Annotated in this window: 59 protein-coding genes (2 of these 59 only partly in view); 24 read left to right on the forward strand and 35 right to left on the reverse strand. The window is 51.3% G+C overall.

The genetic code is table 11. The features are described 5' to 3' along the window. On the reverse strand, nt 1-75 hold the start of the coding sequence (locus LX87_RS14755) for a M61 family metallopeptidase (protein ID WP_111628990.1). It extends 1389 nt beyond the left edge of the window; only the first 75 of its 1464 coding nucleotides appear in the window; it begins with the start codon at nt 73-75; the stop codon falls past the left edge of the window. Between the two features lie 124 nt (nt 76-199). Between LX87_RS14755 and rpmH the strand changes: the two genes are divergently transcribed. The 5 genes from rpmH to LX87_RS14780 all read left to right on the forward strand — a co-directional run bounded on the left by rpmH (nt 200) and on the right by LX87_RS14780 (nt 3903). Continuing rightward, complete coding sequence (gene rpmH / locus LX87_RS14760; RefSeq protein ID WP_111628991.1) at nt 200-367, forward strand: 50S ribosomal protein L34; 168 nt, start codon at nt 200-202, stop codon at nt 365-367. 60 nt (nt 368-427) lie between these two features. Further along, nucleotides 428-853: a ribonuclease P protein component gene (gene rnpA, locus LX87_RS14765; protein ID WP_111628992.1), complete on the forward strand. Its 426-nt coding sequence runs from the start codon at nt 428-430 to the stop codon at nt 851-853. A gap of 96 nt (nt 854-949) precedes the next feature. Further along, entirely contained in the window at nt 950-2611 is a 1662-nt protein-coding gene (locus LX87_RS14770; RefSeq protein WP_111628993.1) for a S41 family peptidase, read from the forward strand. Between the two features lie 78 nt (nt 2612-2689). Next, nucleotides 2690-3382, forward strand: coding sequence for a tRNA (adenosine(37)-N6)-threonylcarbamoyltransferase complex dimerization subunit type 1 TsaB (tsaB, locus tag LX87_RS14775; RefSeq protein WP_111628994.1), 693 nt, complete (start codon nt 2690-2692; stop codon nt 3380-3382). Between the two features lie 5 nt (nt 3383-3387). After that, nucleotides 3388-3903 (forward strand): DUF2480 family protein, encoded by a 516-nt coding sequence (locus LX87_RS14780; RefSeq protein WP_111628995.1) that lies wholly within the window; start codon nt 3388-3390, stop codon nt 3901-3903. On the opposite strand, the gene LX87_RS14785 is transcribed toward LX87_RS14780, so the two are convergent. From LX87_RS14785 to LX87_RS14805, 5 genes are all read right to left on the reverse strand, one after another. Next, entirely contained in the window at nt 3904-4725 is an 822-nt protein-coding gene (locus tag LX87_RS14785; RefSeq protein WP_111628996.1) for a hypothetical protein, read from the reverse strand. It abuts the gene before it with no gap. 73 nt (nt 4726-4798) lie between these two features. Then, nucleotides 4799-5389 (reverse strand): ribonuclease HII, encoded by a 591-nt coding sequence (gene rnhB, locus LX87_RS14790; protein WP_111628997.1) that lies wholly within the window; start codon nt 5387-5389, stop codon nt 4799-4801. An 84-nt stretch (nt 5390-5473) separates the two neighbouring features. Beyond that, complete coding sequence (locus LX87_RS14795) at nt 5474-6484, reverse strand: VWA domain-containing protein (RefSeq protein ID WP_111628998.1); 1011 nt, start codon at nt 6482-6484, stop codon at nt 5474-5476. Nucleotides 6485-6490: 6 nt separating this feature from the next. Then, nucleotides 6491-7471, reverse strand: coding sequence for a hypothetical protein (locus LX87_RS14800; protein ID WP_111628999.1), 981 nt, complete (start codon nt 7469-7471; stop codon nt 6491-6493). After that, nucleotides 7468-8334: a DUF58 domain-containing protein gene (locus tag LX87_RS14805; RefSeq protein ID WP_111629000.1), complete on the reverse strand. Its 867-nt coding sequence runs from the start codon at nt 8332-8334 to the stop codon at nt 7468-7470. The genes LX87_RS14800 and LX87_RS14805 overlap by 4 nt, the downstream gene beginning before the upstream one ends. Before the next feature lie 140 nt (nt 8335-8474). Here LX87_RS14805 and LX87_RS14810 point away from each other — a divergent pair, with 140 nt between their 5' ends. From LX87_RS14810 to LX87_RS14840, 7 genes are all read left to right on the forward strand, one after another. Next, entirely contained in the window at nt 8475-8906 is a 432-nt protein-coding gene (locus LX87_RS14810; protein WP_229310665.1) for a DUF4296 domain-containing protein, read from the forward strand. Then, nucleotides 8903-10228, forward strand: coding sequence for a protoporphyrinogen oxidase (gene hemG, locus LX87_RS14815; protein WP_111629001.1), 1326 nt, complete (start codon nt 8903-8905; stop codon nt 10226-10228). Before LX87_RS14810 ends, hemG begins: the two co-directional genes overlap by 4 nt. Nucleotides 10229-10318: 90 nt before the next feature. Continuing rightward, entirely contained in the window at nt 10319-11122 is an 804-nt protein-coding gene (locus LX87_RS14820; protein WP_111629002.1) for a polyprenol monophosphomannose synthase, read from the forward strand. A gap of 416 nt (nt 11123-11538) precedes the next feature. After that, nucleotides 11539-11883 (forward strand): T9SS type A sorting domain-containing protein, encoded by a 345-nt coding sequence (locus LX87_RS14825; protein WP_111629003.1) that lies wholly within the window; start codon nt 11539-11541, stop codon nt 11881-11883. A 78-nt stretch (nt 11884-11961) separates the two neighbouring features. Next, nucleotides 11962-15972, forward strand: coding sequence for a S8 family serine peptidase (locus LX87_RS14830; RefSeq protein ID WP_111629004.1), 4011 nt, complete (start codon nt 11962-11964; stop codon nt 15970-15972). A gap of 139 nt (nt 15973-16111) precedes the next feature. Beyond that, nucleotides 16112-16774 (forward strand): DinB family protein, encoded by a 663-nt coding sequence (locus tag LX87_RS14835; protein ID WP_111629005.1) that lies wholly within the window; start codon nt 16112-16114, stop codon nt 16772-16774. A gap of 388 nt (nt 16775-17162) precedes the next feature. Further along, nucleotides 17163-17480 carry a hypothetical protein gene (locus LX87_RS14840; RefSeq protein WP_111629006.1) on the forward strand — a complete coding sequence of 106 codons (318 nt, stop codon included), beginning with the start codon at nt 17163-17165 and terminating at the stop codon, nt 17478-17480. A 154-nt stretch (nt 17481-17634) separates the two neighbouring features. Here the strand turns inward: LX87_RS14840 and LX87_RS14845 are convergent, their stop codons facing one another. Beyond that, nucleotides 17635-18042, reverse strand: coding sequence for a VOC family protein (locus LX87_RS14845; RefSeq protein WP_111629007.1), 408 nt, complete (start codon nt 18040-18042; stop codon nt 17635-17637). 201 nt (nt 18043-18243) lie between these two features. Between LX87_RS14845 and LX87_RS14850 the strand changes: the two genes are divergently transcribed. Beyond that, nucleotides 18244-18753: a cupin domain-containing protein gene (locus LX87_RS14850; RefSeq protein WP_111629008.1), complete on the forward strand. Its 510-nt coding sequence runs from the start codon at nt 18244-18246 to the stop codon at nt 18751-18753. Between the two features lie 6 nt (nt 18754-18759). Here LX87_RS14850 and LX87_RS14855 read toward each other — a convergent pair whose 3' ends face one another. From LX87_RS14855 to rocD, 4 genes are all read right to left on the reverse strand, one after another. Beyond that, the gene (locus LX87_RS14855; protein ID WP_229310666.1) at nt 18760-19812 is read right to left on the reverse strand and encodes a hypothetical protein; all 1053 of its coding nucleotides are present in this window, start codon (nt 19810-19812) and stop codon (nt 18760-18762) included. Next, a complete protein-coding gene (locus LX87_RS14860; RefSeq protein WP_111629009.1) occupies nt 19787-20359 on the reverse strand; it encodes a FlxA-like family protein in 573 nt (190 codons plus the stop codon). The genes LX87_RS14855 and LX87_RS14860 overlap by 26 nt, the downstream gene beginning before the upstream one ends. 99 nt (nt 20360-20458) lie before the next feature. After that, on the reverse strand, nt 20459-21031 hold the full coding sequence (locus LX87_RS14865; RefSeq protein WP_111629010.1) for an RNA polymerase sigma factor: 573 nt from the start codon (nt 21029-21031) through the stop codon (nt 20459-20461). A gap of 249 nt (nt 21032-21280) precedes the next feature. Beyond that, on the reverse strand, nt 21281-22531 hold the full coding sequence (gene rocD, locus LX87_RS14870; RefSeq protein WP_111629011.1) for an ornithine--oxo-acid transaminase: 1251 nt from the start codon (nt 22529-22531) through the stop codon (nt 21281-21283). A gap of 109 nt (nt 22532-22640) precedes the next feature. Between rocD and LX87_RS28810 the strand changes: the two genes are divergently transcribed. Together LX87_RS28810 and rpmB are read left to right on the forward strand one after the other, a co-directional pair. Next, nucleotides 22641-22814 carry a C1orf53 family protein gene (locus LX87_RS28810; protein WP_170139367.1) on the forward strand — a complete coding sequence of 58 codons (174 nt, stop codon included), beginning with the start codon at nt 22641-22643 and terminating at the stop codon, nt 22812-22814. A gap of 132 nt (nt 22815-22946) precedes the next feature. Further along, entirely contained in the window at nt 22947-23186 is a 240-nt protein-coding gene (gene rpmB, locus LX87_RS14875; protein ID WP_111629217.1) for a 50S ribosomal protein L28, read from the forward strand. 124 nt (nt 23187-23310) lie between these two features. Here rpmB and LX87_RS14880 read toward each other — a convergent pair whose 3' ends face one another. Next, nucleotides 23311-24570, reverse strand: a complete 1260-nt coding sequence (locus LX87_RS14880) for a retroviral-like aspartic protease family protein (RefSeq protein WP_111629012.1) — start codon at nt 24568-24570, stop codon at nt 23311-23313. 238 nt (nt 24571-24808) lie between these two features. On the opposite strand from LX87_RS14880, the gene tpiA reads away from it, so the two are divergent. Beyond that, complete coding sequence (gene tpiA, locus LX87_RS14885) at nt 24809-25573, forward strand: triose-phosphate isomerase (RefSeq protein ID WP_111629013.1); 765 nt, start codon at nt 24809-24811, stop codon at nt 25571-25573. An 86-nt stretch (nt 25574-25659) separates the two neighbouring features. Here the strand turns inward: tpiA and LX87_RS14890 are convergent, their stop codons facing one another. Beyond that, nucleotides 25660-27060, reverse strand: coding sequence for a DUF5723 family protein (locus LX87_RS14890; RefSeq protein ID WP_111629014.1), 1401 nt, complete (start codon nt 27058-27060; stop codon nt 25660-25662). Nucleotides 27061-27066: 6 nt separating this feature from the next. Then, nucleotides 27067-28986 carry a RecQ family ATP-dependent DNA helicase gene (locus LX87_RS14895; protein ID WP_111629015.1) on the reverse strand — a complete coding sequence of 640 codons (1920 nt, stop codon included), beginning with the start codon at nt 28984-28986 and terminating at the stop codon, nt 27067-27069. Between the two features lie 115 nt (nt 28987-29101). On the opposite strand from LX87_RS14895, the gene msrB reads away from it, so the two are divergent. From msrB to LX87_RS14910, 3 genes are all read left to right on the forward strand, one after another. After that, nucleotides 29102-29497, forward strand: coding sequence for a peptide-methionine (R)-S-oxide reductase MsrB (gene msrB / locus LX87_RS14900; RefSeq protein WP_111629016.1), 396 nt, complete (start codon nt 29102-29104; stop codon nt 29495-29497). Nucleotides 29498-29589: 92 nt separating this feature from the next. Then, nucleotides 29590-30870, forward strand: coding sequence for a D-alanyl-D-alanine carboxypeptidase/D-alanyl-D-alanine-endopeptidase (locus tag LX87_RS14905; RefSeq protein WP_111629017.1), 1281 nt, complete (start codon nt 29590-29592; stop codon nt 30868-30870). A 118-nt stretch (nt 30871-30988) separates the two neighbouring features. Beyond that, a complete protein-coding gene (locus LX87_RS14910; protein WP_111629018.1) occupies nt 30989-31435 on the forward strand; it encodes a hypothetical protein in 447 nt (148 codons plus the stop codon). 47 nt (nt 31436-31482) lie between these two features. Here LX87_RS14910 and LX87_RS14915 read toward each other — a convergent pair whose 3' ends face one another. Then, nucleotides 31483-32811 carry an APC family permease gene (locus tag LX87_RS14915; RefSeq protein WP_111629019.1) on the reverse strand — a complete coding sequence of 443 codons (1329 nt, stop codon included), beginning with the start codon at nt 32809-32811 and terminating at the stop codon, nt 31483-31485. Between the two features lie 60 nt (nt 32812-32871). Between LX87_RS14915 and crcB the strand changes: the two genes are divergently transcribed. Both crcB and LX87_RS14925 read left to right on the forward strand, forming a co-directional pair. Continuing rightward, complete coding sequence (gene crcB, locus LX87_RS14920; RefSeq protein WP_229310667.1) at nt 32872-33249, forward strand: fluoride efflux transporter CrcB; 378 nt, start codon at nt 32872-32874, stop codon at nt 33247-33249. 45 nt (nt 33250-33294) lie between these two features. Next, nucleotides 33295-34767 carry a M14 family metallopeptidase gene (locus tag LX87_RS14925; protein ID WP_229310668.1) on the forward strand — a complete coding sequence of 491 codons (1473 nt, stop codon included), beginning with the start codon at nt 33295-33297 and terminating at the stop codon, nt 34765-34767. A gap of 6 nt (nt 34768-34773) precedes the next feature. On the opposite strand, the gene LX87_RS14930 is transcribed toward LX87_RS14925, so the two are convergent. The 11 genes from LX87_RS14930 to LX87_RS14975 all read right to left on the reverse strand — a co-directional run bounded on the left by LX87_RS14930 (nt 34774) and on the right by LX87_RS14975 (nt 41472). Further along, nucleotides 34774-35619 carry an alpha/beta hydrolase gene (locus LX87_RS14930; protein ID WP_111629020.1) on the reverse strand — a complete coding sequence of 282 codons (846 nt, stop codon included), beginning with the start codon at nt 35617-35619 and terminating at the stop codon, nt 34774-34776. Nucleotides 35620-35694: 75 nt separating this feature from the next. Next, on the reverse strand, nt 35695-36147 hold the full coding sequence (locus LX87_RS14935; protein ID WP_111629021.1) for an ankyrin repeat domain-containing protein: 453 nt from the start codon (nt 36145-36147) through the stop codon (nt 35695-35697). Continuing rightward, nucleotides 36096-36326, reverse strand: a complete 231-nt coding sequence (locus LX87_RS14940) for a hypothetical protein (RefSeq protein WP_146624486.1) — start codon at nt 36324-36326, stop codon at nt 36096-36098. Before LX87_RS14940 ends, LX87_RS14935 begins: the two co-directional genes overlap by 52 nt. A gap of 180 nt (nt 36327-36506) precedes the next feature. Further along, nucleotides 36507-36974, reverse strand: coding sequence for a cupin domain-containing protein (locus tag LX87_RS14945; protein WP_111629023.1), 468 nt, complete (start codon nt 36972-36974; stop codon nt 36507-36509). 96 nt (nt 36975-37070) lie between these two features. Next, nucleotides 37071-37436 carry a DUF2200 domain-containing protein gene (locus tag LX87_RS14950; protein ID WP_111629024.1) on the reverse strand — a complete coding sequence of 122 codons (366 nt, stop codon included), beginning with the start codon at nt 37434-37436 and terminating at the stop codon, nt 37071-37073. Between the two features lie 37 nt (nt 37437-37473). Beyond that, a complete protein-coding gene (locus LX87_RS14955; RefSeq protein ID WP_111629025.1) occupies nt 37474-38067 on the reverse strand; it encodes a dihydrofolate reductase family protein in 594 nt (197 codons plus the stop codon). Nucleotides 38068-38252: 185 nt separating this feature from the next. Continuing rightward, nucleotides 38253-38393 carry a cupin domain-containing protein gene (locus LX87_RS28815; protein ID WP_170139368.1) on the reverse strand — a complete coding sequence of 47 codons (141 nt, stop codon included), beginning with the start codon at nt 38391-38393 and terminating at the stop codon, nt 38253-38255. Nucleotides 38394-38480: 87 nt separating this feature from the next. Then, nucleotides 38481-39254: an alpha/beta fold hydrolase gene (locus LX87_RS14960; RefSeq protein WP_111629026.1), complete on the reverse strand. Its 774-nt coding sequence runs from the start codon at nt 39252-39254 to the stop codon at nt 38481-38483. Between the two features lie 101 nt (nt 39255-39355). Beyond that, the gene (locus tag LX87_RS14965) at nt 39356-39835 is read right to left on the reverse strand and encodes a DUF7684 family protein (protein ID WP_111629027.1); all 480 of its coding nucleotides are present in this window, start codon (nt 39833-39835) and stop codon (nt 39356-39358) included. A gap of 137 nt (nt 39836-39972) precedes the next feature. After that, entirely contained in the window at nt 39973-40695 is a 723-nt protein-coding gene (locus LX87_RS14970; RefSeq protein ID WP_111629028.1) for a phytanoyl-CoA dioxygenase family protein, read from the reverse strand. A 237-nt stretch (nt 40696-40932) separates the two neighbouring features. After that, nucleotides 40933-41472, reverse strand: a complete 540-nt coding sequence (locus LX87_RS14975; RefSeq protein WP_111629029.1) for a hypothetical protein — start codon at nt 41470-41472, stop codon at nt 40933-40935. A gap of 304 nt (nt 41473-41776) precedes the next feature. On the opposite strand from LX87_RS14975, the gene LX87_RS14980 reads away from it, so the two are divergent. From LX87_RS14980 to LX87_RS14990, 3 genes are all read left to right on the forward strand, one after another. Next, nucleotides 41777-44584 carry a TonB-dependent receptor gene (locus LX87_RS14980; RefSeq protein ID WP_111629030.1) on the forward strand — a complete coding sequence of 936 codons (2808 nt, stop codon included), beginning with the start codon at nt 41777-41779 and terminating at the stop codon, nt 44582-44584. A gap of 49 nt (nt 44585-44633) precedes the next feature. Continuing rightward, complete coding sequence (locus LX87_RS14985) at nt 44634-45986, forward strand: beta-helix domain-containing protein (RefSeq protein ID WP_111629031.1); 1353 nt, start codon at nt 44634-44636, stop codon at nt 45984-45986. A gap of 363 nt (nt 45987-46349) precedes the next feature. Continuing rightward, on the forward strand, nt 46350-46829 hold the full coding sequence (locus LX87_RS14990) for an RrF2 family transcriptional regulator (protein WP_111629032.1): 480 nt from the start codon (nt 46350-46352) through the stop codon (nt 46827-46829). A gap of 66 nt (nt 46830-46895) precedes the next feature. Here the strand turns inward: LX87_RS14990 and LX87_RS14995 are convergent, their stop codons facing one another. The 9 genes from LX87_RS14995 to LX87_RS15035 all read right to left on the reverse strand — a co-directional run. Beyond that, nucleotides 46896-48371, reverse strand: coding sequence for a DUF4301 family protein (locus LX87_RS14995; RefSeq protein ID WP_111629033.1), 1476 nt, complete (start codon nt 48369-48371; stop codon nt 46896-46898). Between the two features lie 75 nt (nt 48372-48446). Continuing rightward, nucleotides 48447-49553, reverse strand: coding sequence for an AAA family ATPase (locus tag LX87_RS15000; RefSeq protein WP_111629034.1), 1107 nt, complete (start codon nt 49551-49553; stop codon nt 48447-48449). Between the two features lie 117 nt (nt 49554-49670). Continuing rightward, the gene (gene ybeY / locus LX87_RS15005) at nt 49671-50114 is read right to left on the reverse strand and encodes an rRNA maturation RNase YbeY (protein ID WP_111629035.1); all 444 of its coding nucleotides are present in this window, start codon (nt 50112-50114) and stop codon (nt 49671-49673) included. 8 nt (nt 50115-50122) lie between these two features. Further along, entirely contained in the window at nt 50123-51277 is a 1155-nt protein-coding gene (locus LX87_RS15010; protein ID WP_111629036.1) for an acyltransferase family protein, read from the reverse strand. Nucleotides 51278-51372: 95 nt separating this feature from the next. Then, the gene (locus LX87_RS15015; protein ID WP_111629037.1) at nt 51373-53649 is read right to left on the reverse strand and encodes an ATP-dependent helicase; all 2277 of its coding nucleotides are present in this window, start codon (nt 53647-53649) and stop codon (nt 51373-51375) included. Between the two features lie 145 nt (nt 53650-53794). After that, a complete protein-coding gene (locus tag LX87_RS15020) occupies nt 53795-54370 on the reverse strand; it encodes a cupin domain-containing protein (protein ID WP_111629038.1) in 576 nt (191 codons plus the stop codon). Between the two features lie 94 nt (nt 54371-54464). Next, entirely contained in the window at nt 54465-55112 is a 648-nt protein-coding gene (locus LX87_RS15025) for a redoxin domain-containing protein (protein WP_111629039.1), read from the reverse strand. A gap of 322 nt (nt 55113-55434) precedes the next feature. Continuing rightward, nucleotides 55435-56733: an MFS transporter gene (locus LX87_RS15030; RefSeq protein WP_229310669.1), complete on the reverse strand. Its 1299-nt coding sequence runs from the start codon at nt 56731-56733 to the stop codon at nt 55435-55437. A gap of 97 nt (nt 56734-56830) precedes the next feature. Beyond that, nucleotides 56831-57098: the 3' end of a TlpA disulfide reductase family protein gene (locus LX87_RS15035; RefSeq protein WP_111629040.1), read on the reverse strand. Its footprint extends 962 nt past the window's final position; only the last 268 of its 1230 coding nucleotides appear in the window; its start codon lies off the right edge, out of view; its stop codon occupies nt 56831-56833.

Raw genomic sequence — 57098 nt, forward strand, 5'->3', positions numbered from 1 at the left:
CGCGAGGCCCGTCAGCCGAAACTCAACCTCAATGGTGCGTGACGCGGGATTGCTGGAAGAAATACGATAGTGCATATCGGCGAATATAACCCCTTGTTGATGAAAACTCTAAATATCGCCTGCAAAGTTGTTTCATTTCGAAACATTCCCTACCTTTGCAGACTCATTTGAAAAACAGGCATCCAAGATATACTAAGTCATGAAAAGAACGTTTCAACCTTCGAACCGTAAACGCCGGAACAAACACGGTTTCCGTGAGCGTATGGCCTCAGCCAATGGTCGCCGGGTACTGGCCGCCCGTCGCGCAAAAGGACGTCATAAACTGACGGTTTCGGACGAGAAAAAAGGCGATCGGTTTAAGATTTAATCATGTCGTTTAAAGTTTAACGTTCTGAATTTAACGTTAGGCGTTGAACCGCAAACGATAATGAAGCAAACGTTCAAAAAATCCGAACGGCTTTGCAGTAAAAAAACCATCGGACAGTTATTTCAGAAAGGTAGTGCGACCACGCGGACGTTCTACCTTTTTCCGTTTCGTCTTCTCTATATGAACGACCCGGTCTGGATTGACCCGGTCCCGAGCCATCCAGACCGGGTCAATCCCCTGCCCGCCATCCTCATTTCGGTTTCCAGCCGGAACTTCAAAAAAGCCGTTGACCGCAACCACATCCGTCGGCGCGTTCGCGAAGCCTATCGTCTGAATAAGTCGTTGCTGTTCGGTACACCCGACAAACCCAAACATCCCCCGGCTTATATTGTCTTTTTATATACCGCCCGCGAGAAAATTTCGTTTGAAGAGATAGAAAAAAGTATGAAATTAGCTTTGGCTCGTGTTACTGTTACACAGAGTTGATCAGAGAATATCAGAGCAACACAGAGAAGACTTTGATTACCTCTGATTTCCTCTGATCAACTCTGTGTAATAGCTTTTTATAAGCTCTTATAAACTATGTTTACGCGCAAACGTCTGACCGTCGCCCTGGGCGCGACCCTACTGGCAGGAAGCCTTGGTTTTTATTCGTTCCGCAACGACGACCGGTTCTTTGAAATCGCGCGTAACCTGGATATTTACGCGACGCTGTTCAAGGAACTGAATCTGTATTACGTGGACGAACTGAACCCGAATCGCATGGTGAAGTCCAGTATTGACGCCATGCTGAAATCACTGGACCCGTATACTAACTTTTTCGCTGAAGACGAAATTGAAGATTACATGACGATGACCACCGGCCGCTACAATGGCATCGGTGCGTTGATCGGTTCGCGGCAGGGGCGCAGCATCGTCATGATGATTTACGAAGGCACGCCCGCTGAAAAATCCGGTTTGCGAATTGGCGACGAGATCATCAAAATCGACGGTGTGGATATCAAAACCCGGCGCGAAGCAGACTCCGACAAACTGCTGCGGGGGCAAACCAATACGGCGGTCAAATTGACGGTGAAGCGATTTGGAACCAATGCGCCGATTGATCTGACCGTAACGCGTGATGTCGTAAAAATGACCAATGTGCCTTATTATGGCATGATTACCAACGACGTAGGCTACATCGACCTGAAAGATTTTACCGGAACGGCTTCGCGCGAGGTGCGGAATGCGTTCACGGAACTGAAGGGGAAAGGCATGAAAAAGCTGGTGCTCGACGTGCGCGAAAATCCGGGCGGTTTGCTGAACATGGCCATTGATATTGCCAACATCTGGCTCCCGCGCGATTCGGAGATTGTAACGACGAAGGGCAAAGTAACCGAATGGAACAAAACGTACACGGCTTTGAACCCGCCCCTCGATCTGGAAATCCCGATTGTGGTGCTGACCAACAGCCGGAGTGCCTCCGCGGCCGAGATTGTTTCCGGCGTTATTCAGGACTATGACCGGGGGGTTCTGGTGGGTCAGTTGACCTACGGCAAAGGGCTGGTCCAGACCACCCGGGAGCTTTCGTACAACACGAAACTGAAAATCACGACGGCGAAATATTACATTCCGAGTGGCCGCTGCATTCAGGCCATCGACTACAGCCACCGCAACCCCGACGGCAGCGTGGGCAAGATTCCGGATTCATTGAAAACCGCCTTCAAAACCAAAGCCGGTCGGACGGTTTACGACGGCGGTGGCGTGTCGCCCGATGTTCCGGTGGAAGCCGTAGCCCCCACCCCGATTGCGCTGAGTTTAACCAACAAGGGGTTGATTTTTGATTATGCGGTCAAATACCACCACGATCATCCGACGATCAAGCCGGCCCGCGAGTTTCATCTGACCGATGCCGATTATCAGGAGTTTGTAACCTGGCTGAAAGACAAAGAATACGATTATACGACACAGGTTGAAAAAGAACTGAGCACACTGGAAGCATCGGCGAAGAAGGAAAAATCCTTTAACCAGATTCAGGATCAGCTGAAGGCGTTACGAACGAAGCTTTCCCACAGCAAAGACGCCGATCTGGCGACGTTCAAAAGCGAAATAAAAACGCTGCTCGAACAGGAGATTGTTGGCCACTATTACCTCCAGAAAGGCATGAAAGAAGCTTCTTTCTCGACCGATCCGGAAATTAAAGCCGCCCTCGACCTGTTCAGCGACATGAACCGGTATCAATCCGTCCTAAAAGGAAAACCCTAAGGAGTGCAGCGTTAAGAATGAAGAGGTAAGAGTTTGTTTTGTAACTCATCACTCTTAACGCTGCACTCTTCATTCATTATGTCTCTTATTCTTTCCATTGATACCTCCACAACCGTTTGTTCGGTGGCGCTGCACCGCGACGGGATGCTGGCGGCCTGTTACGAATTATTTACCGAGAAATCATCGTCGGGGATGCTGACGACCCTGATTCAGCATACCGTACAGCACAGCGGCTATCAGCTTTCGGAACTCGACGCCATTGCCGTTGCGAAAGGACCAGGCTCGTATACAGGGTTACGGATTGGCGTTTCGACGGCGAAAGGATTGTGTTTCGCACTCGACAAACCGCTGCTGGCTATTAATACGCTCGAAGCAATGGTGTGGCAGGTTAACGGTTTTTATCCGGCTTCTTATGCCCTCTGCCCTATGCTCGACGCCCGACGGATGGAAGTCTACTGTGCCGTTTACAACACGGAAGGTCAGGAAATTCAGGCAACGTCCGCGCAAATTATTGATGAAGGCTCGTTTGCCGACCTGCTAACCCAACAGCCCGTTGTGTTTTTTGGCAACGGTGCGGCCAAGTGCCAAGCGGTATTGTCGCATCAACCCAACGCTATTTTTCCGGAACAAACCGTTCATCCATCGGCCAGAACGGTGGGCCAACTGGCGGCTGTGGCCTACGAGCAGGGCCAGTTTGAAGATGTTGCCAATTTCGAACCGTATTATCTGAAAGATTTTGTGGGAACCAAGCCGAAGAAGTTGGTTGTTTAACGGGTATGGAAACGGAAGAAATTGTCAATCGTGTGGCCAAAAGCGGCCTGGTAACGCTGGATCTGGAAGACTACTACCACCCCGGCGAACGGGTTGTCTATGACCTGAAAGACAATCTGTTTATGGGCATGATTCTGAAAGAGAAAGACTTCCGTGACTTTCTGAAAGCTCACGACTGGAGCCAGTATGCCGGTAAAAACGTGGCCGTCACCTGTTCGGAAGATGCTATTATACCGACCTGGGCATACATGCTGCTAACCATTTATCTGGAACCGCACGCCCATACCGTTGTCTTTGGCTCGCTTCAGGATCTGGAGGAAAAACTCTACTTCGACGCTATCAACCGGATTAACATCGACGATTTCCGCGACAGCCGCGTGGTGGTGAAAGGATGCAGCAAGGTGGCAGTACCGACGGCGGCTTACGTCGAAATAACGCGTCGGTTACGGCCCGTGGCCCACAGCATCATGTTCGGCGAACCGTGCAGCACCGTGCCCCTGTACAAACGTCCCAAGCAATAATTATCTGTTGTAGATAAATTCTTCCTTCCGACCATCGGCATAAACCTGCCGGGCGGGATACCCATCGGGCCGGTATTCATAGGTCCATCGCTCATCGGAAGTGATGCCCGAAGCCAGATTGACCGACTGCTGACGGACGATGTTGTTGCGACTCATATACCAGCTGATATCGGCATCCATCCGGGTTAACCGGTAGGGATTTGGGGCGTTGTCGTACTCATAGGTATAAATGATATTCGGTTCGGAGGTAGTGGAAACATTGGAATAAAGCGTTTCCCTGATCACATTATCCTGCGTATTGTACTCAAAAACCGTATAGGAACCGGGTTTCCCGTCAAGAGAATAATGAGTTCGGCGCGTGATGCGCTTGCGGAGGTCGTATTCGTAGGTTGTATAGGAACGGGTTTGCGGCTGATCGTTATCCAGTGTATAATTTTTCCGTTCGCGAATCGTCGTATCCGGATTAAATACAAACTCGTTATAGCTATACATTTTCAGCGGTCGCCCTGACTGGATACTACTCGACCAGGGAGAGTTTGTAAAATGGTGTTCGACACGAAGCGTATGGCTATTTACCCAGTTATAAATCAGCTTGTTATCCACCGTGCCATCCGGATTTTCGGAAACGACTTCTCTCAGAATGTTATTCGCATCGTATTCGTAACGGGTTGACCGAAACCAGGACGCATTGGCCGGAACACCGTAATAGTCGGTTCGGATCAGGCGAAACGATGAACCTCTGGCCAGAATGGCATCGTCGTTCTTGCGGTCGCAGGCGGCAACCAGCAAACTCAGGAGCAGGAGAAAGGAGACGGTTTTCATAAAGGTCTGGTTAGGAAGCAGATATCATTAGGACTCGGTGGCCCGGAAAACCGTTGGAAACCGTCTTCAAAATTTACACCAGCCGGAAACTCCTCCGGTGCCAGCGACACGGCCCGTGTTCCAGAAGCGCCCGACGGTGAATGGGTGTCGGATAACCGACATTCCGTTCCCAGCCATAATGCGGAAATTCCAGTGATAGTTTCTCCATCAGTTCATCCCGGTAGGTTTTCGCCAGCACCGACGCAGCCGCAATCGACAGAAATTTTGTGTCGCCTTTCACGATGCAGGTGTGCGGAATCATCGGGTAATTCGTAAACCGGTTACCATCCACGAGCAGATGATTCGGCTTCATCCCATCCACCCGGCTCATGATCATGTCCAGCGCCCTGTGCATCGCCAGAAAACTGGCTTTCAGAATGTTAATCTGATCAATTTCTTCATTCGACACTTCGGCCACGGCCCACGCCAGGGCGTCGCGCTGCAATTCCTCCCGCAATCGTTCGCGCTGACTCCGGCTTAGTTGTTTTGAATCGTTCAGAACCGGGTGGGTATAATCGTTCGGCAAAATTACCGCAGCCGCCACCACCGGACCCGCCAGACAACCCCGCCCGACTTCGTCCAGCCCCGCTTCAATGGCGTTTGCGTTGTAATAAGATAATAACATAGTTAGACAAAAGACAGGAGATAAAAGACAAGAGACAAAAGATAGGAGAGTAAAGTCTTTCGTCTATTGTCTTTCCTCCCTAATTCAATCTTCCAGAATATTTCCAAAAATGGTGTTTTTCAGCAGCAGGGTCAGCAGCAGAAAGACGATGGCCCAGTACAGATAAACGCGGTAAAAATCTTTGACGTCTTTATAAATAACGGTTTTGATGGGCGCTTTTTCCAGCCGATCAATTTCGTTAAAAACCGCCTGTAAACGCGTCGCATCTCCCGCCCGGAAAAAACTCCCGCTGCCAATGTTGGCAATGGTCGTCAGAATGCCCTCGTCCACCGTCACGGTGGTCAGGTTGCTAATGACGCTTGGGCGTGGCGGTTTTCCGATGGCGACGGTATAAATCCGGATGTTGAACGCTTTAGCCAGCCGCGCCACCGTTACCGGATCGAGATTCCCCGCCGTGTTATCGCCGTCGCTCAGCAAAATCGTTACTTTACTTTTGACTTTCGATTCGCGCATCCGGTTAATACAAACCGCCAGGGCACTCCCAATGGCCGTACCGGATGTTTTAATCATGCTGTCGTCCAGATCATTGAGGTAGCTGTTTATCAGATCGTGATCGGTGGTCAACGGGCAGAGCGAGTAAGCTTCTCCGGCAAAGATAACCAGACCAATGCGGTCGTTCTGACGGCTTTTCACAAAGGCGCGGGCCACCCGCTTGGCCGCTTCCAGACGATTGGGTTTCAGGTCGGTTTCGGACATCGACGACGAAATATCAATTGCCAGCATCAGGTCAATGCCCTCAGCCACGCGTTCGGGTTGCTCCCGGATCAGCTGGGGCCGGGCAAGAGCCACGAAAATAAGGGCAAGGGCGATAAAAAGGCTCAGTGGTAACAAATACCGTAAACTACTGACCAGCGTTGGCTGGAGTTCAGCCCGGTTCAGCGCCACACTCAGCCGCTGTTTCGCCCGACCCGATAACAAGGTACGCAGTCCGAAAAGCAGCAGAATACCGGGAATGGCGTACAGATAGATCGGGTGCGCCCAAGTAAACTGGCGCAACTGCGAAATTGTAAACCACTGATACGAAAACCATTCCATATTCTATCAATCAAAGGTAGCTTCCTGGTGCGCTTCCACCAAATGAACGCTGTTTCGCCGGTAGGCGCTGTCGGCCACCTCACTCAGAATCCGAAGTGACTGCTGCGTGTGGTCCGAGTAAACACCGCCGTAGATAGCCCCGTCAATTTCTTTCAGGGCGTCCGCCAGCCGGTTATCCTGCACGAGTTCAGCAATCTCGCGGGTTGTTAGCGACGTAAAGGGCTTGCTCTCAATGCGCTCCATATACTTTCGCCAGAGAACAACGGCCCGGCCAGCGTCTTTAGGAGCGGTTTCAGGGCCAATGTTACGCGTCAGCCGATCGAACGAACGCTGAAAGCTCATGTATTGCCGGTATAACTGATAGCGCCGGATACGGGTACGAATGTTGCCGCCAAAAAACAAAAAGAGCACACCCGCCAGGGCACAAAGGCCCATCAGAATAATCATCAGGAGCGGGTAATTCATTTGCTGTTTGAGAACCACTACCTTGGTATGAGTCGCAAGCCGGAGCGTGTCGGGGCGCTGGGTTTGAATGCGTTCGCGCAGCCGGACGGTATCCGCGCTGGAACGAACCAGCGTGCAGTCAGTTGGCGTACGGAGCAGCCAAACGGGTACCTCCAGCGTCTGTACGGGCCTGGTTTCGAAAGTAATCAGGGTGTACACCGCACTATCCAGACTGCCCCGCGTACTGGTTTCCGTCGAAAAAATAGTCATGTCCCGCACCAGAAACGGCGCAAAATGCCGGGCGGTATCCGGAAACAGCACATCAATGTTGGGCCGGTGGCGAATGCTCAGGGAATACCGAAACGGCTTACCGATTTCAACCGTATCGGTTAGAAATACACCGTTGGGAGATTGCGCCCGTGTGAGCGTAAAGCACGCACAGAACAGCAAAATGCCCCCTAAACCGCGCCGGGCTGGCTGTCCAAATAAAAACCGTCCGGCTGGCTTTATACTAGCGTTTAATCCTGCAAACTTCAACTTCATCGGTTTTTTCGGACGCGGAACAGTTCGATCAGTTGCGGCACGTAATCCGCCTGCGAATCAAGGGCGATATAATCCGCGTTGTACTGCTTACAAAACCGTTCCAGTTGCTGCTGGATTTGCCGGAACGTCTGCTTAATCCCGTTCCGAAAGTTGGGCGAGGATGTATTGACCCAAACGGTTCGGCGACTTTCCGTATCGTAAACCGGAATGATGCCCAGCCGGGGCAGGTTGGTTTCCCGCTGGTCGTACATATGAATCACCACCAGATCGTGTTTCCGGGCGAGGGCTTTGAGGTTATGTTCGTAACCCGAATCGATAAAGTCCGACACCAGAAAAACCACGCTCCGGCGTTTCAGCACGTTGAGCGTAAATAGCAGGGCGTCAGCCAGATTGGTGCGCACCGACTCCGGCCTGAGCTTAAATAGATTGACAATCAACTGATAACCGTGCTTCATACTGTTCGACGGTTTCAGGTATTTCTCTTTCTGATCCGAGAAACAATACAGGCCCACGTGGCTCGCTTCCTTAATGGCCGACAACGCCAGCACCCCGCACACTTCCCGGGTTGTATCCAGTTTCGAGCGGGCAGCGGTCCCAATTTCCTGCGACGCGCTGACATCTACGAGAAAGAAAACCGTCTGATCTTTTTCTTCCCGAAAAATCTTGACGAAGGTTCCGTGGCCCTTCGACGATACGTTCCAGTCAATGGCCCGTACGTCGTCGCCGTACTGGTACGTTCGCAAGTCACTGAATTCCAATCCAGAACCTTTAAAAATAGACCGAAAGTTACCGCGCATCTGCGAGTTAACGGCTTTCCGAATCCGAATTTCGAATTGATATAGTCTTGCCAGAAACTCGTGCATCGTCGTTATAAGGGAAAAACCTTGCTAAAATTTTTGTTAAAAATCCATTCGCAACGAATAGCCGCGTTTCATCGCGTGTTATTAAGATCAGGATTCCCGACATTTGTATTCCAATGCCTGCTTTGACAAAAATAACGAAAATGAACGCGCGACCGTGTTTTCTGTTCCGACAATGGGGCCTGTTTCTACTCATCACGCTGATGATGGCCTGCCAGAACCCGACCGTGGAAGCGCCCAAAAATCTAATTCCGGAAGACCAAATGGCCCGGATCCTGACCGAAATCCATCTGGCCGAAGCACGGGTGACGAAGCTGAACCGCATGGCACAGGACAGTAACACCCTGATTTACAAACACCTCGAAAAGAAGATTTTCCGGAAATTTCAGGTTGATACCGCTGCCTATTCGAAGAGTTATTCATATTATGCATCCAACCCCGAACAGTTTGCGGCTATTTATAAACAGGTGAAGGCAGAATTGGAAAAGCGCAAAAAACCAGCGGACAGCAGCCGTACCACCGACAGCGGACGGACAAACCGGCTCCCGGCCCGGCTTAAAAATCTGAAAAAATGATTGCAATTATTGGAGCAGGCATATCGGGTCTGACGCTGGCCCACGAACTCCAGAAAAATCACATCCCCTATCGTTTATTCGATCGCGGCAGCGAACCGGGCGGTGTCATGCGCTCCCGGCGCGAAGGCGAGTATCTGGTTGAAATCGGACCCAATACGCTCTTAGGCGATGCCGATCTGCTCAGTTGGCTCGATCAATTGGAGTTAACGCCTGAAATTCAATTTGCCAAACCCGTTAGCAAGGCCCGGTTTATTTACCGCGATGGTGCCTACCGGCAACTTCCGTCGGGGCCATTGTCGCTGATCTTTGGTCAGTTCTTCAGTTGGGAAACCAAAAAAGCCCTCTGGCGGGAGCGTTCCAACCGTACCGTTTCGCCCCCCGGTGAGACGCTGGGCGACTTCATTCGCCGACGGTTTTCGTCTGAGCTGGCCGACTATGTTCTGGCTCCGTTTGTGGCCGGAACCTACGCCGGAGACCCCGACCGGCTGCTGGTGTCGGAAACGTTTTCGATGTTGCTGGAATACGAAAAGAACTACGGTTCTGTCCTGAAAGGATTCATGAAAAATGCGGGTTCGGCAGGCCGTCGGCAGGCGTTTACCTTCCGCGATGGGCTGCAAACCCTGCCCAGAACGCTGGCGGCTCAGTTGGAAGCTCTTAACCTGAATGACCCGGTTACGCGGCTGACCAAAACCGAAACCGACTGGCGGCTGGAAGCGCAAAGCGGTTCATACTCAGCTGATACCGTCGTGCTGGCCTGCGAAGCCGAGGCCGCAGCCAACCTGCTCGACCCGACCCGGCCCGAGGTAGCGACGCTGCTCCGGCAAATCGATTATCCGCCTATGACCGCCGTTCATTCGGTCTACAAACGCGCCGAGGTGCAACACCCGCTCAACGGTTTTGGCGGTTTAAACCCGCGGGTCGAAGGCCGGTTTGCCGCCGGTCACATCTGGAATAGTTCGCTGTTCGACGGTCGTTGTCCGGCGGATGAGGTGCTGTTTACCAGCTTTGTGGGCGGCCGTCAAAACGCGGATCATGTTCAGCATCCGGATGATGTCATCCGCCAGCGGGTCCATCAGGAACTGGTGCAGGCGTTTGGCATTCAGGCCAGCGCCCCCCGGCGACAGTGGCTCAGCCGCTGGGAACGCGCCATTCCGCAATATGACGCCCGGATTGTGCCGGTTCAGGAGCATGTTCCAGGTCTTGAATCCGAAGGCTTGTATGTATGTGCCAACTGGTACCGTGGCCTGAGCCTTCCCGACTGCATCCGGAAAGCCAGAACGCTGGCCACCCAGTTGGCCAAATTGAAAATTGCTGAAAATTAACGAGTTTTAACAAATTTTAAGACCGAAATTGTATTAAAGCGACTTTTTTTTGGTTATTTTAATAACATTAGACCTTAACCCGGTTTTGCTTTGGAAGAATGTTTAGTGGTCATTCCGACCTATAATGAAATCGAAAACATCGAAGCGATCATCCGAAAGGTGCTGAGCTTACCCGTACCCTTTGACGTTCTGATCGTTGACGATGGTTCACCCGATGGCACAGCCCGCCGGGTGGTGGAATTGCAGCGCGAGTACGGCGCCAGTGATTTACCTCTGCGGCTTCATCTTCTGGAGCGTAGAGGCAAACTGGGGCTGGGAACGGCTTACCTAACCGGTTTTCGGTGGGCGCTGGAGCACGGTTTTCGGTACGTCTGCGAAATGGATGCCGATTTTTCGCACAATCCAGATGACCTGGTGCGGCTCTACAAAGCCTGCGCCAATGGGGGTAATGATGTAGCCATTGGCTCACGCTATATTACGGGTGTTAACGTGGTCAACTGGCCGATGGGCCGCGTGTTGATGTCGTATTTCGCCGGGATTTACGTTCGGTATATTACTAGTATGCCTGTCATGGACCCTACAGCGGGTTTTATCTGTTACAGCCGGGAAGTACTGGAAACAATCCTGCAAAATAATATTCGGTTTGTTGGTTACGCCTTCCAGATCGAAATGAAGTTTCTGGCCTGGAAGTACGGTTATCGAATCACCGAAGTACCGATTATTTTCACCGACCGCACCAAAGGGGTTTCCAAAATGTCGAGCGGTATCTTTAAAGAAGCCGTATTTGGCGTACTTCAGATGAAAATTGGCAGTTTTTTCCGGCATTATATTCCCCCTACAAAACAACCACCCAAGCCCATTCCGATTCAGATTGAATCCACAGAAGCGGTGTAGGAAGTCCTACACCGCTTTTTTGTTAAAAACGATATTGTATTATTAGACTGATCTGATCCGTTTGAAATGAGACGGTAGTAGGCTCTAAAACCGCCAGTAACAGCGCGTAACTACCGCTAGTTTTAACAAAAATTAGTTATTCAACCCGAAAATAAAATTGCACTATATAAAGAACTTTCAAATTTTTGAAAATTTCTCCTTTCTTGAGGATATGGTTTTGACAGCAATTATCTGGAGCAGATACCGCTCACAACAAAATAATATTTTGTTTAGATAAATACAATTTGAATTACTATCAACTATAACAATTGCACTGAAATACAGCGCCTTAAATACACAGAACCAAATATCATCTTTTAATAGTTACTTTGTTGAATAATAACGAATAAGATTTAGCACTGTAAACTGATAAAAAGATGAATACCACACTGAAAGCTTCGTTGATCGCCCTTGGAATGGGCTTTGTTATGCTTTGCGTTGTTGACGCTATTACTCCTCAATCCTTACTTGGTTCCTTGCTGGGCCAATCAGCACCTAAGGCCAACGTAACGGTTGTTGTAAACCGGGTGGATAACGAACCGGTCATGGTCAGGTTATCGAAGGCCAATGGTGAAGTAATTGCCAGCGAGAAACTGATTGACGGAAATACTATTCACTTTGGTCTGAAAGATGCTGCTAACGGTACATACCGGGTTGAAGTGTCCAACAGCACCACAAAAAAAGTAAAAGACGTAATCCTGTCTGCTCAGAAAGCGGCTTAATACTAAACGGACAAAAAATCCGTTTAGCTTAATGCTAAGTTCAACAGTTTTAATTACTTGTTGGACTTAGCATTTTTTATGGCTTCACATTTACGATACGTTTGGATTTGCTTACTGGTGGGTGCGGCCTTCGGTGCCCGCGCCCAAAAACCGCTTTATAACTCCATACAAAAAGCTACCCTTAGCCGGCTTAGCCAGGATTTGCAGCAGCAAAACCGCCCTTCTTACCGCCGGGCGGTCGACATTGCTCAAAAACGACTCATCCCACTGCGTCAGGAACGCTCCGACGGCACGGTCCTGATCCTGAAAAATAGTGACGAGCGCGGCAATTTGCTTTTTAACGCAACGAGCAGTGCAACCCGGGCTGGTCACACAACCCGTACCTCTTCCCTGTACGCCGATGGTGCGTTAGGACTGAATTTATCGGGAAACAGTGCTCCGGTGCGCAATAAACTAGGAATCTGGGATGGCGGCCGACCGCGTTTGAGCCACGTAGAACTGGCGGGGCGGGTTACGCAGGTTGACAACGTAACAGCTATTGCCAACCACCCGACACACGTTGCCGGAATTATGGTGGGCGCGGGCGTCAACGAAAGGGCGCGGGGAATGGCTTTCGGGGCCAATCTGAAAGCGTATGATTTTGAAAATGATGATGCCGAAGTCGCTGCGGCTGCTCCTGACCTCCTGGTTTCCAACCATTCCTATAACATCCAGGCAGGGTGGATCTTCAACCCCGACCGGGATAGTGATTTTAAATGGGAATGGTGGGGCGATACCACCATCAGCGCCACCGAAGACTATAAATTCGGAATTTATAACGCCGGTGCGCGTGATTGGGACCGGATTGCCGTAGCGGCTCCGTATTACCTGCACGTAAAGTCGGCGGGCAACACCCACGGCCAGGATGGCCCTGGTGCGAACGTTCCGTACTGGCTGGGTGCCAGCAATACCATGAGCCGGACTACCCGAGATGACCAGAACGGCTACGATCAGATTTCGACAGATAGCAATGCGAAGAATATTCTGTCGGTTGGAGCCGTTAGCAGCATTTCAATCGAATACGCGCAACCGTCGGATGTACGGCTGGCGAGTTTTAGTTCCTGGGGACCCACCGACGACGGCCGCATCAAACCGGATTTGGTCGGCGTTGGGGTCAGCATCTTATCGTCGGGGTCGGCCAGCGACAACGCTTATGCTACCCTCTCGGGTACGTCAATGGCGGCTCCCAATGTGTCTGGTTCGCTGCTGTTGTTGCAGGAATATTATGCTCAGCTATACAACGGCCAGTTTATGCGTTCCTCGATGTTGAAAGGACTGGTTTTGCATACGGCTGACGAAGCCGGTGACGCTCCCGGCCCCGATTACCGCTTTGGCTGGGGACTGCTGAACACGGAAAAGGCTGCCCGCGTGATTGGTAACACGGATAAAAGCCATCGACTGGAAGAACGCACGCTGAAGCAGGGTGAAAAACAAACCGTGCAGTTTGTCGCGTCCGGTCGGGGTCCGCTGGTGGTTACCATCTGCTGGACGGACCCGGAAGGAACGGCTTTATCTGCGACAGCCGCAAACCTGAACAACCGCACTCCCCGACTGGTGAATGATCTGGACATTCGGCTGACCGACGGCACCCAAACCCGGCCCCCCTGGGTACTTGACCCGAACCATCCCGCCAACCCGGCCACCACGGGCGACAACATCCGGGACAATATTGAGCAGATTCTGGTAGCCGACGCCGTTCCCGGCAAAACCTATACGCTGACCATTTCGCATAAAAAAACACTCAAAAACGGAAAGCAGGACTTTGCCCTCATCGTTAGCGGAACGGGCGGAAACCCGTATTGCCTGTCGGCGGCCACATCGGCGGGTGCGGCTAACATCGATCGTGTACGGTTCGGAAGCATTGATCAGGCCGGAAAAAATGGCTGCCAGACTTATACCGATTTTACCAACACCGTTACAACCGTGTCGGTAAACCAGAAAATACCGCTGGAAGTAACCATTGGTAGCTGTAGCGAGAAGCGTTCGACCATTACCAAAGCCTTTATCGACTGGAACCTCGACGGCGATTTTGACGACGCCAATGAACGGGTTGCTACGTCCGGTATACTGACCACACCGGCCACCTTTTCCACCACCGTTACGGTACCGGGCAACCTGACCGTTGGCCAATCTACACGACTGCGGATTGTGACGGTTGAAACGAAGGATGCAGAAGAGGTATCAGCTTGCGGGACGTATGCGCACGGCGAAACCCAGGAGTACCGTATCAGCTTCGAGCGACCGCATTCCGACGTGGGTATCAGTGCGCTGGTAACGCCCCATAACGGTTTTTGCAGCCAGTCGCAGCTTGAGGTAGCCGTGACAATTCGGAACTACGGTTCCGACGAGCAGCAGCATATTCCCGTTACCGTGCAGGTACTGGCTCCTTTCGGCGCAACGGTCGCCAGTCTGCGGGACACCCTTCACGCTCCGCTGGGGCCTTTCAAAGAAGCGCAGTTGCTGCTGCAAGGCCCGGTTAGTTTGAATGCCGCAACGGCCTACCGCTTCGTCATTCAGACCCAACTGCTAGCCGATCAGAATAAGGGCAACGATGAGTTCACCAGCATCCTGACCACCGCAGCCGCCCCCACCGATCAGGGAAACTTCTCGGTTTCGACCTGCGATAACAACACCGTCTCACTGCGGAATACCGGCAGCGGCACGGCTTTTTGGTACGATGCTCCAACGGGCGGCAAACTAATCGGAGCCGGAAACCAGACGACGGCGCTCAGCCGCCCCGCTAACGGTATTTATTACGCAGCCCTGAACCAGTTTACCGGCATTCTCGGCCCAACCACCAAACGGGCTTTTGGCGGTGGCACCTACTCGGGCAATTTCGGCCCTCAGCCTTTGATTTCAACGCAGGTACCCCTTGTGCTGGAAAGTGCCCGGCTTTACATCGGCAGCGCGGGCCGGGTCGTCTTTACCGTTCTAAAACCTGACGGTTCTACGGTTTCGAGCGTTGCGCTGGATGTAATCCCCACCCGCGACCCGACTACGCCCGTTGGAACGCCCCCGTCCGGACAGCAGTCCGATGATCCGAACGATCCGGGAGCCGAGTATATCCTGAATTTATCGATTCCCGAGCCGGGTACTTACCGAATCGCCATTGAATACGAAGACGGAGCCACCATTTTTCGGAGTAATGTCGGCGTTACGGGCTTTCCGTTTCAGATTCCCGGTGTTATCAGCCTGACAGGATCGCTATACAACGCCGATACGCTGACCAATGCCTATTATTATTTATATGATTTACGAGTAAAAGCCCTGGATTGCCCAGTAACGGAGCGGGTGGCCGTCACTGCCAAACCGGGCAGTGAAGCCGTCGCCGTGATTACGCCCGCCGGTACTACAGCCATTTGCCAGGGCAGTTCGGTTGTTCTGCGAGCGCCTGAAGTGGCCGGTTATGGGTATCAATGGTTTCGGAATGGGCAGGCGGTTTCGGAAGCAACCTCCTCCACACTGACGGTATCCACTGCGGGGTCGTACAACGTCCGGGTATCGGGCGAATGTCCACCCGTAACATCGGCGGCTGTGACTGTTACCGTCAAAGAACCGCAGGCACCGACCATTTCCCGCGACGGTTATACGCTTCACTCAAGCGCAGCCACCGGGAATCAGTGGTTATTGAACGGCAATGTGATTGCGGGCGCTACGCAGCAATCGTTTACGGCCCGGCAATCAGGACGGTATTCCGTGCGGGCCAACGTCAACGGTTGTGGTGAACTGGTTTCGGCGGAAATTCGGCTGGATGTCATTACGGCGATAAATTCGGCTGTTGCTCCGGCTCCCCGGCTCCAGATTTCGCCAAATCCGGCTTCGCGGCAAATCACCATCGAGTTCGTGCCCGAATCGGTGAAAAGCCGGACGTACCACAGTACGCTGGTGGATGCCCGTGGCCGGGTGTTGCGCTCAACGGTCCTGAACCGAACGGCCACCGATTACTCCGGTATTCTGGACGTTTCGACCTTGCCTGCCGGTTTGTTTTTTGTCCTGATTCAGGATGAGCAGGGCCAGACCGTTCGGCGCGGAAAACTGCTCAAACTTTGATGCTGGTCTAAGCCAGTACGGTAAATAAATAGTCTGCCGACACCATTCGTAAGACGCTGATAAGTAGATATATTCGTGAGAGCCGCAGGTTGGGTTTTAAACCATGATCCGCTTTTCTTCCATCTCTATATCTACGCTTATGAACAAGCACTTCTCACGTCGGAATTTTCTGAATGGCGGGCTTACGGCAGCCGCCAGCCTAACGTTCCCCACGCTGTTTCCGCAACCGGCCACGGCCCAGGACGTTGCGCCCGAAGAAAGTCTATTTGTTGTCGGTCCCCTGAAAGGGTACACACCGCAAATCGGAACGCTGGTGTCGATGCTGAATTACAACCGGGATACCATTATTCGTTCCGTCAAAAATATGACAATGGCCCAACTCGACTTTCTGTTCGACGCCAACGCCAATACCATCGGAGGTCTGCTTCTGCATCTGGCTGCCGTAGATAAGTTTTACCAGATCAATACGTTTGAAGGCCGACAGGATTTCAACGAAGAGGAAAAGAAGGAATGGGGGGCGGCTATGGAACTGGGCGACGCCGGACGGAAAGAAATCAAAGGTCGGGAAGTTTCGTATTATCTGAATAAACTGGCGGCTGTGCGGGAACAAACGCTGGCGGAGCTGAAAAAGAAGAACGATAAATGGTTACTAGCCGTTGATCCGGTCCGGACCAAGCAAATGAAGCAATCCATCAATACGTATTGGAAGTGGTTTCACGTTTGCGAACACGAATCCAACCACCGGGGCCAGATTTCATGGCTGAAAAGCCGTTTACCGGGCGCTAAGCCTGCAAAAGACTGAGCTTGTAGTGTCTTGTTGGTTAGAAGCCGTTCCATCGCTATATCCCTTCGCGTTTCTATCTCACCAAAACCTCCCCTTCTGACATCCCTACAATACGATGGAGGAGAAAGCCCGATTTGTCCGTTTTGCTCTGCTTGGTAGTAATTGAGTCAGTTCCTCGTAAGTGAGTTGATAGAAGGCTTCGTACAAGAACTCATGTGACGTTTAGGTTACCATAAAAATGCCCCCAAATACACCTAGGCACTTTTTCGCGATTTTTTTTAACTATTTCGCTTTGTTAACCGCATAATTTTTGTTTTTATTGGTGCAATAAATTAGCTTTCGACGTGAATGTGAGGGAGTTACACCAAAAAGAAATTATCAGACAACCCTATAAACCTTTACCACCGTGTACGAAGATATCGCCCAATGCCTTATGGATCACGCCCAGCGGCTTCCATTGAGCAATTGCAACGAAAAACAGCCGTACTCCCATCGCCACCTTGAGTGGATTGCTGTAACGGCGGGTGCTTTTTTCGACAAATATCCGAAGTTATTAACAGACGACGTGCTTGAGACATTGGCGATTGGAAAACTCTCCACAAAACTTGAGCAATTTGGGCATCTCAAAGAGTTTTATCCGTTAAATAAAGCACTGGAGGGCTACAGGGCGTATCTTTATCCTAAGCTAAAAAAACACCTTTTTGGGCCGCTTTACGTACACTAATAGGCTGGCCCCCCCTCAAATAACTACACAAGCTCCGTACAAGCCAGCGCCGGTTAACCACTAGAAAAGCCTTGATTACAAGACCCTCTTTATAAAACACCGATCCCCACTTAGTATTTATTAAGTGGGGATCGGTGTTAATGGGAGGTATGAATTATCCCTGGTTAACCGCATTAGGGTCCATATACATTATTTCCCACAAGTGGCCGTCCAGATCCTGAAAACCGTGACCATACATAAAGCCCTGATCCTGCTTCTCATTCGGGGTAGTTCCACCGGCCGCTACGGCTTTGCTGACCAGGGCATCAACCTCTTCGCGACTATCGGCCGAAAGACAAATAATGGCTTCGGTGGTCTGGGTCGCGTCAGCAATTTCTTTTTTGGTAAACGTTTTGAAAAACGGTTCTACCAGCAGCATGACGTAAATAGTATCACTGATTACCATGCAGGTGGCGTTCTCGTCCGTAAACTGCGGATTAAACGTGTAGCCGAGTTGAGTAAAAAACTCGATGGATTTGTTCAGGTCTTTAACGGGCAGGTTTACAAAGATTTGCGTTGCCATACGTATTTGTGTTTAGTTTACCTGACAAAGGTAAGCCGCCTTTTGGGGCAACTACGGGGGTAAATCCGCCAATTTAGGGGGTATTTACGACAAGTTGGTGGCTCCGGTCCTAAACACAAAAAATCAGCGATAAAGCGGTAACTTACCGACGAATACTAACCCTGCCCAGGCCCGAAAACCGGTCTGGCTAACCTGCCTTTTATGGACTTTTCTGCTCAATACTGGATCGACGCGTACCGGATGCAAGCCCACCCCGAGGGCGGTTATTTTGTTGAAACATACCGTGCCGCCGAAACCATACCGCAGCAGGCTTTACCGGCCCGGTTTTCTGGCGACCGAAATTTTAGCACCGGGATTTACTTTTTGCTGGAGACGCACCACTTCTCCGCCCTGCACCGCATCCAGGCCGACGAACTATGGCATTTTTACGCCGGTGGTCCGCTGAACGTCTATGTAATCCATCCGGCGGGCCAACTGGAAATAATTCGATTAGGCAACAATCCGGAGCAGGGCGAAGTGTTTCAGGCGGTAGTACCGGCCGGTTGCTGGTTCGGCTCGAAACCGGCCGACGGAACCGCCTATTCGCTGGTGGGATGCACGGTAGCACCGGGATTTGATTTTGCAGACTTTGAACTGGCCGACCGGACGGTTTTATCACAACAGTATCCGCAACACCGTGAAGTCATCGAACAGCTCACGCCCGGCGCCTGAGCGGTCTTACTGAAACTTCACATCGCCAAATTTCGAGATCACCCGTACTTTGGTAGCGGTTCCTTTACCGACTTTTCCGCTGTATTGTTTGGTCAGTTTCGGCCCCCGGTGATTGTCTTCGTCGGGCTGAGATTGCAGCATGATCCGGCCGTCGGACGGGTATTTAAAACCGCCGTAGCTGACCGTCACATCAAAATTATAGTCGTTGGCGCTGGCCATCGGCAAGACGACCGAGGAATAACTAGCCTGAATATTAATGTTGTCGCAGGATTTGTTTACCTGATCGATTCGGAAGCCGCCCGAAAAATCCACGATCAGATTGCATGACTCCCTTAGCGTTCCGATCTTGGCTCCTGAATAACCGATTTTACCATCCAATCGGCCCACCTCACCAATCCAGAGCCCGCCAAACTGGTTGTTCAGATTAATGTTATTCGCTTTTTCCAACTGCAACTTGGCGTACTGAATATTAAGCTTGCCGTTTTCCATCGCCTGAATGTCGGCCTTGCCAAACCGTACGTCTACATCCACATGGCTGCCGTTGAGTTCGGTGGTTGAAAAATTACCGTGCTGCTGGTTAATCGTCAACGGGGCGCTGAACGTCGGAATGTTGGTATTACCAAACGAATTCTTTACCACCAGCGCATTGGTTTTTGGCATCGAGACCTGATAATCAATCTGTACGCCGTTCCGCTCACCGTCTTTATTCCGGTTAATCGTCCAGGAGCCACCTGAGCCGCTCTTGTCAATGGTTGTTTTCAGACTAATCTGGTCACCGTTGCGCCGTTCAACAATTTCAACCGCGTCCAGAAACCGTTGCGCCCGGTCGTCGGAGCTGGCATTCGCTTTAATCACTATATCAACCCGAATTTCGTCACGGTTCCATAAATTAATATTGACGTTACCAAACTGGTTTTCAATCATCAACTGATCTTTGGCGGTTACGTCGTACACTTTAACGATCGTTTTCTTCCGCTCATTCAGGTTATCGGCCCGCACAAAACTGGCTGATAAAAGGCTAACGAACAGAAAACTAAACAGGATTTTTATTTGGTTCATGGTTTTGTTGCTTAATGCGTTGGATAATCATCAACTGCTGGTTGAGCAAGTCGATCTGGGTTCGCAGGTTCTCGACCATCGCCTGAATCATGATTTCCTGATTAGGCGTTTTGGGTAACTCCTGCTTTAATTTCTGGTAGGTTTTTTCCAGCCGGTCCAGATCAGCCGCAAACTGCTGGTACAAAGCCGGATCACTTTCCAGGATGGTTTTAAGTTCCGTCCGTTTGTCCTCAATCAGACGGGTATATTGGGTTACGGTTCGAGCGTACGTTGGACTTAAAGCCACTATTTCGGGCTGTTCGGTAACGCCATACCGCGCATTGAAATACCAGAAGCCGCCCAAACCGACCACCAGCGCAATCGACGCGGCAATCTGCCAGATCATACGGCGTCCCATCCAGGACGGGGTGTTCAGCCCCATCCATAGCGGGCGTTCTTTGTGTCCGAGCTCTTTCTCCAAATCTTTCCACAAGTCCGCCCGCGGCTCAAATACATCGAAATCTTCCCGGTTATCCCGGACAAATCGTTCTAATCTGTCTTTCATCATGTTGCAATATGTGAATGGGCGAATGGTGAATGAGCGAATAAGTGACTGACCGTACCGGATGCTTTTATTCTATCATTCTCCCATTCAATCATTCTGAATTTATTTTAACAACTCCAAAAGCCGCTTTTTCGCCCGCATGTATTGGGTTCTAGAAGTGGTTTCGCTGATGTTCAGCACGGCACCGATTTCCTCATGGTCGTAGCCTTCGAACAAATACAGCGATAACACCACACGATACCCTTCCGGCAGTTCCTGCATGGCCCGGCGCACCCGGTCTACTTCCAGTTGAACACCTTCTTCATCGAACGGTTCGGTATCAGCCACATCCAAACCGTCATCTTCACCCAGCCGCTGGCCGTCCAGATCAACCCACTGCCAACCGGCGCGGCTTTTTCGACTTCGCAGGTGATTGATCGACCGGTTAATCACAATCTGCTTGAGCCACGCCCCAAACGTTGATTGATTCCGGAACGAATGGAGGTTATTGAACGCGTCTAAAAAGGCCTCCTGCAACACATCCTCAGCCTCACCTACGTGATTCAGGATGCGCAGACAGACGTTAAACATGGCTTTCGAGTAGTGCTTGTACAGTTCGTACTGCGCACGTCTTTCACCTTGTTTACACCTTTCTACGAGTTCGACATGTCGGTCTATATACAACTTTGTTTCCAAGCAGACTGAGGAACGGATGCGGCTGATTTTCTTCTCAATGACACCGTGTGGTAGGCCAACGTTGCACCGAAGATTTATTTTTTTTCGGAAGGCCGTACTAAAACAGTAGTTGGGCCGTTGCCGGAAGTTTCATATGATATAAACGGCTCCATTTCGGGTGGTCAGAAACCATAAGCCGTCAAACTACAGTTGTGCCCACAATCTGTAATCTGACGGCCTTTTACAAAGAGGACATTCTCTGGTCGTTATCTAGACAAGCTCCAGGAGGACGTTTTCAATAATATCACAGGCTTCGTGCATTTGTTCTTCGGTAATGACCAGCGGTGGCGCAAACCGGATTTTGTCGCCGTGGGTCGGTTTACACAGCAATCCCTGGTCTTTGAGCCGCAGGCAGATTTCCCAGGCGGTTTTTTCGCCGTAAGCCGGGTGTTCGCCTACGACAATGGCGTTGAGCAGCCCTTTTCCGCGTACCAGTTTTACCATAGCGGTTTTCTGAATCAGGGCGTCCATCCGCTGGCGAAAAACCTGGCCCATCGCTTCGGCATTTTCGGCCAGTTTCTCCTCCTCAACCACGCGCAGGGCCGCCATCGTAACAGCACAGGCCAGCGGGTTGCCACCGTAGGTAGAACCGTGTTCGCCAGGGCGAATGGTCAGCATGACTTCGTCGCTGGCCAATACGGCAGAAACCGGCATGATACCGCCGGAAAGAGCTTTTCCGAGGACGAGCAAGTCGGGTTTCACCCCTTCATGATCACAGGCCAGCCGTTTGCCGGTGCGCCCGATTCCGGTCTGCACTTCGTCGGCAATGAACAGCACGTTGTATTTGGTACACAATTCCCGAACGCCTTTCAGATAACCTTCGTCCGGCACCACAACGCCCGCTTCGCCCTGAATCGGTTCAACCATAAAACCGGCGATGTTCGGCTCTTTCTGAAAAACGGCTTCCAGCGCCTTCAGATCGTTGTAGGGAACAAGCAGGTAACCCGGCAGCAGCGGGCCGTAGTCGTTGGTACTTTCCGGATCGGTTGACGACGAGATGGCCGCCAGCGTCCGGCCCCAGAAATTGCCGGTTGCATACACGGTTTTAGCCTGATTCTGCGGAATGCCTTTTACTTTATACGCCCATTTGCGGGTCAGTTTGAGGGCGGTTTCTCCGGCTTCAGCACCGGAATTCATCATCAGCACTTTATCATAGCCAAAGTACTCACAGAGGTATTTTTCGCACTGGCCGAGCTGGTCGGTATGAAAAGCCCGCGAGGTCAGCGTCAGGCGCTGGGCCTGTTCGATGAGTGCATGGATAATTTTCGGATGACAATGCCCCTGACTAACAGCACTGTAGGCCGACAGAAAATCATAATATTTTTTCCCTTCTACATCCCAGAGGAAAATCCCTTCTCCCCGGTTCAGCACCACCGGAACCGGTTTGTAGTTATGCGCACCGTATTGCCATTCCAGATCAATGGCCTGCTGAGTCGCCGTGACCGTTGGTAGAGTTTCCATCGTTATAAGGGAGGTGAGTGGGTAAATTGCGGGCTGCTGCGTAATTTTCGGCCTGAGCCTGCATGGAATTAAACTCAAAAATACAATTCCTTGCTCAGTCAGACAAACTATGCTGAATACCAATTCACCAAAGCCCCGCGTCGACGGTCTGGATGATGAAGATTATTACTTCAATGAACAGGGCTATCTGGTTTTCACAGCCGCTTATCACCTGAAACGGGGCTACTGTTGCAAAAACGGCTGTAAACACTGCCCCTGGAGGAGAATTAAGGGTCAAGAATGACGAAAAAAGCACGGCTTTATCGAATGCATCCACCAACGCTAAACGCTTAACTCTTAATTTTTAACTCCTTAGGGTTGTATGTTTGGCAATTATTTCCGAATTTTGCAGGCTCATTCAGAAAAAGGTATTGTCATGGCACGAGTTTGTCAAATTACAGGAAAACGGACGCGGGTTGGTAATAACGTATCACACGCTAACAATAGAACAAAGCGTAAGTTTTTCCCCAACCTGCAGAAGAAGCGTTTCTTCCTGGAGTCACAGGGTGCATGGGTTACACTGAAGGTTGCTACTTCAGCCATGCGGACGATTAACAAGAAAGGGTTGGAAGCGGTCTTGAAAGACGCCCACCAAAAAGGTACGCTGTCGGTTTAACCCGTCAACGGTATCCGAAGATTTATAGGTGTGGGCTCCGTCCGTCACCTCTATTGACTATTACGCACAACGTAGCCAATTACAAAAATGTAATTGGCTACGTTGTGCGTTTTTTATTGTCGTGCTAAATCATGCGCTTCAGGGCAAACTGTGCAAAAACAATCGAGCCGTTGCGTCGCACCAGAATATTAATTTCTTTGCCCTCTCCCTTTTGCAGCATCTTGTAAATGTCGCTCACATTCAGGTCACTGGCGGAGGTATTGTTGATATACAGAATTTCATCTCCGTCTTTCAAACCCGAACGGCCAGCGGGGGAGTCTTCAATTACTTTTTCGATGTAATAATTCCGAAAATTGGTACCCCGCGCTTTCAGTTCCAGGCCGCTCATATCGTGCTCGAACGACTGTTTCAGAATGCGTTTAACGGGTTTGAGCACCATGTATTTGTCATGGTAATTGAACGTTACCTTAAAACGACGCAGAATTTCACAGCCTAAATTCCCGTTTCGCTCGGCGGCATGTTCGGCAATCCTGAATCCAAAAGAAGTGCTGTCCGGAAACGAAGCAACGACGTTGGCCATTTCAAAACTACCCAGCCGAATTTTCTCGATCCGGCCCAGGCTACCGTTGATAACGCCACTCAGCCCCCGGCCCAACTGCGCCCGGATTACCTTGTCGGGCAACCGGATGTCATCGCCGTTGCTGCGGTTGATCAGCAATGCGTGGCCCGCACCGGTATCAATCACCACCCGAATGGGCAGCGTTTTGCCGCCTTCGAGCAGCGCCATCACATCCGTATACGGCTTTGTGTCCTGAATTGAAATAGGATAGCGCGAACCGTGTGACCGACGATACCGGTAATTTTTAGGGTTATTCAGCACTAGCTCACGGCGCTGGAAGTCAATGGTTACCACAAAATTGCTGAAGACATCATAGCCAAAAATGCCATGAACGGGAACGCCCACGTATTCGGATAGGCGCAGAATATCATCGTCCAGCACAACGATGTTTTGATGGGTTGCCTGCATCTGCCCCATGCGCAGTTCATTGTCAATCGCAACCGATGCCATCAGTTGCCCGCCTTCGCCCGCGCCGGATAACTTCACTTTCCGGGTAAAACGCAACGGTTGCCGCCGAACGGCCGTCGGATCGGTAATAATCACCGAGCTGACACCGGTATCCAGAATAAAGTGCAGTGTATCCGAGTTGTTGATCCGGACCGGGACAATGATCAGATTGGAGTGGAGCTGGAATGGAATCCGGGTCTGTTTGCGGTTATTAGCAATGAAATAACCGTATTTATCCGCGTTATTCTGCTCGTCGTCGCCCGCCTGGACACCCTGCCAGCAAAGCAACATTGCGAAGAATAGAACCACCGGTTTCATTGTACATGTGCCTTATAAGTACGTAGGGAAGTTACAACTTTTTTGCCTAATAACACAATTTTTGACGAAACGTTGCCTGGTAATCCGGATACTTTTTCTCCGAGTGGAAAATGCTACTGAAAAACCGCTAATTTCGCCCCGCGAGTGGTGAACCAGAAAGCCCGCAAGATGGTTTTTGGCGTTCAGCGCTTTTTGTATTCTATTCGTAATCAAGGTTTAAAACATAACTAGTTTACTAATGCGGAAAAAGATTGTTGCCGGGAACTGGAAAATGAACAAGACGCTCGACGAGGCTGTCGCACTGGTGTCGGAAGTGGTCAATATGATAAATGATGAGGTAACGAGTGATGTACAAGTGGTCCTGTGTCCGCCAGCCCTGTATCTGACGACGCTCAAGCCGTATCTGGAGGGGCAGTCTCGCATAGCGCTGGGCGCACAAAACTGCCACGAGAAGACTTCCGGAGCGTATACCGGTGAAATTTCAGCCCAGATGCTGAAGTCCATTAACGTATCCTACGTCATTCTGGGCCATAGCGAACGGCGGCAGTATTTTGGTGAAACCAACGCTCAACTGGCAGAAAAAGTAAACAGCGCCCTGGCGAACGGTTTAACGCCCATTTTCTGCTGCGGTGAATCATTGGAACAACGCGAAAGCGGAGTTCACCTGGATTTTGTCCGGACGCAGTTGACCGAAAGCCTGTTCCACCTGTCGCCGGAGCAATTTGCCAATATTGTCATCGCCTACGAACCCATTTGGGCCATCGGTACCGGCTTGACGGCTTCATCGGCACAGGCGCAGGAAATGCACGAAATGCTGCGGCAGCACATCGCCAGCCAATACGGTCAGGAAGTTGCCGACAACACGTCGATTCTGTACGGTGGTAGCGCCAACGAAAAAAATGCCGCCGAACTCTTCGCCCAACCGGACGTTGACGGCGGCCTCATCGGCGGTGCTTCCCTCAAATCCCGGGAATTCACCACGGTAGTAAAAGCCAATAAATAGAGTTAAAAATTAAGAGTTAAAAGTTAAAAATAAGGCTCCGCCAGAATTGAACGCGTCAGCCTGCTTTAACTTTTAACTCTTAATTTTTAACTTCTCTTCCGTAGTTTCCAGACGGAGAAGCCGATCCAGACGATGGAGCTGCGGTTGTCGCCTTTCTTGCTGAAAAGCCGCCCCATATCACTAAAGCCAAGGGTAAGCGGTCCCAGACGGCTCGACATCCCGACTGCAACCCGATTGGTACCAATAATGGAAATCGGCAAGCCAAACTCCACATCTTCATCTTCAAACCGGGGGGTAAAGATCAGCATATTCGGCATCCGCACCGAAGCACCGGACGTCAGGTTGTTCATCAGCAACCCGTTGACGTAGAAACCCCGGGCCAGCCGCATATCGGCTTCCAGATGGATCATCCGGGGAAGTGCTACCCGGCCCGGTTCGTAAGCCTGCGGGCTGCCGCTGGATTCTGCCGTTAGCAAATCCGTGGGGGCGTTGCCAAATTTCTCCAGATCTTCCTGGCCCTCGAATGTCAGTCGACCGCTGCCCGCGACGGTTTGCCCCACCGGATAATTAATACGTCCGCCATTCATCAATGCTGCCGAAAGCCGTAGCCAGTAGGCCGGGCGCGGGTCTTTCATGGGAGTTTCGGAATTGTAGCCCCGTCCGGTCGTGCGTTTGCCAATTTCGTAGGTAGCCCCGAAATCATAGCCCCAGCCGCTGCCGTAGGCGCTGGAGAAAACCGAGCCCAGACTAAAGTCTTTGCGGGGCGTGGTCTGACCCAAACTGTAATCCAGGTTGGTAATGTCCAGTGTTTTATCAACCTCTCCGTTATTCTGGATGATGGCGTAGTTGCCCCGTGCGTTCAGGTAACTCAACTGCGCGCCCACAATCCGGCGAACCGTCGCGCCGATTTTCAGCCGGTGCCATTTCCCGTCGAAAACCTGCAAACCGTACGTCAGGCCAACTTCGCCGTAGCTGTTGTGGCCCAAACCAACATCAAAGTCGCCGGATGACGGTTGTAGTTTCCGGTAAAAAAGCCGGTTGCGATACGCTTCGGTCAGGTTTTCCGGTAAAGCCGAGCCGTAGAGGAAACTCCGCATCCGTGTGTGCAGCGCCAGCGTCTGGTTGCCATCCACATTGAACAGCAAAGACGGCCCCAAAATCTCAGAATAGGAGGTTGTTCTGGGCGCATCGGTAATTGACCCCAGCGTTCGAAGCGGCAGGCTCAGCGATTGGCTATAGGGAAGCTGAATGGTTTGAAATAACCCTCTGGATATGTATTTGGTATATAAAGAATTGACGGAGGAAGTGCCGTTGACGGCAACAAGCTGAAATTTATACCGCGACCCGGCAACGGCAGAAGGGTTCTGGAGCATCCGGTAAATGCCGCCATAATTACTGCTCACCAGACCCGGCTGGTATTGCGCCAAAGCCGTTGAGCCAGACCCCACCAAAGCCGCCATGAGTAGACGGGAAACAAAGTTTTTCATAAACGCTTATCGTTGATTCATGGTATTCATGGAATGCAGGTTCCCGGCGGCATCCATCCGGAGTTGTTCGTCGGCCAGCATGTACCGGATTACCTCAGCCAGCCGGTCGGTATTCAGGTTAAGCTGGTCGGCCAGTTGCCGGGGGGCCAGGCCCTGCCCGCTCGTGGCGTCAAGTTGCTGAATGATGCGCTGGCGAAGCCGGTCAGTGTCTATTGAAGCCTGATGCTGGCTTAAACAATGGTCGCAGATACCGCAGGCATCGCCGGGTTCTTCGCCAAAATAAGCCTGTACCATCCGCGTGCGGCACTGCACCGGGTTCTGGACGTAATCGACCATCGCCCGCACTTTTGCCAGATTTCGCTGTTTGCTGCGCTCCAGCTCCATCACGTTGATGGGCAGATTGCGGGCGTCGAAGCGGGGGGTCAGAAAGGTCAATTGTGGTTTGTCTTTTTGTTTTTCGTAAATCAGGACCGACCGCTCGGCCAGTTGTTCCAGCAGAACGACAATCTCATTTTCCGGCATCCGGGCGGCTTTCGCCATCGCGCTTTCCGAAATACTGATAAAGTTGGTGAACAATTCTCCGCCGTACATCCGCAGCAACAATTTCAGAATCAAATCGTAATGCGGATTCATCACCTGAAACTCATACAGCGCCCGATTATCCACCGTCATCACCACCTTCGACGGGCTAAAATAGGCTTCGCTTAACTCAATGAACCCTTCCAGTTGCAATTGTTTCAGCGCATAATGCGTTTCCGTCACCGGCAACTGAAACGCCTGGCAAAAAGCCGTCAGGTCAAAATCAAAATCGGCAAACTCGCCCCCGCCGACCGCGATGTTGGCGTAATTAGCCAACGCCTGATAGACGCGTTTCAGCATGTCAATCGGCGGGTATTGCTGAATAATCCGCTGCTCAATATCAACCAAATCCTTCTGGTTATAAAGCAACACCGCATATGCCTTTTTCTCGTCGCGCCCGGCTCGCCCGGCTTCCTGATAGTAGGCTTCCAGGCTGTCGGGCACATCGAGGTGAACGACGGTCCGCACATCGGGTTTATCGATTCCCATGCCGAAGGCGTTGGTGGCTACAATCACCCGAATACGGTTATGAATCCAGGCATCCTGCTTGTCCGACCGCTGTTTGGCCGTCAGACCGGCGTGGTAATAATCGGCGCGAATCTGCTGGTGATGCAGCCATTCGGCGACCTCCTGCGTTTGCCGCCGACTCCGCACGTACACAATGGCCGAACCCGGCACGCCCTGCAACACTTTCAGCAAGCGGGCTTCCTTGTTCTCCTCGTAAAACGCCGAATACGACAAATTCTTGCGGGCGAACGTCTGCCGGAACACCTGCGGCTCCCGCATTTCCAGCTTTTCAACAATATCGCGCTGCACCTCGGGCGTGGCCGAAGCCGTCAGGGCCACAACGGCAACACCGGGCACAAGCTTCCGAAACTCAGCGATTTGCAGGTAAGGCGGACGGAAATCGTAGCCCCAGGCCGAGATACAGTGGGCTTCGTCGATGGCCAGCAAACTAACGTTCATTTGCTTGACCCGTTCGATCAGAATTTCGGTTTTAAGCCGTTCGGGCGATACGTAGAGAAAGCGGACGTTCCCGTAAATGCAGTTGTCGAGCGCCCGGTCGATTTCCCGCCAGTGCATACCGGAGTAAATCGCGACGGCCGCAATACCACGTCGACGCAACTGCTCGACCTGGTCTTTCATGAGGGCGATCAGGGGCGTAACAACAATACAAACCCCGCCGAGTGCCAGAACCGGAAGCTGAAAGCAAAGCGATTTGCCCCCGCCGGTTGGCAGCAATACGAGCGTATCCTGGCGAGTGAGCACGGAACCAATGATGTCCTCCTGCAACGGCCGGAACGACTCGTACCCCCAGAATTGTTTCAGAATTTGGTGGATGGTCATAACCGACGGTAAAGATAAACCAATCCAAAATTAGTTTATGCTAGTAAGCAAACTTTCGCCCGGACGGGCTAAATCGTTATTAAGGGCTCATTTTATCACGAATTAACCAGAAAGTATGATCACAAAAGTCATAAAGACCGACGAAGAATGGCGGCAGCAACTGACGCCGGAGCAATACCGTGTAACACGTCAGAAAGGCACCGAACGGGCTTTTACGGGCGAGTATTGCGAGAGCCACGACCCCGGCGTTTACCAGTGCGTCTGCTGCGGCACCGACCTGTTCGAATCCAAACAGAAGTTTGACTCCGGCACCGGCTGGCCCAGTTTCACCGAGCCCATTGAGCAGGAATTAATTCATCTCGAAAACGATTACAGCTACGGCATGTCCCGCGTTGAGGTGCTGTGTGCGGTCTGCGATGCGCACCTGGGCCACGTTTTCAACGACGGTCCTCCGCCGACGGGCCTGCGGTACTGTCTGAACTCGGTGGCACTGAAGCTGAAGCACGCTTAACTTCCGTTTTTGCCCGAAACATAAACCCGTTCGCATCTCCTGATTTGAACGGGTTTATGTTTCAATAACCGTAAAAAACCGTATTTTGGCGTATGCGATTCACTTTGTACGCCTTTTGCTTTTTCCTGCTCCTGACCAGTTGCGCCACCTACCGCCCCATCCAGCGCCAGCTTCGTCAGAACTCCCAACTAATCGATCATTTTACCGGCTTTGCGCTATACGACTGGGAAAAGCAGAAAATGGTCGTGCAACATAACGCCGATCAGTACTTTACACCCGCATCCAACACCAAGCTGTTCAGTTTTTACGCCGGGCTGGTCACATTGGGCGATTCCATTCCGGCTCTGCGGTACGTAACCCGCGCGGACTCGCTGATTTTCTGGGGTACCGGCGACCCGTTACTGCTGAACCTGAATCTGCCCGACACCACGGTTTTGCACTTCCTGCGCAACCGCCCCGAACGGCTGTTTTTTTCACCGGCCAATTACAGCGGCCCCCGGTTCGGGCCCGGCTGGGCGTGGGATGATTACAACGATGATTATTCGGCCGAATTGGCTCCTTTACCGTTATACGGCAATTTTGTTCGTTTCAGTTCGCCCGATCGGGTGGCGCGTCTGGTGGTGGAGCCCCGGTTTTTCCAGGATAGCGTGACGGCGGTTTCGTTGCGACGGCATTCGCGGAGCGTTCAGCGCAACGAGATAGACAACCAGTTCGACCGGCCCGAGGTGGTGCGCCCGTTTAAGCAGGATGTTCCGTTTCGGTGGTCTCCGCAACTGGCCGCCCGTTTGCTGACCGACACCCTCCATCGCGAGGTTTCCGTGGCACCTATCCCATTTGACCGCTCGGCCAAAACGCTCTACAGCCAGCCCGCCGACTCGCTTTACAAACGGATGTTGCAGGTTAGTGATAACACGCTGGCCGAACACCTGATGCTGCTGTGCGCGTCGGTGCAGGATACGCTGAACAGTTCAGTGGGGATTCAAACCGTTCTGCAAAAACACCTGGCGGATTTGCCGGACAAGCCCCAGTGGGTCGACGGTTCGGGACTGTCGCGGTATAACCTGTTTACTCCGCGCTCCATGGTCAGTCTGCTCCAGAAAATCCATAAAATCATTCCGCAGGAACGGCTTTTTAATCTGCTGGCAGTTGGCGGTTCGGCGGGCACCATTCAGCGGCTGTACAAAACCGACCGACCGTTTGTGTTTGCCAAATCCGGCTCCATGACCGGCGTTTATAATCTGAGCGGCTATCTGATCACAAAGAAAGGCAAGCTCCTGTTGTTCAGCATGATGAATAACAATTTTGCCGGATCGGTAGCGGACATGCGCAGTCGAACGGCGGCTTTTCTGACCGGGATTTATGAACGTTACTAAAACCAGTCGCTCGAAAACCGTGTTTTTGCTCAAAAAATGGAGTTTTCGGGATTGATAACCGGTCCGTGAAAAGCTACTTTTGTAGTTCATTTGTTACCTACCGTACCCAAAAGTACCCATGCAGGAGGAGTTGAATCTGGATCAATTGCGCCAGAAAATTTTACGCGTATCGGGCACCGAGCTGATCAAACTACAGTCGTTTCTGGAATGTGAAATTCAGCGACGCAAGCAGATTCTGGGTGAAATTCCTGCCATAACGCTGGATCAAATACCGTTACGGGTACAAACCCGCACAACCTTCTACTCGGTGGTTCGGCGTCGGAAAATCTGCGATCTGGCCGAAGTGGGGCAGCTAACCCTGAGCGAGACGCTGGCCCTCCTGAAACCGGCGGACCTGCAAAGTCTGAAAAGTTTAAATCAACGGTCTTACAACGAATTAATTACAGAGCTGGGCAAGCTAAACATTCCTCACGATTACATTTCGCTTTGGGACCAGAAAATGATTCATCCCAAATCGATTACCGGTGCGCACAGCATCAGTTCGTCCGACTCCGTCAACAATTGACACCCTAAATCCGCCTACTCAATGAGTTCAGGAAGCAGGGCACGGTTTTACCGATTCAACCGCTTCACCAGCAAAAACAGCGGATAACTCAGGATGATAAACCCAACGGCATAGGCACTGCTGGATGGGTCGCTGTAGATAACACCGGCCAGAAAAGCCAGCGAAATAATCATCATTAGCCAGGTCGTTAGCGGGTAGCCCCAGGCCAGAAACGGGCGTGGTAGCTCGGGCGCAATCTGCCGCAAACGGATCAGGGAAGCAAAAGCAGCCGCGTAACAGAGAACAAAAAAGAAAGAGGCCACATCCGACAGTTTGCTGTACGTGCCGGTCAGAATCATCAGGATGGACATTCCGGCGGTCAGAAACATGGCGGGGCCGGGCGTACCTCCGGAATTGACCCGGGTAAAATACCGTGCAAACAACCCGTCGCGGCTGATGGCAAACAACACCCGTGGGTTAAACATGATTTGGGCGTTGATAATCCCCATAATCGAAATCATCAGCAATAATGTCACAACTTTGGCGCTGGCCGGGCCGAACAGCACCTGAATGGCGTCGGCCGCCGGAAGTTTGGATTGCGCCAGTCGTTCGATGGGCAGGACGTAAAACAGGGCCAGATTGACCAGCAGGTAAATGCTGACGATCAGTAAAACGCCGATCATCATGGAACGCGGCAGGTTTTTGTTGGGGTTAACGTCTTCCTCCGTAAAATAAGCCGCCGTGTGCCAGCCGTCGTAGGTGTAAAAAACCGACTGCAAAGCCGCCAGAATTCCGACGAACAGCGAGCCTTCGATGGGCAGCGTATTTTCCGCCGAAAACTGCAACGGCTCGTCGGGCGTATAGAAAAAACAGACGGCCACAAAGGCCAGCAACCCAACGGCTTTGATAAAACTCATGACTTCCTGCGCCCGACTGGCCAGCCGGACGCCAAACCAGTGGAAAACCGTGAAAGCCGCCAGAATACCAATCGCCATCAGTTTGATGTATGCCGACCAGTCGGGCTGCAAAAGAGCAATATACTCCCCCATCACAGCAGCACCGAACGCCATCGCCGAGATGCTGCCGAGCCAACTGCTGATGCCGATTACAAAACCAAAGTAGTCGCCAAACGCCCGGTGCGCAAACACGTACCAACCGCCCGCTTTCGGAATCAGGGTTCCTAATTCAATGACCTGCAATGAGCCAACCAGAGCATAGATTCCCACCAGTGCCCAGACCAGCAGCGCAAGCGAGGGCTGCCCCAGTTCCTGCGCGATGGTACCCGGCCGACGGAGAATACCGGTGCCGATGGTTCCGCCGATGGTGACGGCAACGCCGAAGCCCACGCCCAGAAGGCGAAGAAGCTGGGAAGAACGGTTGTTTTCAGTGGGTGTCATTCCACAATAATAGGCTTTTTCGCCAAAAACCGTCTATTTTTACAACCTGATTTGGCAGAAATGATGACGAATCCGTTTTGGCTGGTATTTTTCGGCGGTGGGCTGGGCAGTGTGGCCCGCTACAGCGTCAGTCGGTATATCCAGCCGTTACTGAAAACGACTTATCCGGCCTCTACGCTAATTGTGAATGTGGTAGCCAGTTTGGTTCTGGGCTTTCTGGTCGGGTGGCTCTCGGCGCGGGCGAATGGGCGCGAAATGTACCGGCTGCTGATCGGTGTTGGGTTTTGTGGCGGCTTCAGTACCTTTTCGACGTTTAGCACGGACACCTTACTGCTGATGCAAACCGGGCGCTGGCTGGCCGCAGCGTCCAATGTGGCGCTGAACGTTGTGCTGTGTCTGCTGGCGTCGCTGGCGGGTTTGTATCTGGGGCGGCCGTGACTATCGAATCGAAATAAGTGAATTTACAGGAAACCGATCACCGGAATGTTGAAAACTACTACGGCCTTTCTGATCTTTGCGTTTAAATTATTGCTGATGACCACTGCCTACAGCCAGGATTTATCCTTCTCCAAGCAACTTTTCGACACGTACGACACCTACCGCGAAAGCGCCCTGACGCACCGCCGTTTCAAGCAAATTGACATTCTGCCACTGATCGACCAGCTAAAAACTGACAGCCGGTTTGAAGTCACCACCGTGGGTGAATCCGTCGAAAAACGGCCCATTCAGATGATTAAGGTCGGTAGCGGTCCGCGCAAAGTGTTGCTGTGGTCGCAGATGCACGGCGACGAACCCTCGGCCACGATGGCACTTTTCGACATTTTCAACCTGCTCCGCACCGACGGCCCGTTTGAGGATTTCAAGAAGCAGTTACTGGCCGAAACCACGTTGTATTTTGTGCCGATGCTGAACCCCGACGGGGCCGAACGGTATCAGCGCCGGAATGCGCTGGACATCGACCTGAACCGCGATGCCCTCCGGCTTCAATCGCCTGAATCCCGCATTCTGAAAGGGTTGCAGCAATCGCTCAAGCCGGATTTTGGCTTTAACCTCCACGACCAGGGTACGCGCTACAGCGCCGGCCCCACGCCCAAGCAGGCCACGATTTCGTTTCTGGCGACGGCCTACGACGAAGCCCGGAACATTAATCCGGTGCGCGAACGGTCCATGCAGTTGATTGTGGGCATGAACCGGGTATTGCAGCAATACATTCCGGGCGGAGTGGGGCGGTTTTCCGACGAGTTTGAACCCCGGGCATTCGGCGACAACATCCAGAAGTGGGGCACCACGCTGATTCTGATCGAATCGGGGGGTTATCCCAACGATCCCGAAAAACAGTTTATCCGAAAACTGAATTATGTCGCCATTCTGTCGGGCCTTCAAGCCATTGCGACCGATGCGTACAAGACCGAATCCCGGTCGGAGTACAACACGATTCCCGAAAACGAACGGTATTTGTTTGATGTGCTGATTCGGAACGCGCAGATCATGCGTGGAGGCAAACCCATTACGGTAGACCTCGGTATTAATCGGTACGAAGTCAATGTCGGCAACGCGGCCACATTTGGTTATCGCAGTGTAATCGACGATTTCGGTGACTTATCCACATTTTTTGGCATCGAAGAAATCGACGCGACGGGCCTGACGCTGGCCCCCGGCAAGATTCACCCGCAACCCCTCCGCTCGCTGGCGGATTTAAAGAAATACAAACTGGATTCGCTGGTGCAGCAGGGCGTAACGACGTTCCGGCTGGCTACGCCGTCGCGGGCCACTACGCACCTGTCACCGATTCACCTGCTCCAGCCCACGACCACGGCGGTGCGGCCCGTGCAAACCGGCCGGATTCCCACCTTCGTGCTGCGCCGGGGCAATCAGCTACGCTACGTATTCGTGAACGGTTTTTGGTATGATGTAAACACCGGCGAAAATAAGCTGGCCACGGGTGTGATCGAATGAGTTGACTTATTTATCCGAAACCGGGTACAGCATCCGAAGGGCGTTAAAAACCGCCTGATGGGTAATGGTGGCGTGGTCTTCGTTGGGCAAATAATCGAAGTGGATTGTCAGGTTTTTGTTCTTTGCGGTTTTCAGTTTCTCAACCAGCAGGTTGGCATCGACTTCCATCACGTGCGGTATTGTGCTGGGGGCGAGTCCTTCTTTGCCCACGCCGATGTAAATGCCGGTTTGTTGAAAAAAACTTTCCTGTAAAACAGCCGGTTTTTGATGTAACAACGAACCATTATCCCACCACAAACTTGGGCTGATAATGATGTAGTTGTTGAACAGATGCGGTTTTTTGAACAGAATTTCGGTCGCTAAAAGTCCGCCCAGCGACTGCCCGATAATTGTTTTCGATCCCGTTGTACGGTATTTCTTTTCAATAAACGGCTGCAATTCATTTTCGATAAAAGCGATAAACTTTTGCGACTGCCCCGTGGTCGGAAACCGTTTCCGGTCGTCTTCCAGCGTGGTCGGATACGTAAAATCCCGTCTTCGATCCACATTCGCAATACCGACGACGATGGATTTCGGCACCCGGTTAATCCAGGAGAAATTATTGAACTGCACCAGCCCGACAATGTGGATAAAATCCTCATCCGCCGAACCATCCAGCAAATAAATCACCGGGTACCGAACGGTATCATTCTGGCTATAACCGTCGGGCAGATAGATATTTAAAATCCGATTCTCCGCTAATTGCTTCGACGGGATTTCGTCGATGACACCCAAAACAAAGGGTTTGCCGGGCTGGCTAAAGGTGGACTTCGTGGTGAATAATACGCAAAAAACCGCCAGAAGTATTTTCATGGATAGTCGCATTTAGGACGTAAGGAGGTTCAGTCAGGCAGCGGGTATTTGTGATACCGGATAAGCGATCTGCTCTCAATGAAATTGCCTTTTCAATTCTACATCGTCCTCCGTCAGCAAATCAGCTACGGTTTTCCCTTCCCCATTGGGAATCGTTTGGTCAGCACCGGCCTGAAGCAGCAGGTGGACACATTCCGCGTAGTCTGGTACGTTGGCGTTATCCGTACTTTTCAACCCGTGAACAGCCCAGAAAAGCGGATTGGCCTTAAAATCGATGCATCGCTTATTGATTTCGGCTCCGGCCTGGATCAGCCGCCGCACCACGGCTGGTCGTCCGCACCACGCAGCCCAGTGCAATGCCGTACCGCCGTGACAACCTGGATGATTGACGCTGGCACCGTTGTCGATGTACAAAGTAGCCACCTGATCAGCATGCAGACTAGCAGCGGCAACCAGTGGACTATCCTGTTTTTCGATCAGGCCGTTGCCATCAATGTGCGCCCCGTACTCCAGAAATACCGTTGCCAGTTCAACGGCTTTTTCTTCCGTATAATCTTTCGAAACACGCCGTCACAAATCCGATGCAGCGGGTGCGCTTTCGTCGTGTTCACGTCATCGTAGGGAATGCCTTCATTGGCTAATCCCGGATGAGCGGAAAGCGCCTGCCTGATGCCGTTGACATCGTAGGTAGTGAGGATATTTATCATGGTGAAGGTCTCTTTTCGTTCCGTTGCCGCTCGCGTGTCACCCTTTCCGGCTATGCTCCCAATCGTCCCTTTGCTACTGCTTCCAGCAACCCGTTCCATTGGTCAACCCAGGTGTTATTCCTGATTCTCGGTAGCGTCTGCCAACGATTACTCGCCTAAAAAATCGGGTGGATAGAGTTTCTAACCGTATTTTTCAGCGGTTGCTTTTAATTGCTCCAGTTCTTCCGGACCTAATTCCGGAGGGGATAAAAAAGTGTCGGCTGCAACCGGTTTTCCAATCTCCTGAAAAAAAGCATCCAACCCGGCCGGAATGACGGTACATAACAGATGGGCAACGGTATCGCTCTTGTTTTTAAAGCTATGAACTTCACCACCCGGGGGAATGGTAATAAAAGAGCCTTTTGTTGCGGTATATGGGCCGCTTTCCATTTTAAATTCGATTTCACCGTCCACGACGTAGAACATCTCCTGCATGTCCTTATGCGCATGAGGACCCGGTCCACCACCGGGTGGAACCAGCATGTCAATAACCGCATATTTCCCTTCGGTCTCTTTGCCCGAAATGAGAATCCGATATGTATCGCCGACCACGGAAAGACGTTGTCCTTCTTCGTTGTCAAGGGTGGTAATTTGCTTGCCGGTTGCCATGATGATCGAATGGGGGTTTAGGTAAACGGTTGCCGGATCATTTCCACGGTTGGTGAAAACACCGGACGTAAAAGCAAATTTCTATTGTTTTGATTTTTAAGCGGTTCGCAGGATCTTCTCCATCTTCCGGCCTTTCGCTAGTTCGTCGACTAACTTGTCTAAATACCGTACGTGTTTCGTTAACGGATTTTCAATGTCCTCCACCCGGTAGCCGCAAATGGCGCCGGTGATCAAACCGGCGTTGGGGTTCAGACTCGCACTTTCGAAAAAGGTTTCAAACGTCGCTTTTTCGTCGATGAATTGTTGCAATGTCCGGTCGTCAAAACCGGTCAGCCATTCGATCACCTGATGCAGTTCCTCTTTGGTCCGGCCTTTCCGTTCCACTTTGGTGACATAGTGCGGATACACCGAAGCGAAGGTCATTCTTGCGATCCGCTCATCGTGTTCGGGCGTTGTTTTCATACCAGCGGTTTTAAGGTAAATGTAGGATTTATTTCCCTTAACCGCCCATTGTCCCGGTCTTAACTTCGCCCGCCCGCTTGTAATAGGCAATAATTACTCCGCTGGGTGTAACAACGCTTTCTGACAACGTAAAGGCTGCCGGAATCGGGCCATTGCCGAACAATTTTTTCCCCTTACCAAGCGTCAGGGGGTAAATCTTGAGCCTGAGTTCGTCCACTAAATCATTCTCAAGTAACAACTGAATAAGCTGACTGCTGCCCCAAACATGAATGTCAGCACCGTCCGACTGTTTGATCGTTTTGATTTCTGCCAAACTTTCGAGGAAAACGGAGTTTTTCCAATCGGACGTTTTCATCGTTGTGGACATGACATATTTTGTCCCTTCATTAATCCCCGGCCATACATTTTCATGTTTTGGCCAGTAGTCGGCCCATATCTCAAAGGTCTTTCGGCCCAAAAGGTAATCGGCCGGTTGCATCTCTTTTTGCACGATCTTACCACTAACTTCGTCACTGTAAGGGGCAACCCAACCGCCATAGTTGAAACCGCCTGATGGATCTTCCTCAGGCCCGCCAGGTGCCTGCATGACGCCATCCAAGGTAATCATTGATAAAACAATTATTTTTCTCATCGTAGTCAGGGTTTCTGTACGCTACAAATCTCGCCAACAAATACGGTGTCAGGGCTGTGTGAATGCGACAATTCGGGTAGCCGAATGCGACACCCTTTCACCGCTGGAAGCCGGTTTTCGCGTACTTATCAGCCGATTACGAGGACGGGGCGGAAGCTATGGGGATGGATTACTTCACAAGCCGTTTAGTGGTCCGGAAGCTGGTTTACCAGTTCATCGAAAACATGAAAGTTCCCTTTCAGAATATCCTTTGGGGTTTTGGCGATCCATTCGCCGAGGTCAATCGATTGGTAATGCCCACTGTTAAATCCGATCAGTAGTTGCAATACGGTATTGCCGGTGTTCCTGATGTAATGCCCCGTAGGAACGTAGTCGACATCGCCGGATTCGTACGGATCAATGACTTATGGTTTTTATCGACATCCTTTACTGGCAGCGATAATCAGGTCGGCAGCTTCTTTGGGGTGCGTTATAAAAACGCAGTGGCTGGCGCCGTCAATTTCCACGGTTTTCCGGGTATTGGCGCGTTTGGCGTATAACCGTTCCAGGTCCGGGTTGATGATTTTATCGGCTTTGGCCACCATGTACCAGACCGGTTTCGTTTTCCAGGCCGGATTTTTGATAATCGCGTGGAAAATGCTGTCGGCGGTGGGTGGTTGGGATACGGCCATGAACCGGGCCTGTTGAGCCGGTACGCCCCCGGCAAAGTCGTCCGGGAATTTTGCGGGGTCAATATAGTCGAACCCGTCCTTTCCTTTGATCAGGGATTTGTAGGCCGACGGATATTTTTTCCCATTATCCGCTTCTGATTCACCCTCATCCGGTGCATGGGCAGCCAGATACACCAGCCCTTTTACCTTGGCGTTGTTGCCCGCTTTCGTAATGACGGCTCCGCCGTAGCTATGACCCACCAGAATACAGGGGCCATCCTGCTGATCGATGATCCGGTTCACCGCTTTCACATCGTCCTCATACGACAACAGGGCGTGTTGGGTGACCGCTACCTTATAGCCTTGCCGGGTGAGAATATCGAAGATGCCCTGCCAGCCCGACCCGTCCACAAAAGCGCCATGCACGAGGACAATGTTCCTGACCGGCCGGGTTTCCTGCCCGAACGACCGGCTGGAAATCATCCCTAAAACAAGAACAAGCAGAGCTGTCAGCGGTTGAAGGAGTAAGGTCTTCATGGGCTTTAGGTTTAAACGTCCGGATTTCTGTCAATAAAATGGTTTGAAGGGGTAAGGGGTGTTGGGGATGGGTTTACCAATACGCTGTTATGCACTAACGGTTAATGCTTAGGAAGCCAGCCTTTGTTGATGTTGGTTATTAAATCTTCAATGTGCTGCGAATGGTCAACTTCGGTCAAGTTTGCGACTAAAACTGTATCAATCAATACATCGTTATAGGATGCAACCGATGTGATATACCAAAAGCCTTCTTCGAAGTCGTGATGCCAGTTGGTCATTAACACATCGTCTTCTGTTGTCATCCACGAAGGTAATTTTTGTTCAAATACTTTAAGCTCAACCAATGTCTCATCAAAAATATCTTCGACAATACTGCATGCTTTTCCTGTTGCACACATATATAGAACATCCTTTTTTATGCATAAGCTTGCAAACGTCAGAAGAAGCGGGTTATTAGCATTGTCTTCAATAACAAAGGCGGCCCAGTTGTTAAGATCAACGCTCTCGAAATCTGAAAGATCCTCTCGAATATCGAGATAAACCACCCTTCGATTATTAACAGGCTCAAAATATTTAAGCATACAACTTACGTATAACGTTTTTCACTTGCATCGGGCGGAGAATCAAAAGATAAAAAGCCGTAAAGTTCAATTAAAAAAATACTGTTGAATTTTACACGTCAGCTTGATTGGCAAAACCGATACTAGCAGTTCGGTAGCTAGTTAAAGCTTAACCGTTCTGCCCATTTTAATTCGACGGGTAATTCTACGTTTGAAAATTCAATATGGATAACCCGTCTTTTTTTATGATTAGTTGTTCTACTGGAACTATGCAAGGTCAATGGCTTCATTAGCATAAGTCCGCCTTGTTTAACAGAGCAAATGGTTTCAGTTTCGTAGCTCCAATCAATGGTTTCCGGTCTATAGATTTTCTTCAAGTGGGATTTCGGAATAACGCGTAAGGCACCATTGTTTTCGTCGGTATCATCAAGATGGATTCTGATTGTCGTTATGTTTTCTAAAATCTCTGTCGGTGGTTGAACGGCAAATTGGTTTTGTTTTATCGTCCAGGGCCCGAATCTATCCAGTTCGTGTTTCCTGTCTACCGATATTGTTAAGTCCTGATGGTAGGGGACGTACCAATTCGAAGAGGCCGGTTTGTCAAAATAAATACTTTTAACCAAAAAGAAATTACTGCCCATTATTTCATCTATAAGCATTTTGAGCTTATCGTTGAAAATCAAATTAATTATTAATGGAATTTCTTTTAAAAATTGCCGGATAGCAAACAAGTCAGCCATTTTCTTGAACGTGTCCTTTGAAGTATCCGCTTCGTTAATAGCTTGCAGGATATTTTGCACTTCGTCAATTGAATAAATGTTATCAATGACCGAAAACCCCTTTTCTAGAAGTTCCTGTCTATGTATTTCAATGTTATTCATGGTATAGATGGGTAACTTTTTCGAGGTGTAGTCGGGACAATATGAAGGCAAAATCCACATATACGACTAAAATTAAATTCCACATTTCATCTATTTTATTGCAAAACCATTGATTTATTTTCATCTTTTATATTTTTCATTTTAAATTTACCGATATACATTTCAAATTGCCTTTTAATCATTTGGTCAATATTAGCGAAAGTAAAAATCCATTACCCTATTTTACTCATTTCAATACTAATCCTTCCCTTCGTGGTTTATGTCAAGTTCTCCAATGTTGTTTTCAATTACCGGTTCAACATCAAATGTTATAGGGATATTATTGGGCTTGCCCAGTAGATTTGTTCCTTTACAAAATCTATTATTATTAATTATAACATCGCTTTCATACCAACAATCAAAGAAATTCACAAAACCATTAAAACCATTGTTTGTTATGATAACGGCATTCCCCGCCTTATTATGTCCACCTGCTTGAAAATCTAAGTAGCTATCAAAAGTGCAATTATCAATTGTAAGTCCTCCTGAAAAGTAAGTAAAAACAAATTGACAGTTTTTAAAATGGCAGTTTATCAACCTTACAGGATTGTTAAATTGAGTAACGCTTCCAGAGAAATTTTCTATAATAGAGTTTTCAAATACAACATCTTTGTCCCATATACCATTTGTTTCAAGTTTCAATTCTCCGTCAACATAAACATCAATTAACGGTTGTCCGCCTTTTAGTAAGCCGGTCGCTCTTTCTGTCGTAATATTCTGTTTCGGTTGCGTCGTCATATTATTACCGCATAATTCCTAAATATGCGGAAGCTTTGTCGAATTTAAACATCTGTTTGTATTATTGAAATAATATGCAGTGTTCTATTTACTCTTTTTAACTTCTCCATTTATACCGAAAGCCTAATCATCCTGCTTCACTTGATAGAACAGGCTTCGGCTAGTTTCAAGAGTACGGTTACTAATCAGCCAGAAAATCACGCCCTCCCACCCTTTCCAAATCACAACGCTCTCATAATCTTCCCGTAACACTGGGGTAATATAGCCAATCTACTTTTGGGTCGTCAAATAACGACACCAAACCATGAAATTTCTTCTTACTGGAATCACCCTGTTCGTATTCCATTTTGCCGTCCTCGCCCAAACAGGCTCCATCAAAGGGACGATTAAAGACGCCAAAAACGCCGAAGCCATCATTGGCGCTACCATTCAACTTGTCGGCTCGAATCCCGTCATCGGCGCGGTTACCGACGTTGAAGGCAACTTCGAGATCGCTAAAGTCCCCGCCGGGGTTCACCAACTGCAAATCAGCTCCGTTTCCTACGCTACCAAAACCGTCAACAACGTGCGGGTCGAAGCGGACAAAACCACCCTGATCAATTCGGCGCTGGAAGAAGACAACAAAACGCTGGCGGAAGTGATCGTGAAAGGCCAGCGCGGCACCAACACCGAAATGGCCGTCATCACCGAAATCAAGCAGATTGAGCAGGTGGCCGTCGGGATTTCGGCCCAGCAAATCTCACGCAGTCAGGACCGGGATGCGTCGCAGGTCATCCGCCGGGTGCCGGGCGTTTCGATTCAGGACGACCGCTTTGTCATCGTCCGCGGGCTGAACGAACGTTACAATACCGTGATGCTCAACGACGTTATTACGCCCTCAACGGAGGTGGATATCAAGTCGTTCTCGTTTGACCTCATTCCGAGTTCAGCCATCGACCGGATGTTGATTTTCAAATCGGGAGCCGCCGAACTGCCGGGCGATTTCGGGGGCGGTATTATCAAAATTTACACGAAAACCATCCCGGATGCCAATAGCTTCTACGCCGGGATTTCTACTTCTTACCGCGCCGGTACAACTTTCCAGAATCATAATACCCACCAGGGTGGCAAAACCGACTGGCTTGGTTTCGACGACGGTACGCGCCGGTTGCCGTCCAATTTTCCGTCGCAACGTCGGATCAACGCTTTTGGGGCCTCGTCGGAGCCAGTCGTTAACCGGTTTAAGGCCCTCTCACCGTATTTCACGCTGCAAAACCGCATGGTGTCGCCGGATTTACGGGCGCAATTGGGGTTCAGCAAACGGTTTTACATCGGCAGCAAAGAACTGACCAATTTCACGAACGTCAACTACACCAATACGCACACGTTCTCCAACGTGGAGCAATACCGGTATTTTGCCGCTGATCCGACCACCGGCCATAGCGTCATCCAATACGCCTACAATGACCAGCTTTTGACGGAAAACACCCGGCTGGGCGTGCTGACCAACTGGGCGTTCATTCTGAATCCGCGCACGAAATTTGAATTCCGGAACCTGTTCAACCAGCTGGGAACAAAAGAGACAACCGTGCGCGGGGGGTACAACGACAACAACCTGGAACTGAACAACTACGCGTTCCGCTACGAGCAGAAAAGCATTTATACGGGCCAGTTGAGCGGTACGCACGAACTGAGCGGCCAAAGCCGTCTGCGCTGGACGGGTGGGTACGGTTTCACAAACCGTCAGGAGCCGGACTACCGACGGTTTACGTCGAGCCGTCCGCAGGGCAGCAACGAGCCGTTCCGCATCGACGTTCCGCAGCAACCCAGCCCGACCTTCCAGAATGCGGCCCGGTTTTACTCGAACCTGACGGAATACGTCAGCACGGGCCGGGTTGACTACGAATTCAAAAAAGCCGCTTCCGCCGAAACGGACGACAAACAGATTCTGAAACTGCGGGCCGGTGTGTATACGGAATACAAAGACCGGGCGTTCCGGGCGCGGTATTTCGGGATCGTGAACCCCAACAACGTCAGTGCGGAAATTCTGTCATTGCCGCCCGCGCAGTTCTTCCAGAATTCCAACCTGTCCTCAACGGGTCTGTATTACAACGAGGGTACGAACACGCAGGACCGGTATGATGCCCAGAACACGCTGGTTTCGGGTTATGTGGGCGCTTACATCCCATTCTCGGCCCGGTTCAACGCAACGGTCGGTTTCCGGGGCGAATACAACCGTCAGCAACTGCAAAGCGTCGTCAACGGTGTGCAACGAATCCGGGTCGACAACCCCTTGTTCAGCCCGCTTCCTTCGGTTAATGCTTCGTATAACCTGACGGATAAATCGCTGTTCCGGCTGGCCTACAGCCTTTCGGTCAACCGTCCGGAGTTCCGTGAGCTGGCGCAGTTTTCCTACTATGACTTTAACTACGATGTGTCGCGGGTCGGGAATCCGAACCTGAAAACCGCTACGATTCACAACGCCGATGCCCGCTACGAATTTTATCCGTCAGAAGGACAACTGATTTCGCTGGCGGCTTTCTACAAGTACTTTATTAACCCGATTGAAGCCAAAATCAACTACTCCGGCAGTGGGGTGTCGTACACGGTCGACAACGCCAACAACGCCTACAGCATGGGCCTGGAACTGGAAGCGCGCAAGTCGCTGCGGGGAATGAGCGGTTCCGATTTTCTGGATAATGTGACGGTCTTGCTGAATGCAGCCCTGATCAAAAGCTCGGTGATTAACTCGTTCGTCGGTCAGGAAAACAACCGCTCGCTGCAAGGGCAGTCGCCGTACCTGATCAACGCCGGGATTTACTACGCCGATCCAAAACAAGGCTGGCAGGTTAACCTGCTTTACAACGTCATTGGCCGCCGGATTTTTGCGGTGGGCGACCGGTCAGTACAACCGACGATCTACGAAATGCCCCGGAACGCCATCGACATTACCGTTACGAAACAGATTGGCGACCACTTCGAAATCCGGGCCGGTATTCAGGATTTGCTGAACCAGCCGTTCCGCCTGATTCAGGACTCGAATCTGGATAAAAAGATTACGGATACCGACGATGTGTACCAGCGGTTCCGGCGGGGTTCCTACTCAACGGCAGGCTTGATCTACAAGTTCTGAGCTTTTTAAGATCACAAATTCAACCATTTACAACCAATTTGACACGAGTATGAAAAAGTTAACAACCTGGATGCTGGCGCTGCTGATGTGCGTAGTTACCCTGGGCATGATGGTTTCCTGTAACAATGGTGACGACGATGACGATGATCTGGGGCCTGAGCCCGTTCCGGGACAAGTAACGGAAGTGAGTGGAAATATTACGCAGAATACGACCTGGACGGCCAGCAATCAGTACCTGTTGAAAGGCTTTGTATACGTGCAGCCGGGTGTAACCCTGACCATCCAGCCCGGTACGGTCATCAAAGGTGACCAGGCTTCACGGGGTTCGCTGTTCATCCTGCCGGGCGCTAAAATCATGGCCGACGGTACCAAAGAGAAACCCATTGTTTTTACGTCGAACAAACCGGCGGGTCAACGCCGGGCGGGCGATTGGGGCGGTTTGGTGATCATGGGTAAAGCACCGGCCAACAAGAAAGATTTCAAGATTGAAGGCGAAGAAGTGTCGGTGGTGCCGGGCGGGACTACGGGCGATGCCGCCGACAACTCCGGTGTAATTCGCTACGTACGCATTGAATTCGCCGGAATCGCTTTCCAGACAGATAAAGAAATCAACGGTTTGACGCTGGCGGGTGTGGGCAACGGTACGGTAATCGACTACGTACAGGTATCGTATTCCGGTGATGATGCCATCGAGTGGTTTGGCGGTACGGTCAATGCAAAACACCTGGTGGCTTACCGGACGCTGGACGACGATTTCGATACGGATTACGGTTTTTCCGGTACGGTTCAATACGGTTTGATTCTGCGCGATCCGGCCGTTGCCGATCAGTGTACTTGCTCGGACTCAAACGGTTTTGAGTCGGATAACGACGGAACGGGTTCACAGGATGCCCCCCAAACGTCGGCCAGATTTGCGAACATCAGCCTGTTTATCGCTCCGGGTGCCGTAAACAGTAAATACCGCTCGGCCTTCCGGATTCGTCGGAACTCGGCCATCAGCGTGTACAATTCGGTGGTAGCGGGTGCTTATCCCAAAGGCGGTCTGGAACTGGAAGGCGCTGATACCCAGAACAATTTTATCAACGGCAAAAGCGATTACCGGGGTCTGACCATTGTCAACGCCAAATCAATTGTAACCGGCGACTCAGTACGGTTGAAGGCTGCTGATCGCAAAAACACGTTCGGCGCCGTCGAGACAGACCTCAAACTGGCCGCTAATTTTAACTCACTAACGGGCCGTCCGGGTATGCTGCCCCAAACGGGTTCACCGCTGCTGAATGGTGGTGTAACGCTGCCGACGGGTCTGGAAGCCAACACGGTAATCGGGGCGTTTGGTACAACGGACTGGACCGAAACCTGGACCAACTTCGATCCGCAGAATACAGACTATACCCTGAATTAATCTCAATTCTTTATATTTGGTGTCGCACGAAAAGGCCGGGGCTTTGCTCCGGCTTTTTTCTTATTTTAGGGGCCGATTTTGAGGAAACAGTTTAGACTACAAAACCTATTGGAAAAGTTGTCTATAGATTCAGGAATAACTAACTTGCCTGGCAAATAGGTAGTTGGGCCATTCCTGGCCGCTGTCTACAACCGAGAATCTTGACAGTTTGAGCTGTCTGTTTGTCTTTTGCGCTACAACCTGACATTTCAACGAATGGATGAGCAACCCAGGGGTTATTTCACTGGCTGCACTATTTTGGCGAAGATGCAGTTTTATAATTACGCCCGAACGACACCGAAAAAACTATAGCCGTAGCACCACATGATTTCAAAGAAAGCCAAGTATGCCATTAAAGCGTTAAAAGTCCTTACCGAAGAATTTGGCAAAGGGCCTATCTTAATATCCTACATTTCGGCCAAAGAAAACATCCCTAAAAAGTTTCTGGAAGCCATTCTACTGGAGCTACGCAACCACGGCATCCTGCAAAGTCAGAAAGGAAAAGGGGGCGGCTATCTGCTGCGGGTCGATCCGGAACGGGTAAATCTGGCCCAGGTGCTGCGGGTTATTGATGGCCCGATTGCCCCGACGCCCTGCGTTTCGCTTAATTTTTATGTGCGTTGCGACGATTGCAACGACGAAATCGCCTGCGCCATCCGGCCCATCATGGAGCGGGTGCGCGACGCCAATCTGGCCGTTTACGAGAAAACAACGCTGGCCGCCTTTGCCCGCCGGGAAGCCGAACACCAGGAAGTTGTGGTGAATCTGGTGGATACCGAAAATCAGGCAGCCAATCGAATATAAGTAAAAAGCCCACGGCTCAAACCGTGGGCTTTTTTAGTTAAATACTTATCGGTTTAAAACACCTTCCTAAGCGGGCTGGTGTTCCTTCCGGAGCAGGTCGTTGACGGTTTTGACCGGGTTGAAGGTAATCAGCGGCACTTCCACAAAAACCGTGTTCCAGTCGGCCATCGCGCCATTCCACAGACCGGGCAACTCCTGCGCTTTCAGTTCCTTCCCATCTTTTGACTTTGAGGTAATGAAACCCGTTTGCGGATCGCGGTAAGCGGGCAGGTTGTATTTTTCGCCGTCGCGGTTTTTCAGCGCACAAACCAGATCGACCGGATTGAAGTGCGTGGCTGTATCGAAAATCTGCTTCTGTTCGGCATTACCGAGGTCAATCTGCGCCGATTCCACAATTTGCAGCGAAACCGAACCGTCCGCGTTTTTAGCCCAGAATGGCCCGCCACCGGGTTCGCCCACGTTTTTCACCATCCCGCAGGCCCGTAGCGGGCGGTCGAGCTTCTGGCGGAAGTACGCTACTTTGTCGTCCTGCGTCCAATCGTCAAAACCGTCGGGCGGCAGAATGCAGAGCGTATTACGCAAAAACTCGTCCAGTTCGGTCAGGTAGCCTTCGCTGACCATATCGTCGTCCAGCAACTCCTGGAACCGGAAAATCTGTTGCTGAATATCCAGCAGAATGGAGCCCAGCACTTTCTTATAAATAATGGTCTGCTCTTTCAGCGCATCCGGTACAACGTTGTCGATGTTTTTGATAAACACCACATCGGCGTCGATGTCGTTCAGGTTTTCGATCAGCGCACCATGACCCGCCGGACGGAACAGCAGCGAACCGTCGGCATTTCGGAACGGCGTATTATCCGGATTAACCGAAATGGTATCCGTCGATTTTTTCTGTTCGGAAAACGTAATCTCAAACGTAACCCCCAGCCTGGCTTCGTACTCCGGCTGAACGCGCTCAATCAGTTCTTCAAACCGGCTGCGGTGCTCGGGCGAAACCGTGAAGTGAATCCGTACCCGGCCGTTCGCGTTTGCATAAGCCGCTCCTTCGATCAGGTGCTCTTCTACGGGTGTGCGCGGTCCTTCCGGATACCGGTGGAACAGCAGCAAGCCTTTCGGCAGATTTCCGTAATCCAGTCCCTCGCTGGTTAGCAACGCACTGAGTACGTGCTCATCGGTTTCCCCCGACACGCCTTTCAGGGCATCGTAAAACGCGAAATCGGACAGGCGGTCGAAAAATTCATCGACGGATTTATCGCGTTTGCCTTCCAGCGCGGCAAACAACGATTTAAACATCCGCGTGGCCGCCCCCGACGCCGGAACAAATTTCAGCAACGACAGCGAAGGCGCTTTCTGATCGAACGCCGACACGATGGCCGTTAAATTCTGTTCGTCGACGCGGATAACCCCATCCCCTACCGTTGCGGCTTTGATGACGGGCAGGAATGGAAACGTATTGATAAAATGCTGGATCTGTTCGTCAACCTGCTCAAGGGTGGCGCCCTGCGCCAGAATTTGATGCTGATCCTGTTCGGTGAATTGCATAAAAAATTCGGTATAGAATGCGGTTTTGTATGAATGGCAAATACGAAAATTTGCCGTATCGAATCAAGCCGTTCGCTACCTAACTTCGTAAACGACCTCGTGGGCTTCCCAACTGGCCGGAACTTCCAGCCGGGCAATCATCCGGTCCATCGCCACATTAGGTACGACATGAAGCCGGTTGCGGTTCTGCTGCCGGAGCTGGGGGTACGGCACTTCCAGGTATACCAGCCGAACGCGGGCCTTGTAAGCGGCAAACAACTCAACCAGCTGCTGGCGAATCGGGCGGGTCAGGGTGGTAGCATTCCAGACAAACGAGGTGTGCTGCCGGAGCAGGCTTTTGGCTTTCTCTTTGGCCATCTGCACCACGTACCCCGTGCCTTCGCGATCGGCCGGATCAATCCGGAGTTGCCGCCGAAAATCGTCCAGACTCACCACCGGCCAGCCCGGAAGGTGTTGGGCCAAGTACGTATCTTTCCCCGCGCCCGGCAAACCCGACAGCAATACAACCTCGCAAACCGTCGTATCGAAAGGTTCGTAGGTGGGAAACGCGTCTTCCTTGTAAAAGTACGTAAATCGGCTCAGACCGGAAGAGAATGGATAGGGCTGCCCCCAACACTTGTTTTCTTCGCAGTACGCCCGAAAAAAGGCGATTCGCTCCAGCAACTCATCCCGATCGGGTGAAATCCGGCCGCGCACATTGGCTTCGGCCAGAAGGGCCAGCAGGTGCGTATCCACTTCCAGACTGGCCTGAATCAGCGACTTCAACGGGTCCGGTTTTTCAAAAAAACACAGGGGCAAATCGTGATAACGCACCAGTTTGGCAATCTGCTCCCGGATGTGGAAGGGAGCCGGAAAATAGCGATACAGCAATTCACGCGCGGTTTGCTCCCCCCGGCGGGCGTGGCCCCGGGACGTAATGCTGCCATCGGCCTCGATAACGGTTGTCGAGCGTTTTTCCACATCATGCAGCAAGGCCGCCGTCCACAGAATCTCCCGATCAAGTGGCGAAAGTTGCCGGTAGCCGGGAAGCCGTAACAGTTGTTTGATGACCATCCGGGTATGAACGGCCACATCACCCTCCGCATGGCAACGCGGGTCCTGCGGTACGTCGCGCATGGCCCGGACAAACCGGAATTGCTGTTCCAGTTCTTTCCAGCTTTTTCGGGAAGTCAACTGCCACATTACTGGATCGTTGTTTGCGGCAATACCGTGCCGGGCCGCGGGGAACGGAAAAAGCGGTTCACGACATGGCGTCCAGGAGATAGAACCTGACAGCAGGCAAAAAGTATCATTCTTAAATCAGTCACCCGTAGCGTTGAGTGAACGGGCGTTCCAGGCAGCCAGGCTTTCTTCTTCTTTCTGCCGCATCTGCCGGGCTTCCTCCTCGGTTTTATCGCCGTACCCGCACAGGTGCAGCACCCCATGCGCCAGCACCCGCCGAAGCTCCTGTTCTTCGACTATCTTTAATTGCTGGGCATTGTCGCGAATCCGGTCGATGCTGATGAAAATATCGCCTTCCAGCCGCCCTTCTTCTTCGGAGTTATCAAACGTAATAATGTCGGTGTAATAATCGTGGTCCAGGTATTCGCGGTTGACCTGAAGCAGATAGTCATCGGAACAGAAGATGTAATTCAGTTCGCCGACCGTAAAGCCTTCGCGTTTCGCTAATGCCGTAAGCCACTGGCGGGTTGGCACTTTCTGAGGGAGGTTAAACTGAATATCTTCTGTAAAAAAACGAATCATACTGTGGATTATATTTTCACAAAAATCTTGTTCCGGTACAGCACGTAAAGCATCGTCCAGACGAGCAGCAGCGAGCCGAGTGCCTGAAAAACGTCGTGCCAGTGCTCGGCGGTGTATTTATAAAATCCGGCAAACAGAAGCTCCGACGTGTGGTCGAAAGCAATAAACCGGTACGCCAGGTACACCACAATGGAGTTCATGCCGATCACCTTGAAAAAAAACGACCATCGCCGGTAGCCAAGCACATCAATGATACCGTAGAAAAGCGCCAGAAAAAGCAACCCCATCCCGGCGGTCAGCAAAATAAATGAACTCGACCACAGGTGCTTGTTGATGGGAAAATGAAGCCCCCACACCAGCCCGATACCGATGCTGATCAGACCTGCAACGCTCAGGTAGCTTAGTTTAGTTCGCTCCGTTCTGTCCGATCGCAGGAGTTGCCCGGCCACGGTTCCCAATACCGTCAGGCAATGCGCCGGAAATTGGGTGAGCAGAGCATTTTCGTCGTAGGTTTTCTGCAACAGCCGTCCGGGCATAAACGTCTGATCGAACCAGGCAACCAGATTGCCTTCAAACGAAAGATCACCGCTGCCGTACCCCGGAACCGGAATGAGAAACAAAGCCGCGTAGTAGGCCAGCAGAACGCCAGCAACCCATACTAACCGCTGTTTCCAGGAAAAATTCAGAAACAAAACCGTCGCTGCGAAACTGGCCAGACCGATGCGTCCCAAAACCGTCCCGAAGCGAATGTTGGCCGGGTCGAAAATATCCAGCGGGATGTTTTTATCCAGGATTCCCAGCAGAAAAAGAATCATCCACCGACGAAACGCCTTGCGGTATAGAACCGGCTTTTCCAGACCATTTTCCAGTCCGGCCTGCAGGGAAAAAGCGATTGAAACCCCGGCAATAAACAGGAAAAGCGGGAAAATGAAGTCATAAAACGTAAACCCGTGCCAGGCCGGGTGGGTCAATTGACCGGCAATCCAGTCGACCCAGGCCAGGCCCGTTTTGCCCTCCATACGTTCCAGAAACGCACCGCCCCCCGCAATCAGCAACATGTCGAATCCGCGCAGGGCGTCGATGGATAACAGCCTTTGTGGCTTAGCTGCATGCCCGGATTGTACCGAAAGGGCCGCAGAACCGGTTTTGGTATCGGAATACATAACGAACAGGGAATCGTTTCAACCAAAAGCAGGTACGCAGGCCGGTATACTCACTCCGGTATGGCGGGCCGTTCGTCCGCCATACCGGCATAGTTCTAAACAACAATCTTTAGTTTGGCAAAGCTCAACAGCAGCGTCTTTTCGCCCGCCGTCTCAAACTTGATTACGGCTTTTCGGTCGTTGCCGTCCTGATCGACTTTCTGCACCAGCCCGAAGCCAAACTTCATGTGTTCGACGCGCATTCCTTCGGCCAGTTTGGAGGTATCGCTGGGGGCAAAATCACTCGACGGAACGTGGGCCACCGTCGGTTGGGGAGTCTGCTGGCGGGCGGTTTTCTGGGCCAGACTCCGGACAAAGCTCATCGACCCGCCGGAAGTTGCATCCTGGTTTGTTTCCCGGCGATCTTCCCGCTCCGTATGCCGGACTTTGGCTACTTTCAGGAAGTCTGGATTGACTTCCATTAAAAAGCGGCTCGGCTCACAGACTTTCAGACGACCGTAATGATACCGCGATTCGGCGTAGGAAACCGTTAGTTTTTTCTCGGCGCGGGTAATGGCCACGTAAAACAACCGCCGTTCCTCTTCCAGATCGGCCCGGCTTTCCAGCATCATCTGCGACGGAAACAGATCTTCCTCCAGCCCCACAATGTAGACGTTCCGAAACTCCAGCCCTTTGGCACCGTGAATGGTCATCAGCGTGACCTTGTCGGTGTCGCCGTCATCGTCTTTTTCGTCGGCGGTGGTCAGCAGGGAAACAACCTGTAGGAAGGAACTCAGGCTCTTGTCGTCGTTTTCCGGGTTATCTACAAACTCCTTGATGGAGTTCAGCAGGGCCTGCACGTTTTCGTAGCGCGATAACCCCTCGACGGTTTTATCGTCGTACAGTTCTTTCAGAATACCGGATGCCTTGGCTACGTGCGCGGCTACGTCATAGGCGTCTTTTTTGTCGAGCAGCAGTTGAAAACTCTTGATCAGATCGGCAAACCCTTCAATGGCAATACCGGCCCGACCGGCCACGTACTTGCTGACGTTGCTGACCACTTCCCAGATCGGTACCTGGTTTTCGGCGGCCACCACCGAAATCTTGGCCACGGTGGTATCGCCAATACCGCGTTTGGGCAGGTTAATGATTCGCTTGAACGCTTCTTCGTCGTTCTGGTTGACCGTAAAACGCAGGTACGCCAGCAGGTCCTTGATTTCCTTGCGCTGGTAGAACGACAGGCCGCCGATGATACGATATTTGATATTCAGCTTCCGAAGCGCTTCCTCAAAGGCCCGCGACTGGGCGTTGGTGCGGTACAGAATGGCGAAATCGGAGTTTCGCAATCCGTCCTGCATCTTGGCTTCAAAAAGTGAGGTAGCAATCAACCGGCCCTCCTCGTTGTCGGAAGCGGCCTTAACGACCTCGATCAGCGTGCCTTCTTCGTTGTCGGTAAAAACGTTTTTGCGCAACTGTTCCCGGTTGCGGGCAATAATGGAGTTGGCCGCATTGACGATGGTTTTGGTCGAGCGGTAATTCTGCTCCAGTTTGATCGTGCGGACATCCGGAAAGTCTTTCTCGAAATTCAGAATGTTTTCGATGTTGGCCCCCCGGAACGCATAAATGCTCTGAGCGTCGTCGCCCACCACGCAGATATTCTGATTGACGGCGGATAGCTTCCGGGTAATCAGGTATTGCGATACGTTGGTATCCTGAAACTCATCGACCAGTACGTGTCTGAATTTGTGCTGGTATTTGTTTAGAATATCGAGGTGATCGCGGAACAGGACGTTCGTGTTGTAGAGCAGATCGTCAAAATCCATGGCGTTGGCCTGGAAACACCGCATCGAATAGGCTTTATAAATCCGGCCAATTTCGGGCATCCGGGCGGCTGCATCGTCGGCCTGAATCAGCGGGTTTGCCAGGTAATCCGCCGGACCCACCAGCCGGTTCTTGGCCCCCGAAATTCGCGAAAAAACCATGTTCGGACGATACACCTTGTCATCCAGCGCCAGCTCCTTGATAATGCTTCTCAGCAGCGATTTGGAATCGTCGGTATCGTAAATGGAAAAGTTACTCGTGTAGCCAAGCGCCTTGGCTTCTACCCGCAGGATTTTGGCAAAAACCGCGTGGAAGGTACCCATCCAGATGTTACGGGCCTCCGTACCCACCACACTCTCAATCCGGTGGCGCATCTCACCGGCGGCTTTATTGGTAAACGTCAGGGCTAAAATCCGGAACGGATCAATCCCTTTTTCAATCAGGTGGGCAATCCGGTAGGTCAATACCCGGGTTTTGCCCGATCCGGCGCCGGCTATAATCATCAGCGGACCGTTTTCGTGCAATACGGCCTGCCGTTGTGGCTCATTCAATGTTGAAATATAATCCGTCATCAACAGCTCTCCCTCTTCAGTGGTTAGTCATCTAAAAATAACATTCAAAACTACTAAAAAAGTTGCGGATGAGCGGAAATGCAGACAGAATCTAGACGGTATTTGCGGGGGCGCAATGAAGTTGAAAAACAGACGAGTGGGTGTCTTATTTCCAGATACGGGTTAGCCCGCCTTCCCGGCCCAGCAGTGGATCGGTTTTGGGAAGCGGAACAGCGGCAATGTTCTGGTCGGCTTGGGGCCGCTCGCCGGGTTCTCCGCGCAGCACGTCGTAATCGCGCCCGTCGGGATAGGCACCCACCACCCCGAAATCAGACGACGCTTCGAGCCGTTTGTGGCCAATACCCGCCGGAATGACAAGAATGTCGCCGGTTTGAACGCGGATTTTCTGGCCTTGCTCACCGCCCAGATGCAACAGGGCCGAACCGCTGTAAACACCCAGCACCTCGTGCGAAAGGCTGTGGTAATGATGATACGGAAAGACGCCGTTGCGCCAGGAATTGGTCCAGTTGTTCTTCGAAAACCGTTCTTCCAGCCAGGAAGCCCCCGCCGGGCCGGTTTCCGAAAAGGCATTGTGATAAATCAGAAGGGGGTATTTGCTGTTTGGAATCGTGCCGTCATCTTTGAAAAGATGGGTCTCCGGTTCCGTGGTTGGTTGCGCCATAGTGGTTCGGGTTACGAACAGCATAGAACCGCCAATTACCAGAAATTCGCTCCGGTTCATCCTGTTTCCTTAGTAAACAACATTCTCTTTCAGGAAACCACCTGTACCGAAACTTGTTTTCTGCCCCTGTATTTTAAGAAAGCCGCTGGTAAAATCAGGCTGCGTTCCGGTCGTAAAAAGCCAGCGTTTTAACGGCAGACCGGCCATCAAGCTGCCTCCGAACGGCTTCAGCCGGAAATTGCGCATCAAAATCTTTATCGATGTAACTGAACTGAATCTGACGGTCGGGAGCAACAACAAACAGGGCCGGATACGGTACGTCTTCCGTGATCCCAGCAATCCAGTTCCATACCGGATCATCGGTAGAATAGACCCCGAATTTTGCGGCAATCTGGTTATCAGCATCCTGTACAATAGTCAGGGATAAATCATGCTCATCAACCAGCGTTTGCAGGGAGTCCGGTGAATCCGGCGAAACAACCAGCAGATTTGCCCCGGCCTCCTGAATAACCGCCTGAAGCTCTATCAGCTTTTGCAAATAATTTTTACCGTAACCGTTCCAGCCAGCACTGTAAAACGCAACGACCAGCGGACCGTTCTGGAGCCAGTCGTGCAGGTGAACGGTTTTGGCGTAATCGGCCTGCCAGGTAACGTATTGCCCAATCGTCCGCTGGCGGTGAACACCGAACAACGGTGCTTTCTGGCCTGACTGCAACGGTTTGATCGGAACGAGTTTCCGGAATTTCTGCGGAACGGAATACAGATCGGTGTCTTCGTGAACGGTGTCGAAAAAGGCAATCATTATCTTAGCTAGTTTATAGACTATGTATATTTTAAGAAAAACGCTTAAACGGACGTTTGGTTAAATCAAACTGCCCAAAAATTACGTCAGGCTTTTAAGAGAATGGTTAGGCAGGGGAGCTAGTAACTTGGGGAAAGGAACGTATCAACAACCCATCCGTGCTTTCTGACAACAACAGAAATGGCCAGAATCGGGGTACATCGCAGGAACCGAGCGGAGGATTCTATGTTTTTCCGAAATAAACATTACTATACTTTGTCAATAGATTATGTGCAAATATAGAAAACAGAATCTATTGGTGCCAAATTTCAGCGCCTTAATTTTAGGAAACGGTATGTGTCGCTTCTTGAGGACGTTTTTTTGAGACCTTCTTTTTAGCGTCCAGACTGGCTCCAGCTGACTGGGCAGGTAATGACTCGACGCCATCTGTATCAAGCGGTCGAATGTACCGGGCAATGAAAACACTCACAAAAATGGCCGCCATAGCCAGATATCCCACCCACGAATAATGAATCAAGGCTCCGCTTTCGGTTTTGGTGACGAGCAAACCGGCCCCATACGTGGCAACGGCCTGCGCCAGCAGCTGAACCGATGAATTCATGCTCATAAAACCGCCCCGGCGCTGCGGTTCAACCACCGCCGTTACCATCGCCTGCGTCGGAATGAAACGGGCGTTGGAGAAGATGAAGAACACGGCATTCACCGCCAGAATATAGGTCAGACCGGACGGCTGCATGGATGTTAACAGAAACATCGGAATCATGGACAGCAACGCAAAAACAACGAAAACCGGATACTTGCCCCGCTTATCGGCCAGACGCCCTACGAGTGGACCCGTGAAGATGGTGACCAAACCGCCGACAAGATAGATCAGGTACAATTGATTTTCGCCCAAACCGACATTTGCCACCAGATAGGGCGACAGCAACGGAATGATGCTGAAATGCCCCAGCATGATGGTCGTCGTCAGCCAGAGTGCCCGAAGCTGGTTGGGGCTCCGCAGCATAGCCGTAAGGATTTCCAGGGGATGATAACGGATTCCGGTTTGCAGGTGCCCATCCAGCCGCGGCACGTAGCGGATGATCAGGACCGTTACCAAAACACCCAGGCCACCCAGGGCCAGGAACGGGGCATGCCAGCTAATTTCGGTGGCCAGATACAACCCCAGCGGTACACCCGCTACAGAAGCCACCGAAAAAGAGGTGGTGATAATCGACATCGCCGTAGCCCGTCGTTCGTACGGAACAACATCGGCCACGATGGAAAAAACCTGCGCACCCAGAACGCCCCCAAACAGCCCGGCGGTAGTTCGGGCCACAATGAGCAACGGAAACGTTGGAGCCAATCCGCAGGCGATTGTACCGATGACAAAACCGATGTAAGCCGTCAGCACGACCTTTTTCCGGTCGAAACGGTCGACGTAAAAAGCCGCCAGAAAACCGGAAATCCCGGCGCTCAGACTATAAGCTGATACAATGAAGCTGAACTCGTGCGGATTCAGGTTGAAATACCGCATCAGCTGCGGCCCCATCGGCATCATGATGATAAAATCAACAATGTGCGTGAAGTTGATGCACGCGAGAATGAAAAGCAGGACTTTCTCCTGGCGGGTCATGTTCATAGGGGTGTGGAAGTTCGACAAGAGAGGCTAGATGTGAGACAAAAGAGTTGCCTTTTCTCTCGTGTCTAAATTCTTTTGTCTACTTACAATTTGTTGTTTACTCTGCAACTAGTTTATCAATCAGCCGGTTGAAATCGGCCACAAATTCATCGTAATACCTTCCTGTTCCGGGCCCGCTGAAACCCGTATGAATCTGGCGAACCATTCCTTTTTTATCCAGCACAAGGGTGGTCGGGAAGCCCACCACCTGGTTGAGCATGGGCAGTGTTTTCGACGCTTCGGATTTGACGTTCGTACCCGCCAGCACAACGGGGTAGTCAATGTTAAAGCGGTCCATCATGCGTTTTATCTTCGGTGCTGATTCG

The organism is Larkinella arboricola (assembly GCF_003259745.1).
In the GTDB taxonomy this organism is placed as follows: Bacteria; Bacteroidota; Bacteroidia; order Cytophagales; family Spirosomataceae; genus Larkinella; species Larkinella arboricola.

What these genes read in the sequence shown, in the direction of transcription:
- crcB (WP_229310667.1), top strand. Translation starts at nt 32,872, where the DNA reads ATGATGACGAATCCGTTTTGGCTGGTATTTTTCGGCGGTGGGCTGGGC.
- LX87_RS15015 (WP_111629037.1), bottom strand. Translation starts at nt 53,649, where the DNA reads ATGACGGATTATATTTCAACATTGAATGAGCCACAACGGCAGGCCGTA.
- LX87_RS14910 (WP_111629018.1), top strand. Translation starts at nt 30,989, where the DNA reads ATGCAGGAGGAGTTGAATCTGGATCAATTGCGCCAGAAAATTTTACGC.
- tpiA (WP_111629013.1), top strand. Translation starts at nt 24,809, where the DNA reads ATGCGGAAAAAGATTGTTGCCGGGAACTGGAAAATGAACAAGACGCTC.
- rpmH (WP_111628991.1), top strand. Translation starts at nt 200, where the DNA reads ATGAAAAGAACGTTTCAACCTTCGAACCGTAAACGCCGGAACAAACAC.
- LX87_RS14810 (WP_229310665.1), top strand. Translation starts at nt 8,475, where the DNA reads ATGAACGCGCGACCGTGTTTTCTGTTCCGACAATGGGGCCTGTTTCTA.
- LX87_RS14800 (WP_111628999.1), bottom strand. Translation starts at nt 7,471, where the DNA reads ATGAAGTTGAAGTTTGCAGGATTAAACGCTAGTATAAAGCCAGCCGGA.
- LX87_RS14975 (WP_111629029.1), bottom strand. Translation starts at nt 41,472, where the DNA reads ATGACGACGCAACCGAAACAGAATATTACGACAGAAAGAGCGACCGGC.
- LX87_RS14965 (WP_111629027.1), bottom strand. Translation starts at nt 39,835, where the DNA reads ATGCTTAAATATTTTGAGCCTGTTAATAATCGAAGGGTGGTTTATCTC.
- rocD (WP_111629011.1), bottom strand. Translation starts at nt 22,531, where the DNA reads ATGGAAACTCTACCAACGGTCACGGCGACTCAGCAGGCCATTGATCTG.
- LX87_RS15030 (WP_229310669.1), bottom strand. Translation starts at nt 56,733, where the DNA reads ATGAACATGACCCGCCAGGAGAAAGTCCTGCTTTTCATTCTCGCGTGC.
- LX87_RS14905 (WP_111629017.1), top strand. Translation starts at nt 29,590, where the DNA reads ATGCGATTCACTTTGTACGCCTTTTGCTTTTTCCTGCTCCTGACCAGT.
- LX87_RS14770 (WP_111628993.1), top strand. Translation starts at nt 950, where the DNA reads ATGTTTACGCGCAAACGTCTGACCGTCGCCCTGGGCGCGACCCTACTG.
- LX87_RS14890 (WP_111629014.1), bottom strand. Translation starts at nt 27,060, where the DNA reads ATGAAAAACTTTGTTTCCCGTCTACTCATGGCGGCTTTGGTGGGGTCT.
- tsaB (WP_111628994.1), top strand. Translation starts at nt 2,690, where the DNA reads ATGTCTCTTATTCTTTCCATTGATACCTCCACAACCGTTTGTTCGGTG.
- LX87_RS14980 (WP_111629030.1), top strand. Translation starts at nt 41,777, where the DNA reads ATGAAATTTCTTCTTACTGGAATCACCCTGTTCGTATTCCATTTTGCC.
- rnhB (WP_111628997.1), bottom strand. Translation starts at nt 5,389, where the DNA reads ATGTTATTATCTTATTACAACGCAAACGCCATTGAAGCGGGGCTGGAC.
- LX87_RS14850 (WP_111629008.1), top strand. Translation starts at nt 18,244, where the DNA reads ATGGACTTTTCTGCTCAATACTGGATCGACGCGTACCGGATGCAAGCC.
- LX87_RS14985 (WP_111629031.1), top strand. Translation starts at nt 44,634, where the DNA reads ATGAAAAAGTTAACAACCTGGATGCTGGCGCTGCTGATGTGCGTAGTT.
- LX87_RS28810 (WP_170139367.1), top strand. Translation starts at nt 22,641, where the DNA reads ATGCTGAATACCAATTCACCAAAGCCCCGCGTCGACGGTCTGGATGAT.
- LX87_RS14950 (WP_111629024.1), bottom strand. Translation starts at nt 37,436, where the DNA reads ATGAAAACAACGCCCGAACACGATGAGCGGATCGCAAGAATGACCTTC.
- LX87_RS15025 (WP_111629039.1), bottom strand. Translation starts at nt 55,112, where the DNA reads ATGATTGCCTTTTTCGACACCGTTCACGAAGACACCGATCTGTATTCC.
- LX87_RS14805 (WP_111629000.1), bottom strand. Translation starts at nt 8,334, where the DNA reads ATGCACGAGTTTCTGGCAAGACTATATCAATTCGAAATTCGGATTCGG.
- LX87_RS15010 (WP_111629036.1), bottom strand. Translation starts at nt 51,277, where the DNA reads ATGTATTCCGATACCAAAACCGGTTCTGCGGCCCTTTCGGTACAATCC.
- LX87_RS14930 (WP_111629020.1), bottom strand. Translation starts at nt 35,619, where the DNA reads ATGAAAATACTTCTGGCGGTTTTTTGCGTATTATTCACCACGAAGTCC.
- LX87_RS14830 (WP_111629004.1), top strand. Translation starts at nt 11,962, where the DNA reads ATGGCTTCACATTTACGATACGTTTGGATTTGCTTACTGGTGGGTGCG.
- LX87_RS15000 (WP_111629034.1), bottom strand. Translation starts at nt 49,553, where the DNA reads ATGTGGCAGTTGACTTCCCGAAAAAGCTGGAAAGAACTGGAACAGCAA.
- LX87_RS14915 (WP_111629019.1), bottom strand. Translation starts at nt 32,811, where the DNA reads ATGACACCCACTGAAAACAACCGTTCTTCCCAGCTTCTTCGCCTTCTG.
- LX87_RS14945 (WP_111629023.1), bottom strand. Translation starts at nt 36,974, where the DNA reads ATGGCAACCGGCAAGCAAATTACCACCCTTGACAACGAAGAAGGACAA.
- LX87_RS14940 (WP_146624486.1), bottom strand. Translation starts at nt 36,326, where the DNA reads ATGATAAATATCCTCACTACCTACGATGTCAACGGCATCAGGCAGGCG.
- LX87_RS14855 (WP_229310666.1), bottom strand. Translation starts at nt 19,812, where the DNA reads ATGAACCAAATAAAAATCCTGTTTAGTTTTCTGTTCGTTAGCCTTTTA.
- LX87_RS14960 (WP_111629026.1), bottom strand. Translation starts at nt 39,254, where the DNA reads ATGAAGACCTTACTCCTTCAACCGCTGACAGCTCTGCTTGTTCTTGTT.
- rnpA (WP_111628992.1), top strand. Translation starts at nt 428, where the DNA reads ATGAAGCAAACGTTCAAAAAATCCGAACGGCTTTGCAGTAAAAAAACC.
- LX87_RS14845 (WP_111629007.1), bottom strand. Translation starts at nt 18,042, where the DNA reads ATGGCAACGCAAATCTTTGTAAACCTGCCCGTTAAAGACCTGAACAAA.
- LX87_RS14785 (WP_111628996.1), bottom strand. Translation starts at nt 4,725, where the DNA reads ATGAAAACCGTCTCCTTTCTCCTGCTCCTGAGTTTGCTGGTTGCCGCC.
- rpmB (WP_111629217.1), top strand. Translation starts at nt 22,947, where the DNA reads ATGGCACGAGTTTGTCAAATTACAGGAAAACGGACGCGGGTTGGTAAT.
- LX87_RS14780 (WP_111628995.1), top strand. Translation starts at nt 3,388, where the DNA reads ATGGAAACGGAAGAAATTGTCAATCGTGTGGCCAAAAGCGGCCTGGTA.
- LX87_RS14925 (WP_229310668.1), top strand. Translation starts at nt 33,295, where the DNA reads ATGTTGAAAACTACTACGGCCTTTCTGATCTTTGCGTTTAAATTATTG.
- LX87_RS14990 (WP_111629032.1), top strand. Translation starts at nt 46,350, where the DNA reads ATGATTTCAAAGAAAGCCAAGTATGCCATTAAAGCGTTAAAAGTCCTT.
- LX87_RS14895 (WP_111629015.1), bottom strand. Translation starts at nt 28,986, where the DNA reads ATGACCATCCACCAAATTCTGAAACAATTCTGGGGGTACGAGTCGTTC.
- LX87_RS14860 (WP_111629009.1), bottom strand. Translation starts at nt 20,359, where the DNA reads ATGATGAAAGACAGATTAGAACGATTTGTCCGGGATAACCGGGAAGAT.
- LX87_RS14795 (WP_111628998.1), bottom strand. Translation starts at nt 6,484, where the DNA reads ATGGAATGGTTTTCGTATCAGTGGTTTACAATTTCGCAGTTGCGCCAG.
- LX87_RS14880 (WP_111629012.1), bottom strand. Translation starts at nt 24,570, where the DNA reads ATGAAACCGGTGGTTCTATTCTTCGCAATGTTGCTTTGCTGGCAGGGT.
- msrB (WP_111629016.1), top strand. Translation starts at nt 29,102, where the DNA reads ATGATCACAAAAGTCATAAAGACCGACGAAGAATGGCGGCAGCAACTG.
- LX87_RS14835 (WP_111629005.1), top strand. Translation starts at nt 16,112, where the DNA reads ATGAACAAGCACTTCTCACGTCGGAATTTTCTGAATGGCGGGCTTACG.
- LX87_RS14970 (WP_111629028.1), bottom strand. Translation starts at nt 40,695, where the DNA reads ATGAATAACATTGAAATACATAGACAGGAACTTCTAGAAAAGGGGTTT.
- ybeY (WP_111629035.1), bottom strand. Translation starts at nt 50,114, where the DNA reads ATGATTCGTTTTTTTACAGAAGATATTCAGTTTAACCTCCCTCAGAAA.
- LX87_RS15020 (WP_111629038.1), bottom strand. Translation starts at nt 54,370, where the DNA reads ATGAACCGGAGCGAATTTCTGGTAATTGGCGGTTCTATGCTGTTCGTA.
- LX87_RS14825 (WP_111629003.1), top strand. Translation starts at nt 11,539, where the DNA reads ATGAATACCACACTGAAAGCTTCGTTGATCGCCCTTGGAATGGGCTTT.
- LX87_RS14995 (WP_111629033.1), bottom strand. Translation starts at nt 48,371, where the DNA reads ATGCAATTCACCGAACAGGATCAGCATCAAATTCTGGCGCAGGGCGCC.
- hemG (WP_111629001.1), top strand. Translation starts at nt 8,903, where the DNA reads ATGATTGCAATTATTGGAGCAGGCATATCGGGTCTGACGCTGGCCCAC.
- LX87_RS14955 (WP_111629025.1), bottom strand. Translation starts at nt 38,067, where the DNA reads ATGAGAAAAATAATTGTTTTATCAATGATTACCTTGGATGGCGTCATG.